The sequence below is a fragment of the Neptuniibacter caesariensis genome (assembly GCF_000153345.1).
In the GTDB taxonomy this organism is placed as follows: domain Bacteria; phylum Pseudomonadota; class Gammaproteobacteria; order Pseudomonadales; family Balneatricaceae; genus Neptuniibacter; species Neptuniibacter caesariensis.
This window is the reverse complement of sequence record NZ_CH724125.1, coordinates 309324-365752: the sequence shown is the minus strand read 5'-3', so window position 1 is coordinate 365752 and position 56429 is coordinate 309324. Positions and strand designations below refer to the sequence as shown.

Here is a 56429-nt window from a genome sequence, read left to right as displayed (position 1 = left end):
AACTGTTAACTGGGAGCTTCAGCATATTAAAAACAGAGGTCTTGATCATCAAAATGGCTTTAATTTGGTTATCGAGAAAAAAGCCAGCTTATCGGCAACCCGACTTGCCTTTATGAGTAATAGCAGCGATATGATGGTATCGGATTGGCTGTGGGTTGCTGATCAAAATAACCTCGGTAATGAATTTAAGTTTATCCCTTATTCAAAACAGATTGGCGCTATCGTTCATGCAAACACCAGTCAGATAAAATCAATAACTGATCTAACCGGCAAAACAATTGGGGTGGCAGGCGGCCCGATGAATAAAGGCTGGCTTCTGACTCAAGCGGCTGCGGCAAAGAAGGGGATTCAGTTAACTGAACAAGCTGAAGTTCAGTTCGGAGCACCGCCACTTATGAGCCAGGCGTTAAAGCGTGGACAAGTCGATATTTTAATCACATTCTGGCATTACGCTGAGAAATTAAAGTTACAAGGTTATGTAGAGCTATATAGCCTTAGTGATGCAATGAAAGAGCTAGGATTAAAGAGCGAAATCCCCTTACTCGGCTATGTAGTTAACAATCAGTTTGTCATTGGGAACAACAACGTTGTTCAGGGCTTTCAACGAGCAATCAGACAAGCTAAAGACGACCTCAAAACAAATGAACAGTATTGGGGAGCGTTAAGGCAATCCATGCGATTTCATAATGAGGCTGAGTTTACCGCTTTGAAATCCGGTTACATCGATGGGGATCCAGGAAAGATCAATCAGGGGCAGCTTGATACAGTCGTTAACTTTTACTATGCCGTTGATAGATACAGAACTAATCCAACCGGTAGCTCACTGGATCCTGGCTTGTTTCTGGAATTGTCGGAATGATCCAGGCGAGAAACAGATTGGCTGATCAGTTACTCGCTATTGCGGCACTAATGGTTGTTTGGTGGGTCATCAGCTTTATAGTGTCAAATCCGTTACTCCCATCACCAGTCGATGTTTTATCCAGCATTAATACAGAACTGAATGAGAACAGATTGATCAGCAATGTTCTAGCGACCTTACAACGTGTTGCCATCAGTTTCACTTTCGCTATGTTACTGGGAGGTACACTTGGCATATTGATGGGGGCAGTTCCTCGTATTAACCGATTTTTTGATCCTTTTCTGATTATCCTTCTGAATATCCCAGCTTTAGTTATTATTATTCTCCTCTACATATGGTTCGGTTTAGTAGAAGTCGCGGCAGTCGCTGCCGTTATAATTAATAAGCTTCCGAACGTTGCTGTCACCATTCGTGAAGGAGGGCGCTTGTTTGACAGCAAACTCAATGAAATGGCCAATCTCTACAAATTTTCCTTTAGCCAAAAAATAGCTCATCTGTGGTGGCCACAGATATTTCCGTATTTCATGGTGGCCACACGTGGAGGATTAGCACTTATCTGGAAGATCGTCTTAGTAGTCGAACTATTAGGTCGCTCAGATGGTGTCGGCTTTCAGTTACATCTGGCTTTTCAGATGTTCGATGTATCGACGATACTTGCCTATAGCCTGGTTTTTATTTCAATTGTTCAAGTAATTGAGTGGTGTATTTTGCAACCCTTAGATCATAAGGCACAGAGATGGCAAAGGGTGCAACGTGTATAAATTTGTAATAAATAAGCTTAAGTTTGCTGAAAAGGTTGTTCTTAAGGATATACAAGTTGAACTCGATAAGGGTGAAACGCTTTGTATATTAGGCCCATCAGGCTGCGGTAAAACAACTTTGCTAAATGTGATGGCGGGCATTAATCAAACTTCAGACTTCTCGGGGTCTGGCTGGCAAGGTCAACCCCCTGATATTGCTTACCTGTTCCAGGAACCCCGGCTATTACCCTGGAGAACAGTACTCCAAAATCTTTGCCTGATTGAGCCCAATACTAAAAAGGTATTTGAGCTTTTACATAAAGTGGGCCTTGATCAATATGCTGATTATTATCCGGCTGCTTTATCTTTGGGAATGGAGCGAAGAGTCGCATTAGTTCGCTGCTTACTCCTTAGCCCTGAAATAGTATTAATGGATGAGGCGCTAGCTTCTTTAGATGAGAGCACTGCCGCTGAGATGCGTAAATTAATTAAGCAATTGATTTGTGATCATCCTGGAAAAAGCTTAATTTATGTAACTCACGATAAGCGTGATGCACAAGAGTTAGCTGATCAGATAATGATCCTTAACAGCCACTAATTGTTAGTTAATCGTCCTCAGATATTATGCGCCAATCTACATTGATAAATTCGCATAAGATATTGAAATAAAATGACAAAAATAAAAAGGCCCTGGTATATATTACCTGCAATCGTCGTTGCTCAATTTCTGGGGACATCAACCTGGTTTGCCGGTAATGCGATCCTTCCTGCATTGCAATTACAGTGGAACCTACCCGATACTGCTGTAGCTCCTCTGACAAACTCTGTTCAGGTTGGCTTTATTACTGGCGCACTTGTTTTTGCTTTACTTGCTATTGCCGACCGCATTTCTCCAAGAATTCTCTTTGCAATATGCGCTTTTGGAACAGCGCTTTTCAATTTAGGGATTTTATTTATTGCCTCTGAGCTCGAGCATATTCTTTGGCTAAGATTCTTAGGAGGCATATTCCTGGCGGGTGTTTATCCGGTTGGAATGAAAATAGCCACTGGCTGGTATCCAGAAGGATTGGGCCGCGCCCTCGGGTTCTTAATTGGCGCATTAGCACTTGGGACTTCTTCGGGGCACTTTTTCTCTGCAATTGTCAGTAATGAGTGGCAATCGGTTATTTATCTATCCAGTGGATGCGCTTTGATAGGAGGCCTTATTGTATGGTGCTTCGTACCAGACGGCCCTGCTTTACATAAAGGGGCGCCTCTTAAGATAAAGGATTTGATTACGGCGATAAAGCATAAGCCACTGCAAGCCTCTGCTGGTGGTTATTTTGGGCATATGTGGGAGTTATATGCAGTCTATGCGCTTGTACCGTATTGGCTAATGGCATGGAGTGAAGCGCAGAATTACGAGTTAAACATCGCTTTTTGGGCCTTTTTTGTCATTGCCATAGGCGCCCTGGGCTGCGTTGCAGGAGGTTTTGCCTCACTTAGGTTTGGTAGTAGGCGGGTCGCTGAAGCGATGCTTTGCATATCTGGTGTATGCTGTGTTCTGTCGCCATTAGCTTTTCAGTTTAGCTTACTACCCATGCTTCTATTTTGGACAATCTGGGGATTTACCGTAGTGGCAGATTCCCCACAATTTTCGAGCCTTTCAGCCCAGACCGCACCTAAACAAGCAGTAGGAACCGCTCTCACCATGATCAATGCTGTGGGCTTCACGATCACAATCATTGCCGTGCAAATTACAGCGTCACTGCTTGAAAGTTGGCCTGTGGAATGGATTATGGTGCTGTTATTACCTGGGCCAGCACTTGGATTAATGAGCCTTCGCCGCTTAAAGAAGACTGACCCGCTCCTCTAACGGCCTGTCTTCTGCGGTCTGAATCCGGTTACCGCCAATAATGTAAAGAGCAGGGTAGTACCCGCTGTAATCATCAGTGCATCTGTATTCAATTGCGTATAGAGCGCGAATCTGACTAATTCTACAGCGTGGGTAAATGGGTTAATCATGCAGATCCAGTAGAGCCAATCACTCGCTTCCTGCATTTTCCATAATGGATAGAGCGCTGATGAGAGAAAGAACATTGGGAAAATAACAAAGTTCATAATCCCTGCGAAGTTTTCTAGCTGCTTAATCTGTGTAGATAAAAACAAACCAAGAGAACTTAAAAGAAGTGCGACCAAAACCAACGCAGGAAGCACCGAGAGATAGCCTATGACTGGTGGCTCAACATCAACCATCAGGGCTATAAATAAAAAAGCATAGACTTGCGTAAGAGATATTAGCGCCGTAGCAATCATCTTACAAAGCAGAAGGTAAGGGCGCGGCAAAGGGCTCATCAACAGTACCCGCATACTACCCATCTCGCGGTCGTAAACCATAGATAAGCTGCTCTGCATTCCATTGAAGAGTAAGATCATGCAGCACAAACCGGGTGCTATGTAAGTTTCATATGTGATATAGGTATCATAGGGCTGGATAATTGAAATACCTAGCGCCGCTCGAAACCCTGCCGCAAAAACGACCAGCCACAGTAATGGCCGTACTAGGGCGCTTAAGAAGCGAGACCGTTGTTGCACAAAGCGAAGAAACTCCCTGATTAGGACGCCTTTAAAACAGTGCCAGCCCATGACGATATTCATTTATTAAACTCCGTGTAGCCAGCCGTTAAAGCATGAAAAGCATCCGTATAGTTATCCTCACCACTCTTGGCTAAGAGATCATCCGCTTTGCCGTTAATAAGAATCTCCCCTTTATTTAGAAGCAGCACAGGGTCGCCTGAGCTGAGCTCCTCCATTAAATGGGTCGCCCAAAGCACAGTGATCCCATCTTCTGTACAAAGGTCTCTGACATACTGGTTTAAGGATCTTCTTGTCTGTGGATCTAGCCCAACAGTAGGTTCATCGAGAAGAAGGAAATCAGGTTTGTGCATCAAGGCGCGTGCAATTTCTACGCGTCTTCTGTGACCGCCATTAAGACTTCGTACTTTGTCATTACTGCGATCAGCCATATTCATTCTTGAAAGCTCTTTGGTCGCTAGCACGCGCGCCTGAGTTGTCGATATACCATGCAATGAAGCGTGATATAGCAGGTTTTGCATGACAGTCAGATCCAGATCTAGAGTGCTTTGCTGAAAAACAACACCGATACGACGCATCAGGCTAGCTGGCTGATGCTTGATACTTAATGAATCGATGTTGATATCACCACTCTGCAAAGCATTGAGGCGAGTAATTAAAGAGAACAGGGTTGATTTACCTGCACCATTAGGACCAAGCAACGCATGAAATCGACCCGGTAAAAGGTTAAAGCTAATGTTTTTTAAGGCTTGCCTTGGCCCAAAACTAAAACTGACAGAATCTATTTTTATACTCATTAGCACATCAACGCAAAAGGCCCACTTATGTGGGCCCGCTTATCTGGAAAGTCGTTATGATTTAACTTTTACGCCCCAAGGGTAACGACCCACTTTGACGCTTTTAACTGCCTTCATTTTGCTGATATCAATCACCGAAACATCACCACTGATACCATTGGTTGTAAGCAGTTTAGTTTGATCGGTATTAAGATCCATGTGCCATACTCGGCGACCTACCAGTACGTATTCGAGTATTTCATAGGTCTTAGCATCAACCACAGCGACATGGTTTGCCGGGCCCAGCGCAACAAAAGCATATTTACCATCATCAGTCAGGCGGACGCCGACAGGCTGTACACGGTCAGGATGCACGCCTTTGATTTCAAAATTAAGCTTCTTAAAGATCTGACGAGAGTCGACATCGATGATTGAAACAGTGCCACCGATCTCAGAGCTTGCCCAAAGAATCTTACTATCCTTGCTGAATTCGACATGACGAGGACGCTGATCTACAAGGGTGTTATCAATCAGCTCATAGGTTGTTGTATCGATCCAGTGCACCATGTTGGTTGTTTCACTGGTGTTAACTGCAATTTTACCATTTGGGCTGACGGCCATGCCCTCAGGCTCAACCCCAACATCAATCTGAGCTAATACTTCACTGGTCTCAGTATCTACAATAGTTACCAGAGCATCATCTTCATTAGAAATATAAAGGTGTCGATCATTTGGGTGCAGCGCAAACTGCTCAGGGTCTTCACCGGAAGGAAGCTCTTTTATGATCTGCTTGGTTTTGAGATCCATGACCTGAACGGTGTCTGAGTCTGAAGCACAGATATAAAGCTTACTGAAGTCTTTAGAGAAAAGAATTCCGCGAGGTCTTTCGCCGACTTCAATGGTGTCAGTAACCTGCATCGTATCCAGATCAATTACTGAGATCGTATCGTCCTTTTCGTTAGACACATAAGCAAGTTCTGCCATAGCAACAGGGGAGGCCAACATCACTGCTGCAGCAATGGGTTTAAGTAGTTTCGTAAATTTCATAACAGCTCCTTAGCTTTATTATTTGCTGCACTTTACTTCGGCTTTATCGAAGCCAAGCGTATCAAGTTCGTTTGTTGGATGAAGAAAACCTTCCTGCGGTGATTGAGATACGAGAGAGCGTGGATGAACTAACGGGATCGGCTGTCTTAGCTGACCATTCCATTCGCGATAATTGAGTTTTCTGCCTTTAAAGCCGGCTAGCTCGAAATTGTCTGAACGGATATATTCTTCAACAATCTTGCTATCAGATGATTTTGTCCGCGTCACCGCTTCTGACACAGATCGTACGCCTGCCCAAGCTGCGTAGTCTTCACTGGTCATCCAGCGTTTAGCATGTTTGTTAAAGCGCTTCTGAAGCTGAGCCGCTCCCCACTGTTCCACCACGCGATGCCAGGCAACAGGGGATAAACCTTGAGTACCTACAACAGGACGTGGGTACCAGGTGTTGTAAAGAACATACTCGCCAAAGTCGCCACGCTCATCAGCAACGAAAACAACGTCGTACTCTTTTGTCTGGGTAAATAGTGGTAACTCTTTTTGCGCTGTTCTACGGAGATCGCTATCAAAATCCCACTGCTTCTCAGCAACAATTTTTATACCAAAGCGTTTAGCCGCTCGCTTAAAAGCACTTGCATAAGCCTGATCATCTTCGGTGCCGCCGTTAATCATCAGCACTTCGTCTAAACGTTTTGCTTTTAGCCACTGAGCCAGAGCATCTGTCAGCATGGCCCGACTTGGTAGCGTATGGAAAACACCTGCGTTACAGCTCTCTTTACGCAATTGATCATCTGCTGAACCCGCATTAAAAATTACAGCATCATCGCCTAAGGATTTTTCGATTTTGTTTAACGTAGACGATGATGTATTGAGTACAAAGAAGCGCTGGCCTGATTCGTAAAGTCTGATTGCTTCAGCAATGACATCAGTTGCTGCATCGCTCTGATAAGTATTGAGGGAGTATTTCTGCTTTAAAAAACGTCCTGTTGTGTTGCTATCTTTGATCCCCAGCTCAGCACCACGCAAGCCTGAATCTTCAGGTTCGGGAAGAATGTTCGAAAGTACCGGGCCATTATCCATTACCTGATTAAGGTAATTGATGTTTATTTCCAGATTGGCGTAAGCGCTAGTTGAAAGACTGAAACCCGCCAGAAGTAGCGCAGAATTTAGCGTTTTCTTTGAAATATTCATATCGATTGGCCGTACTTATTATGATTTATGCCCAGCATAAGTGGGAATTCGTGAAGCCGGAATATGAAGAAAGTAGAAATCAATTAGTACCGAAGTAGCATTCTTTTACCCAACCCGATCTTTAGCATAAGTAAGCATAAAAATTAGACATCCGATTCAAAGGTGACATCATGGGTTTTACAAAGAAAGTTTTAGTAGGCGGTTTCGCAGCGTTCATGTGTGTAGCAAGCACAGCATCAATTGCAGCAGGTGATCTGACACGTCGCCCAACTAAGCTTCCCGACCTGGTTCTGGGTACTGAAGACAACCGCTACCTGCTGTCTCAGAAAGAGTACAACCTGGAAACTGGGAAATCTTACAAACTTAAGGTTGTGTCCAGTGGTCAAACTGAATATGCCGTACAGGCACCTGAGTTTTTCCAATCCATCTTCCTACGTAAAGTAGAAGCAGGGGATATGGAGATTAAAGCGGTGAGCCTGACCGAGCTGGAATTTGAACAGGAAGGCGAAGCTGAGATCTATTTCGTACCAATCAAGCCAGGTAAATTCGAATTCTATTCCGAAGGTCTGGAAGAAAAGGGCATGGAAGGCGTCTTCATCGTTAAGTAACTTTAAGGAACCTGCACACAAGTCCTGAGCGACTCAGGCTTTCAGAGCGGCTCAAGATCAAGGCGACGATTGCAGACATATTGGTTATACGGCGAAGATCGTTAACACAGAGATTGAATCGCTCTGTAAGCCCCTACAGGTGAGCACTAAAGCGACTTGTTGCTTTGTCAGGCAGTTTGGAAAGGACCAGTCATTACGCTGCACTGCCTTTCGCGCACTAAGTCGTTTTAGTGCACACTGAGAAAGCTCAGGACTTATACGCAGGTTCCTCAGCACCCTTCTTTACCAAAAGCCCGTTTAAACTAAATAGGCGGGCTTTTTTCTTATCTTTTATGGGGTTACAGGCACTTCATTAGCAGCTAAGCTATAAAAACTAGTACTTTAGATGCTAGGATTGATGGCGCAACTGTGCATTAATGGAGATCCCATGAAAATTCTGATTACAGATGATCATTCTGTAGTACGCCAGGGCTATGCAAGCGTGTTACCCACCGTCATAGATCCTTGTGAGATCATTGAAGCTTCAAGTGGCGAGCAGGCTGCTGAACTTTACCAGAGTGAAAAGCCAGACATCGTCATTATGGATATTAACCTTCCAGGTATCAGTGGCATTGAAGCTGCGACCCGTATCCTTGAGTCAGATCGCGATGCAAAAATCATGTTCTTCAGCATGTATGATGAATCTCTGGTCGTCAAACAAGCATTAGATGCTGGTGCAATGGGTTACATCACCAAATCAGGTTCCCCAAAAACGTTATTAGAAGCCGTTACTCGCATTTCTAAAGGTGAGATTTTCATTGAATATGATTTAGTTATGAAGCTTGCTCTGAACAACCAAAATGTTACGGAAGGGTTGCTTCGCGAGCTCACCCAAAGGGAATTTGAGGTGTTTGTGATGCTTGCCCGGGGGCAAAGTTCGCAGATTATAGCTGACACGCTTGAATTGAATATAAAAACGGTTTCGAATTACATCACAACGATTAAAAGCAAACTACAAATCAGCTCTACAGCCGAAATAGTTCACCTTGCTGTTGAGGCAGGGGTAGTAAAAATAGGCTCTTAATTCCATTCCTTATCATCCTCGTGGGCGCAAAACGGTACCGAAGTCGTAGCCTGAATGCGCCTATAGAGGGATTCTTACCACTCATCACTCCTTAGCATACTTATCTTTGGCATGTCGTCTGTGATATTTGCCCGATTTATAGGTATGAGAATGAATGCAGTTCTGAGATTAAACTTAATTGTCGTTATCGTTTTTGCTATTGCGCTGGTCGTAACGCTGAATGAAATGATTGAGCAGGCGACAAAAGATATCAAACGCGAAGTTATCTCTGGTCTGAGTTTTACCCACCAACTACTCAGTGTCGCAGCTGAGAATGAGTCATTGCTGGAAAGTTTGTTAGAGGGTGAGACACGTCACGTACATATTGAAATAGTCGGCTCAAATTCTCAAAGTGCTGCCTTTTCATCAGAACCTGAGAATGAAGATGAGGAGAGCGCACCAGATTGGTTTCAGGATATGATTCCTGGGCTCGACAAGCTACAGGAAAAAAAATACTACCGCTATCTCCCTGATGGGAGAGCATTACTCTTACAGGCCGATCCAAGCGATGAAGTAGGCGAGGTTTGGGAGTCGATACAGCATATTTTAATGCTGTTCGGATTAAGTGTACTGCTATCAAATATCGCGATTTACATTGGTGTAAAACAAGGAATTAAGCCCGTAACTGATTTCTTAACAGCCCTTAGAGAAATAGAAAAGGGCCGCTACACAGCCCGGCTCAATGAGTATTCAATCAAAGAAATCAATGAGCTATCAAGCCATTTCAATGCAATGGCCCATGCACTTGAGGAATCACAAAGTGACAATGCGCGACTAACTCATGAGCTCATGCGCATTCAAGAAAATGAGCGAGCCCATCTGGCTCGAGAGCTACATGATGACCTGGGCCAGTATTTGACCGGCATACGGGCCCAGGCCTATTTAATTAAACAGAGTGCACATGTCCCTGAATTAGTCGCGTCTGTAGGCAATCAAATAGCGATTAATTGTGATGCTATGCAAACTAGTTTCAGGCAGCTTATCCGTGAACTTCATCCAGTTATTCTAGAACAACTAGGGCTGCTTGAGGCGATTAGAACTCAGGTTGAAAACTGGGGACTTGTTCACACAGGAATCAAAGTAAATCTGCAGCTACCGGAGCACATACCAGACATGGATGATGAGCGGAATACGCATATTTATAGAATTGTTCAGGAAGCGCTGAACAACGTGGCGCAGCACTCATCAGCGGATAGCGTTTTAATCCACCTACAAGTGAAAGATAGTTTTATTTACATGAATGTGACCGATAACGGCGTTGCAGTTGAACGAACTAAAACTGTAGGCCTTGGTCTTCGCTCCATGCAAGAGCGCGCAAGGTGCATGCAGGGCGAACTTGAATTCATCCAAGAACAGAACAAAGGATCACTGGTACAGCTGAAAGTGCCGGTACGTGAGGAGGTAGTATGAAAATTGTAATAGCAGATGATCACGCTGTTGTACGCCAGGGTTATGCAAGCTTGCTCTCTGCAATGCTGGCTCCTTGTGAAGTTCTGGAGGCAGGAAACGGCGACCAAGCATACAGCCTGTGCCAGTCAGATTCGCCTGATGTCGTAATTATGGATGTAAACATGCAGGGGATTAGCGGTATTGAGGCAACCCGTAGGATCTTACAGAAGAAACCCGATACCCGAATCCTGTTTTTTAGCATGTACGATGAAATTCCCGTCGTAACACAAGCGCTCGAAGCAGGAGCAAAGGGCTATATAACAAAAAGCTGCACGCCAGAAATTCTTATCGAAGCTGTAAAAAAAGTATCAGCAGGTCAGCTTTATGTAGAACACGAACTTGCAATGCGTCTTGCAGTTTCCAGGCCCGAACAGAAAGATAAGCGCCTGAAAGAGATGACCCAGAGAGAATTTGAAATTTTTGTCATGCTTGCTCAGGGAAGCAATGTAAAAGAGATATCAGAACAGCTGTGCATTAGTAGTAAAACCGTTTCTAATTACACCGCCATCTTGAAGAGTAAACTCAATATCGGTTCAACGGCTGAACTCGTACATTTAGCTATTGAAACAGGCTTGGTGAAGGTTGGTACCAATATCCAATAATTGCAATTCCTCTATCTTCTTTGCCCTCACTTTGAGGGCTTTTTTATTTGTAGCTTAAGGTGCAACAAGGGTTAAACAGGAAGAAAACCAGACTCTAGAAATACCCTTCGGATCATGACACTAGGTTATGTACTGGTCATTTGATATCGTTTAGCCGGCTTGAAAATAAAAGCTTAACGCTTCTGCCGAAGTCCTTACCCTGGAGAACATATTTAAGGGACTATTTGAATGATGATAGGTATTACTCTACCAGGAAGAAAGGGAGGTGGCTGACATAGTAATCAGCCACCTAAGAAATCAATTCTTTGACCATCCAAACGGACAGCCTTTGCAACCCTCCATATAGGTAGCTTGAAATGTCGCATAGTGTCTGCGTACGCCCGTGAAATCGACATTTTCCAGGGATGCACCATTCAACTTAGCCTCCTGGAGGTTTGCGTTTTTCAGATTAGCACCCGTTAGATCGACCTTCGTCATCCAGGCAATTTCAAGATTAGCCGCCTGAAGATTGGCTTTCTGCATTCTTGCGCCACTAAATCGCGAGAACTCAAGATTTGCACCTTGCATATTAGCTTTATAAAAATTTCCACCCTGACCGAATAAGGCCCATCCTTTTATAGCCTCTAAATTAGCCTCTGTCAGATTAGAGCCGCGTAATGTGGCATGACGCAGATCGGCTCTTGCAAGATTCGCTTTAGTTAAATTGGCTTTTTCAATCTTGGCATTTTTTAAAGTCGCATGACGTAGATCTGCACCTTGCAGGTTTGCACCTGTTAAATCGGCACCGGTTAGATCTACATGCTTAAGATCTGCACCAGAAAGATCAACACCTGGGCATTGGGTTTCAGGCTCAATTGCGCATCCATTGATAACAAGCTCATTTGCCGATACCTGGCTAGCTACGAGAAGAGAGGATAGTAGTAATACCTTTTTCATGCTTATCTCCAAAAAAGCCCGTACATCAGGATCACTAATGCACGGGCAGTCTAAGGCTTCATTGAAGAAGAAACTTAGTTCTTAGGTAGTTTGAATACCCAGAAAGAACCACCCTGTGTAACGGGCTTAGTTAGGTCGGCCATATCGCCACCCCATAGTGGCACTGCACCACCGTAGCCGCTGGCGATACCGACATACTGCTCACCATTCTCCTCCCATGTGATAGGTGAGGAGATGATGCCTGAGCCTGTCTGGAACTTCCAAAGCTCTTTACCCGATTTTGCATCGAATGCTTTAAAGTAACCGTCACCTGTACCGGTAAATATCAGGCCACCTTTAGTAGCCAGAACGCCTGACCAAAGTGGCAGCTTCTCTTTGTGAGACCAAACAATCTTGCCTGTCTTAGGATCAACCGCACGAAGAACACCTACGTGATCATCGTACATTTTCTTAATGCGGAAGCCTTGGCCTAGGTATGCAGCACCACGCTTGTAGTGAACTTCTTCAGTCCAGTAATCTTCTTTCCAGTGGTTGGCTCCTAAATAGAAAAGACCAGTATCCTGGCTGTAAGCCATAGGGTTCCAGTTCTTACCTCCCAGGAATGGGGGAGAAACCTCAATAGATTTACCTTTCTTTTTACCTGGCTCTGGTTTTGGAGGGCGCTGACCTTCAACCTCTACAGGGCGACCTGTCTTAGGATCGATATGAGTCGCCCAAGTGATGTTGTCTACAAATGGGAAACCACGAATGAAGTCACCGTTTTCACGGTTAACTACGTAGAAGAAACCGTTACGGTCAGCATGCGCAGTTGCTTTAACTGTTTTTCCGCCATCTTTGTACTCGAACAGTACCAGCTCGTTGTTTCCAGAGAAGTCCCAAGCATCATTTGGTGTGTGCTGGTAGAACCATTTTACTTCACCAGTTGAAGGGTCAACTGCAACCTGGCCAGACGTATAGAGGCTGTCGTAATCAGCTGGATTACCATTTTCAGAGGTACGTGCCCAGCCATTCCATGGTGCTGGGTTGCCGGCACCAACGATAATCGTATTCGTTTCTACATCGAAACTTGCTGATTGCCAAGGTGCACCACCACCGTGGCTCCACGCTTCAACCTTACCTGTAGGGGAGTTAGGATCATCAGGCCATGAAGGCGCTTTTTCATCACCTGTAGGCGTGCTCTTTTTGCCATTCAGACGACCAAAGTGACCTTCAACAAATGGGCGCATCCAAACTTCTTCACCGGTCATAGCATCGCGGGCAAACAGTTTACCGACGACACCAAATTCATCACCCGATGATCCGTGAATTAATAGGACTTTGCCTGTTTTCTGATCTTTGATAATGGTTGGCGCACCTGTCATGGTGTAGCCTTCGGTATGATCAGCGAATTTCTTCTTCCACTTTACCTTACCGGTCTTTTTATCAAGCGCAACGATTGCAGCATCTAGCGTGCCAAAGTAAACAAGATCTCCGAAGATCGCAGCACCGCGGTTAACAACGTCACAACAAGGGCGGATATCATCTGGCAGACGATAAGAGTATGCCCAAAGTTTTTTACCTGTCTTCGCATCGAGTGCAAATATACGTGAGTAAGAACCTGTTACATATACTACACCGTCATGAACAAGTGCCTGAGTCTCTTGTCCGCGCTGTTTTTCATCACCAAAAGAGAAAGACCACGCCGGTACAAGCTTGTCGATGTTCTTTGTGTTGATATCCTTTAGATCACTCCAGCGCTGAGCCTTGGGGCCGATACCGTAGCCAAGAACATCTTCCGGAGTATTCGCATCATTCTTAATGTCTTCCCAAGTAACAGGTTTAGCTACTGCCGCGCCAGCCACTAAGCTTAAGCCAATTGCTGCACATAGAGGCTTTAATCCTGTAGTCATTATTTTTTTTGTCATTGTTATAAACCCTATTAGTTTGGAGAGTTATATCTCGCGATTCGGTTATCGCTTCTTTTAATTCTCTGTTTTGTGAGGTTTTAACGACAACGGTATTCAGCCCCGTGATTCCGGGCTTAAGGCCTGAATTTGAGGGCAGGCTTCCCGATAGGATTAGGGAAAAAACCCGTAGTAATAAAGGTGGATTAGTGCAGAGGTACTAATGCTTACAGAAAAAAGCGGTACTTAGGTATGAATATGTGGTGCGACTCCTACCAAGGGAGGAGTTTTTGAAACCCAAAGTACAATTCTGAGCGTTTTTATACACGCAATATCATATATGACATCAAAACCTGAGTGGGTGACTCAGGTACATGTAGAGATATAGCGCAGCTTTAAGTGAAGCTATGGAGCACACCAGTCCAGAAGCGCGAACAGTATAAAAACTAAGTGGTGAACTAAGATGTCTAGCAATAAAAAACTTTTGGGTCTGGCTACAGCAGGGCTTTTGTCTGCAGCAATTTCAGGACAGGTTCTGGCTCACGGTGATGTTGTTCCTCAGAGTATTGACGTTACAGGCCTGTCTCCTCTAGGTGAGGAGTGGCTTGAAGAAAATCCTTATAACGCAGATTACGAAAATCGTGATCTGGCAGTTACTATTGGCGAATCTGCTTATACGCAGAACTGCGCACGTTGTCATGGTTTGGATGCAATCTCAGGTGGTATTGCCCCTGACCTACGCTACCTGGAAGCGGGCATTGAAGGTGATGAATGGTACAAATACCGTGTAGTAAACGGTGCTGTACGTGACGGGCGTGTTTATATGCCGAAAATGGCCGAGCACTTGAGCCAGGAAGCTCTGTGGGCTATTCGCGCTTGGTTAGAAACCAAAGCTACAGATGAATAAACAGCTTAAAACAGCCGTTGTTATTACTTGCGCCAGCCTGCTTAGCAGCCTGGCGCAAGCTCGTTATTACGACGACGTAATAGATAGCGGTTATATAAAAGTAGGTTTTTATAAGGACTTCCCTCCGTATTCGTACATGGAAGAGGGAAGACCTAGAGGTGTCGATGTAGAAATTGGACAACATATCGCTAAAGAGTTTGGCGTGAAGTTTGTCCCTCACTGGATTACACCGGATGAAAACCTAGAAGACGATCTACGTAATAATGTCTGGAAAGGGCACTATCTGGATAAAAACGAAGCAAATCCATTGGCCCTAAAGAACATTGCAGATGTAATGATGCGTGTTCCCTATGACAGGGAATATAGCTATATGCGAGATTCGACGGGGTACGTGATTAACGACATGGTCGTTATGTTTGGCCCGTATCAGCGCGAGAGCTGGCAAGTCATTTATGACAACAACAAACTCGACAATGTATCTACCTTAGCGGTTTTTCAATATCACCCAATTGGCGTTGAGATAGACAGCTTACCCGCCTTTTATCTGACTTCCGCTTTTGGCGGCAGGATGCGCGATAAAACTCATCACTTTCCTAACGCAAGAGAAGCATACACCGCAATGAAGCAGGGTAAAGTCGATGCGATCATGGCTATGCGCGCTGAAGTTGATTGGTTAGCTCACAAACAGCCCGATAAAAAATTTACGCTGGCTACGAATGGTTATCCAACGATGGGCAAGCAGAAATGGGATATCGGCATGGCGATTAAACATACCTATCGGCAGCTTGGACATTCAGTTGCTGACGTAGTTGATCGTATGGTGACGTCAGGCGAAATGGAAAAAATCTATCAATCTTATGGGCTCAGATATGAATTGCCCGGCTTTTATCAGGATGTAAACCAATAGCAATTTATATCCTGAATCAAAAAATAATAATAAGAGGGATTCAAGATGAAAAAGTCGATTGCTGCGCTAACATTGAGCGCAGCACTTTCTAACTTCACCCATGCAAGCAGTGCTGATCCGTTAGAATCCCCTTTATGGGATTATATGCGAGATCAATTTATCGGTAATGATAAGTACGTTTTTGATGAGCGGATTAAGGTTGATGTTCCAGAATTTGCTGAAGATCCAACACAAGTACCTATTACTGTTAATGCAGAAGCACTCAGCGGGCAGATTGAAAGAATTGTCACTTGGGCAGATCTGAATCCCATTCAGCACATTTTTACCTATTTTCCCCATGAACAGATTGTCCCAAGAGTTTCGTTGCGGATCAAAGTTCAACAGGGCACCGCCGTCCGAGCAGCTGTATTAACAAAATCCGGTGTCTGGCATATTGGCGGTAGTTATCTCGATGCCGCAGGGGGAGGCTGTACCACACCTAGTGCTGCCGCGGCCAACCCATATTGGGAAAGCCACCTGGGAGAGATGAAAACAAAATTTTTCCCTCGCCAATCTGGAGGCCGCTACAAACTTAAGATCATCCATCCTATGGACACGGGCTTAGTTGATTCGATCCCTGAATTCTATATTGAGAGTGTAATAGTAAAGACCAGCAGCGGAGATAATCTGGCAAGCATGCAGCTTTATCCGCCTGTTAGTGAAAATCCTGTTATTACCTTTGATGTCAGAAATCCCGATCAAAAGCACACTATCTGGATGCGTGATAACGGTGGCAATGAATTTGAGCAGGCATTGTAGGTGAGAATGATGAAGAAATATCTATTGCTCATTCTGTTCGTTATTCCGAGCTTGTCAGCCATGTCTGCACCACTCAGCTATCAACTTACAGCGGAATTGGTTGCTGAAAACACCTGGGTGTTACAGGGTAAACTGGAGGACTTCTCAAAAAGAAACGGCGGAAACATTGTTAATACCGGTTTTATAGTAACGGGCGAGGGCGTTATCGTGATTGATACCGGACCGTCACTTCGTTATGGAAAGGCAATGCGAGCGTTAATTGAGAGTAAAACAAGTCAGCCCATTAGAATGGTATTCAATACACATCACCACCCGGATCATTTTCTTGGCAACCAGGCGTTTGATGACATTCCCATCTATTCTCTTCCACAAACACAGAAATATATTAAATTGCATGGAGATGCTTTTGCAGAAAATATGTATCGTCTGGTAGGAGATTGGATGCGCTCGACTGAGTCTCTTCCACCCACGAAAGCATTAGAAAGTTCAGATATTACTCTGGGCAAACATAAACTCAAGTTACTTTCTTTTACCGGTCACTCTGGTTCTGACCTTGTGATTTATGATGAAACGACGGGTGTATTGTTTGCCTCGGATATGGTGTTTTACCAAAGAGCCTTAACAACTCCACATACACCAGGTATCGATATCTGGAGAGGAGAAATCAAACGCCTGAAACAGATCAGTTATAAGCTGCTTGTTCCAGGACATGGGCCTATTGTTAGCGATCAGAAACCTTTGAAACAGATGGATGAATATCTCGCATGGCTTGACCTGACACTCCAAACATCTGCTGAGCAAGGGTTAAGTATGACTGAGGTTATTCAAATACCTATTGCCGAAAAATTCAGTGATATAGCCCTGACTCGAAGAGAGTTTGCGCGCACAGTGGCGCATTTATATCCTCACTATGAAGAGGCTGCCTTTTAGCAATTAATAGAGAGGCATAAAGCCTCTCTAAATTCATTTATACGGCTTTGCCCATCATTCTTCTCATTGTGCCGTCTTTATTGATAAGACTGTGCTTTAATGCTCCAGCAATATGCAAAAGAATTGCGGCTATCATTAGTTTCCCACCTATGCCATGTAGCGCATACCCCATACTACCTAACCATTCTATTTTTTCTCCTGATGGTATGAGATTAAGTCCAAATAAAGCAACCGAATGACCACCACCAATTGACATCATGACACCTGAAACGGGCATAAGAATCGTGCCAGCCAAAAGAACAATATGCGCTATTTTGGCTATTTGGTCTTGTCGCTTTTTTGGTGTTCCTAACTGGGAAGGCAATCCATTTTTAGACGTATTAACAATCCTAATGATTGCAAAAATTAGCACCAGAATGCCAATCGACTTATGCAACTGGATATATTCGAATTTTATATCAGATCGCGGCAATTCCTCGATATAGATACCAAATGCGATACTACCGATCATCATTAAAGCGACTAACCAATGTAGGCCAACCATCGTATGCGTGAGTTTATTATGTGATTTCATAACCATTCCCTTATTCAATGAAGGGATTATCCGGCTATCTTGATGACGTTATAAGTACTTCACATGTAAAGCTAAGTTAAGAATTGTTAAGCCACAATGGATAAGTACAAGGCAAACCCTCAGAATCCCCGCCAGATCAAGGCTCTAGGCAAGTATTACTACCAAGTGATGACAAAACTACTTCCGCTGTTTAATTGTTGAAAATGCGCTAAAGCAAAACAATTGCCTACATGATTCGGGAAATATTCCCGGCTCTCTGCCAAAGCCAATAAAAAGATCCGTAGAGGAGCGCACAATGAAAAAATTCGCACTGTCTGCACTAGTAGCAGCAATGTCAGTTGCGGGCGCAGCACATGCTGGAGTTACTGATAAAGATATCCTTAACGACCAGATGACAGCTGAAGATGTTGTAACGAATGGTATGGGCCCACGCGCTCAACGTTACAGCCCGATGGATAAAATCAACACGAAAACTGTTAAAGATATGCGTCCAGTATGGGCGTTCTCTTTCGGTGGCGAGAAGCAGCGTGGCCAGGAATCCCAGCCACTGATTAAAGATGGCGTAATGTACGTTACGGCTTCTTATTCTCGTGTTTTTGCTATCGATACCAAAACAGGCGAAGAGCTATGGGAATATAACGCCCGCCTGCCTGACGGCATCATGCCATGCTGTGACGTAATTAACCGTGGTGTTGCACTGTATGACAACCTGGTTATCTTCGGAACTCTGGATGCGAAGCTTGTTGCTCTCGATGCGAAGACCGGTAAAGTTAAATGGAAGAAAAAAGTAGCTGACTACAAAGCAGGCTACTCAATAACTGCAGCACCACTCATTGCGAAAGGCAAAGTGATTACTGGTGTATCCGGTGGTGAATTCGGCATCGTGGGTAAGGTAGAAGCTTACGATGCTAAGACCGGTAAGTTAGCCTGGACCCGTCCAACTGTTGAAGGTCACATGGGTTACATCTGGAAAGATGGTAAAAAGATGGAAAACGGCATCTCGGGTGGCGAAGCGGGCAAAACATGGCCTGGCGACCTATGGAAATCCGGTGGTGCTGCTACGTGGCTAGGCGGCACTTACGATCCTGATGTAGACCTGCTGTTCTTCGGTACAGGTAACCCTGCACCATGGAACTCTCACTTGCGCCCAGGTGACAACCTGTTCTCCTCTTCACGTCTGGCGATCGATCCTGACACAGGTAAAATCGTCTGGCATTTCCAGACTACGCCGCACGATGGCTGGGATTACGACGGTGTAAACGAACTGGTATCTTTCGACTACAAAGCTAACGGTAAAACAGTTAAAGCTGCAGCAACAGCTGACCGTAACGGCTTCATGTATGTCCTGAACCGTGAAAACGGTGACTTCATCCGCGGCTTCCCGTTCGTTGATAAGATTACCTGGGCTAAGGGTCTTGACCCTAAAACAGGTCGTCCAATCTATGACGATGCTAACCGTCCAGGTAACCCTGCAGATTCTGCAGACGGCAAAAAAGGTAAGTCAGTAGTGGCTATCCCGTCCTTCCTGGGTGGCAAAAACTGGATGCCTATCGCGTACAGCCAGGACACCGAGCTGTTCTACGTTCCTTCTAACGAATGGGCGATGGATATCTGGAACGAACCAACCGCATACAAAAAAGGTGCAGCTTATCTAGGTGCAGGCTTCACCATCAAACCAATGAACGACGAGTACATCGGCGTTCTACGTGCGATGGATCCAAAAACGGGTAAAGAAGTATGGCGTAAGACTAACTACGCGCCTCTATGGGGTGGTGTGCTAGCGACTAAAGGTAACCTGGTGTTCTACGGAACGCCTGAAGGCTACCTGCTAGGCCTAAACGCTAAGACCGGTGAAGAAGTTTATAAATTCAACACAGGCTCTGGCATCGTTGGGTCTCCAGTTACTTGGGAGCAGGATGGTGAACAATTCCTGTCTGTAGTATCCGGCTGGGGTGGTGCGGTACCTCTATGGGGTGGTGAAGTAGCTAAACGTGTTAAGCACCTGAACCAGGGTGGTACCGTTTGGACATTTAAACTTCCTAAATAAGCCTTAAAGCTTTTGCCTGAGTAACTTCTATACTCAGGCTTTCCCATATTAAAGCCAGCGTCAGCTGGCTTTTTTGTTGCAAGACGTGGCGTGGCATAACCGATATAATTAACAGGTTAACTAAATTAAGTCATTGCCAATGCGTACCATTCTGTCCAAATTCCTCCTGCCTGTCTTTTGCCCATCTATCGTTGTTGCCGTGGTTCAGCAAGGTCTGCTGGTCATTCTGCCTCTTTATATTCTTCATCTTGGTGGCTCGATGGCCGAAGCGGCTGCGGTAGTCGGTTTACGTGGAATCGGCATGATGCTGGCAGATATCCCTGCTGGTCTTATGCTGGAAAAGGTTGGCGACAAATTTATGATGCTGTTCGCCTCAATTTTGTTTTTTACAGCAATGTTAATGATGGGGCTTATTCCCGAAACCCTTATTATTATGGCAAGTGCCATATTACTTGGCTTTGCGCACGGCTGTTGGCTAGTTGGAAGGGTCTCCTATGTTGGGTTAGTGGCTGAAGCCTGGGAAAGGGGCAGAGTTATGGCGCTATCCGCCGGCATTATTCGCTTCGGGAGTGTCATTGGCCCAATCACGGCGGGTGTATTTATCAGTCTGCTGGGTTATGAACATACTATTCTGCTATTTGCGTTTAGCTCGCTACTGATGGCGTTTTTTGTAATGGGCTGGGTAGTAAATCATCTTCCAAGTCAGTTGTCTGAAAATTCAAACCCAGTAAGCCATAAAAGCCATAGCATAATGCAAATAGCTGACGTCATGGTTGAGCATCGTAAGCTGTTCGCTACTACGGGGGTTGGCGCAATTTCACTCATGCTTGTCCGTTCTTCACGAAGCCTTCTACTACCGCTTATCGGTGCGGCTTTGCTTCTCGATGAGAGCAGTATCGGCTTCGCTATTGCCTGTGGAGCCGTCGTAGATACCTTATTATTTTATCCGGCTGGCAGCTTAATGGATCGAATTGGCCGCAAACCAATTCTACTGATTAGCCTGTTCGCGCTCGGTTGCGGACTTATAGGTATGTCGTTTGTAAATAGTTATTACGCTTTGATCGGCTTAGCCGTATTACTTGGCCTGGGGAATGGCTTTTCTGCAGGTGTCATAATGACCATCGGTGCTGATCTTGCGCCTGATAAAAACCGTGGTGGCTTTATTGGAGTATGGCGTTTACTCACAGACATGGGAACAACCGCTGGACCTTTTATTATTAGCGGTACTGTGAAAGTGCTCAGTCTGGCTGCGGCTGCCCAGTTAGCTGGCGCGTTAGGTGTTTTCAGTGCAATTTATCTGCTCTACAAGATGCAGGAGTCGGGGCCTAAAACAGTAACCCCAATACCCAATAAATCTGATTAAACCAGGTCGATCACACTATTAAACGCGATAATCACGCGGTCTTTAGCACCGAAATAGGGTAGCGCTGAGTGTTTTAGATAAGAAGGGAAGAGTACAATCTGTCCCTCTACAGGCTCGAAATCCCAAAAGCCGTGCTGACCAAGATAAGCTGTGCCAGGGTCTGCATAGTGATCCGCATTTACACGTGGATCATAAAAGCGATTCACACCGTTACGGCTACCTAGTTCACATTCACCCGGATCCAGATAATAGATTCCGCACCAGGAGCAGTTCGGGTGGGAATGTACATCATGGTAGCCTCCATTTTGAGTCACGTGGTACCAGGATTCGATAATATGAGCATCACCTTGTGCGCCTTCCGGCCAATATTCTTGGTTCACTTCGGTAGCCACCGCAGAAATCAGCTCCTCGAGCATGCGTCTCAGCTCCATGACCGCAGGGTTCTCTGCTTCAAGATATCCCAGATCACTTTCAAAAAGCTGGTGTTTAGCGGTGACAGCTACCTCACTGGCGACTGCTTGAGATTGTTGAGCTTGCGTTGCATAAACATGCTCAAGGATATCTTGTTTCAGAAATTCATGATCAGGATTCTGGGTAACAAACAGAGGAGTAGTCCAAACGTTGAGGGACTCAATCTGGGGTGGTTCGTTGTACATACGCTGGGACCATTTATGACCGTTAACAATAATCTGCTTATTCTAACGGTGCAAACTGCCATAAACCATGCTCTGGATCGTTTGCATAACTTATTTTCTTGGTCCCGACGAGCCGATCCAGCTAACTTCCAGTTCATATTGTATTGATCTGGCAAGTCCATCCAAATCTGGAAATAACGTAGCGCTGGATATGTTCATTCGATACAGAGCTTCCATCGCTTCTTTGCGTATCTCTGGGTTAAGTATGATTTTGGCTAAAATAGGCTCTTCATACTCATACTCATTCAAAAGCTGCTCAACGGAAACATCAATGCGCCCTGGCAACATAAAAGTACCTGCCTGAGCAACAATGCGGCGATCCATAGACCAGGGCTCTCCTGGCCAGACTATTGGATACTGATTTGATAGATAATAGCGACTCAGACTATCGGAGTTTCGTGGGTCAATCGCATCGCGCGTCATTTGTGGCAGACCTGGTGGTGTCGCCTCATGCCAAAGTGCAGGTGTGTTGACAGCGTAAACCGCAGCAGGCGTTGTACACGACTGGAGGGCAAAGTAACTTGCAACGTAGGGTGACTTTGTAAAATCCAGTAATCGTGTTGGTGCGCCATGGTGCTGCATCAGCGCCAAGCATCGGAAATCATCTTTAAGGGCCGATGTATCGTTGAGGAAGTAATGGGCTTTGCGTTTAAAAACTCGGATCGCACGTTGTTCACGGTCTGCCCACTGATCAGCTGGGACAAACATTCTTAGACGACGGGTTAGGGAGCTTTCAAGATGCCACTCAGCATCACGCTGGCCACGAAAAGCCCATCCCCGTAATGCTTCAGACTCAACCAGATCCAGAAACGCTTTCCAGCTATCTACTTCATATATCTTTGTCATCGACCAAAACCACTTCTATATTCAATAGCTATACCAAATTACAGACTAGACAACCTACCACCTATTAAGCAACAGCAATATTTCAGAAAGATGATCAGTGGAATTGTATTTAATCTAGAAAATACAATAAGTTAACCGGGATATTTAAGGAGGAAGAACACCGAAAGAAATTAGACCAAGTTTAAGCAGGTACCGCCTGTTTACTACTAAATGAGTAATTTTTCGATGCCAAGGAATGATACCTGTAATTCTTCATGGATAGCTAATATGAATCCGTAAAGAAAACAGATCTGTCATTTAAGCGACAGTAATAAAAACAAGAGGCACTTAGAAGATGATTTACGCTAAGCCAGGAACAGAAGGCTCTGTAGTTTCTTTTAAAGAACGTTATGGCAACTTTATCAATGGTCAGTGGAAAGAACCTGTAAAAGGTCAGTACTTCACTAACCACACGCCTGTAACAGGCGAAGCAGTATGTGAAATCCCACGCTCAACTTCAGAAGATATTGAACTGGCACTGGATGCAGCTCACGCTGCAAAAAGCGCATGGGGCAAAACTTCAGTAGCAGAACGCTCTGCTGTTCTTCTGAAAATTGCAGACCGTATCGAAGAAAACCTGGAACGTCTGGCTGTAGCAGAAACTTGGGATAACGGTAAAGCAGTTCGTGAAACACTGGCTGCAGACGTACCACTTTCAGCTGACCACTTCCGTTACTTCGCAGGTTGCATCCGCGCACAGGAAGGTTCACTAGGTGAGATCGATGAAACGACTGTTGCATACCATTTCCACGAGCCACTAGGTGTAGTTGGTCAGATCATCCCTTGGAACTTCCCACTTCTGATGGCTGCCTGGAAACTGGCTCCAGCATTGGCTGCAGGTAACTGTATTGTTCTTAAGCCAGCTGAACAGACGCCTGTTTCTATTTTGGTTCTGCTTGAGTGCATCGGCGACCTGCTACCAGCAGGTGTATTGAACGTTGTTAACGGTTTCGGTGCTGAAGCGGGTCAGGCCCTGGCAACTAGCACACGTATCGCTAAGATCGCATTTACAGGTTCTACACCTGTAGGTTCTCATATCATGAAGTGCGCAGCTGAGAACATCATTCCATCAACAACTGAGCTGGGTGGTAAATCACCTAACATCTACTTCAAAGATGTTATGGATCAGGATGATGGCTTCGTAAGCAAAGCGATCGAAGGTGCGGTTCTGGCTTACTTCAACCAGGGTGAAGTATGTACTTGTCCTTCACGTCTTCTGGTTCATGAAGACATCGCTGATGAGTTCATCGGTAAAGTAATTGAGCGTGCAGGCCAGATCAAACGTGGCAACCCACTAGATACCGATACAATGGTAGGCGCACAGGCTTCTCAGGAGCAGTTCGATAAGATCCTGGGCTACATGGATATCGGTCGCGAAGAGGGTGCTGAAATCCTGATGGGTGGCGGTGTTGAGCAGCTTGAAGGCGAATATGGTAATGGTTACTACATCAAACCTACGCTGATCAAAGGCACTAACGACATGCGCGTATTCCAGGAAGAGATCTTCGGTCCTGTAGTATCTGTAACTACATTCAAGACTGAAGAAGAAGCTCTGGCTATCGCAAACGATACTGAGTTTGGTCTGGGTGCTGGCGTATGGAGCCGTGACACAAACGTTGCTTACCGCATGGGCCGTGGTATCGAAGCCGGCCGTGTATGGATGAACTGCTACCACCTGTACCCAGCACACGCTGCGTTCGGCGGTTATAAGAAGTCTGGTGTAGGCCGTGAAACTCACAAGATGATGCTTGAGCATTACCAGCAGACTAAAAACATGCTGGTTAGCTACAGCGAGCAACCTCTGGGCTTCTTCTAACAGAAGCTTTAAGGAGCTTGTAATTGGACACTACAAGCTCCTGCTATTAGCTATTTATGTAGCTTCTTGCGTTTATTGCGGCCCTTTGAGGGCCGCTTTTTTTTGAGGTTAACACTCAATGAAAACAATCTCTCATTTGTTTATAGCGCTCTCTGTCGTTTGCACAAACGTTGTAGCAGAAGTTAAGGATTATCAGGTGATTCGTTTAATTGCGATGAAATCAGAATGCCAGAGGGAAGATTTAAATAGGTTTAATCGAGACAAAAAAAGCGTCACGTTTCAGGCAAAGTGCTCGAATGTAAGCCACTACCCGGATGGGGTAAAAGTACATTGCTCAGACAGGGGTGACGAGCGAAGCTGTAAAATAATGACTGCGGCAAAAGAGTTCAATCACTTAAAACTCTTGCAGAGCAATTAAATGAAGATTCTGATATTAATAGCCTTAACAGTTACGCTGTTTCCTTTAAGCGCATCTTTCGCAGACCCCATCACTGATGCAGTGAATGAATGCAGATCTATTAAAGAACCAGCTTCTCGTTTATCTTGTTATGACCTCCTTGATATAGCTGCACTTCAACTATCATCAACGCCTAGATTTCAGGGTAAGAGAACGGTTAAAACCGATCTTTTCTCAATCAGTGAGCCTGCAATTATTCGCTACCAAAGCGATGGCGCTATATTTGTGCTTGCTGTACATAACGAAGCGGGTGACGTGGTTCAGAACCTTCATATTGGCGGAGGAGGGGAAGATCAATACTTACTTGAAGAGCCTGGGCGCTATTATTTAAGGGTTAACGGCTCGACTACCTGGCGAATCTGGATCGAGCAGCCTTGATTGTATTTAAAGGACTGCTCTCGGCCTGACAAACTAATCGGCTAAAGATCAACCACCTTGCCTGGGTTCATTATATTATTGGGGTCCAAGGCTTTTTTAATAGATTTCATCATTCCAATTGCACTCGCATGCTCCTTAAGCAAGTAATCTTTCTTACCAAACCCAATGCCATGCTCTCCTGTACAGGTTCCCTGTAAAGCCAGTGCATTTTCAACGATAGCCTTTGATAACTCTTTCGCTTTGTGTTCCTGATCAGCATTATCCTGATCAAAAATAATCAGCATATGGTAGTTACCATCTCCAACATGACCTACCACAGGACATAAAAGCCCACTTGCTAACGCATCCTGCTCTGCTTTAAGAATGCTCTTTGCCAGTGCGGAAACAGGCACACAAACATCAGTGGTCAGCGCTTTAGAATTAGGTTTTAGATTAAGCGCCGCATGATACGCTTGATGCCTGGCCGTCCAGAGCTCATTCCTGGCTTCAGTGGTATCCGCCCATTTGAAATTACTGCCGCCAAATTCAGAACAGATATCCTCGACGAGCGCAATCTGCTCTTTGACAGCTCCTTCTGAACCATTAAATTCCATAAACAGTGTTGGAGAAGCTTCATAGCCCGCTAGCTTTGAATAGTTAATGCAAGCTTCCATCTGAAGTGCATTTAGCAACTCCATACGTGCAATAGGAACAGCTAACTGTATTGTGTTAATAACTGTATCAACGGCACCGGCAAGATTATCAAAGCTACATACCGCCGCTCTGATTTGCTCCGGAATAGGGTGTAAGCGAAGTTGCACTTCAGTAATCACACCTAATGTTCCCTCTGATCCAACCAGCAACTGAGTTAAATCATAACCCGCAGAGGATTTCCGAGCCCTTGTTCCGGTCTTAACGATATCTCCTTGCGGGGTGATCACCGTTAAGCCGATCACTGCCTGGCGCATGGTTCCATAGCGCACAGCATTTGTACCGGATGCTTGAGTTGCAGCCATTCCGCCGAGAGAGGCATTGGCACCAGGATCTACCGGAAAGAATAATCCATCATATCTGAGCGCTAAATTTAGATCTTCCCGCGTAACACCTGCCTGAACACGACAGTCCATATCCGCAGGGTTAATCTCTATAATCTGATTCATCTCTGACAGATCAATCGATATCCCGCCATTAAGTGCCAGCAGGTGCCCCTCAACAGAGGTCCCGGTGCCAAATGGGATAACCGGTATTTTATATCGGTTACAGAGCGTAACGATTTGCGCGACCTCTTCATTACTGAAAGGGTAGATAACTGCATCAGGCGCAATACAACCATAACTATCTTCGCCTTGACCATGTTGATCACAAATACTTTGTGACAGATGAATCCGGTCAGCGAATGTTGTTGCGAGTTCGTTGATGACCTTTTTGAGGTCTGCCTGAGAGTAAGTTTTCTTAGCGCGCATAGCTCTGACTCATTCTTTTTTTTATTCATTAAAACAAGAAGTAAGCGCAGAGAATAGAGGGATTGGTATAAATAAGTAGAAGGGTGGCAGTCCGTCGCCGTTCCTTGTGTTCGTTTCCTTGAATGACTCACATCTTAAGTGATGAGTGTTGCTAAATTATTAAAGCCTAAATACTCAACTTATCAGCTTCTCAAAAGCATCGAATAGTGCTTTTCTCAATTGCGTCGTAAGTTCACCATGCTCAGTATTTTTCCCTATACAGTCATAAATACTAGTGGCAACAAGAGGGTCAAACTGACGGTCGTTTCCAGCAAGTTGATAAAAGCGGTTTACCCATCCAGTCCCACTTGCAGCATCGGCTTCAACCATGAGCATCGCCTGAGCCAATACCGCTTGCTTGATGCCTTTACTATTTGGCGGTGAGACCATTAGTTTCTGCGCAGTGCCCGTCACTTTGAGCCCACCGATATTCAGATTAAACCGTCCATCACAATATGACCCCGGAGTTTCACCATAATCCACTTTTAGCCCAACACTCTCTAGAGCGAGCTTAATAGGTTCACATAGCGCCATATAGATATCATCGAGGGAATACGGATCGCTTGCGTGCTGCGGGAATATCATTGAAAGGTTAAGAATACCCGGATGCAGAGGAACCGATGTTCCACCACTATTTCTGACAATGACCGGCCAACCCTCATCAGCCAGAATAGCAGCAGCTTTATCAAAATGAGGGAAGCGGGTTTCTTTTCCTGTAACCACAAGACATTGAGTTGTTTCCCATACCCTGAATATCGGGCTACGCTTTCCACTAGCCACTTCTTTAAGCAACTGCGTATCCTGTTCCAACGCTATGTGTGGCTGGCAACACAGCTGCTCATTAACCTGTCGCCAGCGGCTTTGCTCAGTAAATATTCGATAAAAGGGTGACTGCATAGATCAAGAATCATGATTTAATTTGTTGAATCCAACTATGATGCTATTATCGCCGCGAAAATACCACTTAGCCCTGTAGCATAACCATGAGTAGAAAGATCCCCACTGCTGATATTGACAACCTTAAAACCTGGGTTAAATACAAAAGTTCCCATTGTCAGACCTGTCGAGGGACCTGCTGTAGCCTCCCGGTAGAGGTGTACTTCTCTGATCTGGTCAGAATGGGAGTCGTTGATGAATTTGAAGCCAGTGAGCCGCCAAAGAAGCTGGCAAAAAGGTTAATGAAAGAAGGCGTGGTAGGGCATTTCAATCATAAAGGCGAAGTTTATACCTTGTCGCGATACTCAAACGATGATTGTATTTATCTCGATCAGAAAACACGGCTTTGTATCATTTATGAAAAACGCCCTGATACATGCCGAAACCATCCCAAGATTGGCCCCAAACCGGGCCACTGCGCTTACCAACCTAAGTGATTTTGATGGCTGACCCAATACTCTATTCGTTTCGACGCTGCCCCTATGCCATGCGAGCAAGACTCGCTCTGGCATACAGCGGTGTAACCACAGAGCTGCGTGAGGTTGTTCTTAAAGACAAGCCTCAAGCCATGTTGGATATATCACCTAAAGGCACTGTCCCGGTATTGCACTTACAAGATGGCAGTGTCATAGATGAGAGCCTCGACATCATGTTCTGGGCTCTAGCTAAGCATGATCCCGATCATTGGTTGCCAACCGAGCAGGATGAGCAAATCCGCAAGCTGATTGAAATCAATGATACTGAGTTCAAACCGTGGCTTGATAAATACAAGTATGCAGATCGGCATCCAGAGTATCCGCAAGCCTATTATCGTTTACAGTGCGAGCATTGGTTCAAAGAACTTGAAACAAGACTAGCGAAGAACCAGGGCTGGTTAATTACAAACACGGAAACACTGGCCGATTACGCAATTCTGCCATTTATCAGGCAGTGTGCCCATGTCGATCTGCAATGGTTTGAAAGCGCGGAATACCCTCAGCTGCAACAATGGCTTAGCCGATTCAAAGAATCGCAACTTTTCAGCCGTATTATGCCTAAATTTATTAAATGGGAGCCCGGTAGTACACCGATCAGCTTTCCCTGAGTGAATGGTTTCACAAGGATGTATTGATGAGTAGGAAAAGCTCAAGTTTAGACTGTATTAACGATCCAGCATCGGGCCCCGACGAACAACTGTTAAACAGTGCACAGGCCCTATGTGATCCCGATAACACAAGCTGGTGTGAGATCTGTTTTCACACATTGATAAAACAAGAAAGGGAAGGCCTGAGTCAATCAGAGCCTTCCCTTCGAATTCAAGAATCCCTCGAGTTAATCGAGATTAAATAGGGTCGCTAGGTTCCTTAGCTTTTCTGGTCTTTTATCATCTGCTTAAGCTCTTCTATTTGTTTAGACAGATCTTCAATGGTCAGATCCCCCTCAGCAATCGCACGCTCTTTTTCCTCCTGGGCGTGCTCATTTTCCATAACATTGACAACAATACCGATCACCATATTCAAGAATGCAAATGTAGTCAGGAAGATGAAGGTCAGATAAAACATCCAGCTTAAGGGATAGACCGCCATGGTTTCGTACATGACGTCTGTCCAGTCTTCAAATGTCATTACCCTAAAGAGGGTCAGCATTGCGATGGAAATATCTCCCCATAGGTCTTCATTGATCGCAGCAAAAAATGAAGCACCGATGGCAGCATAAATATAAAAGATAATAAACATCAGAAGGATGACGTAACCCAGTTGCGGTAACGCTTTAAGAAGAGAGTTCAGCAGTAAACGTAACTCAGGAACAATCGAAACCATACGCAACACACGGAAGATGCGAATCAATCGTCCAATGAGGGCCATCTCACTGTCTTGGATGGGTATTAAGCTGACAACGACAATCAGCGTATCAAAGATATTCCAGGGGTTTTTAAAGAACGCCTTTTTATTCGGCTCGCCAATAAAGCGTATAGTGATCTCGACCAGGAAAAACAGGGTGATACCACTGTCCAGCCAACTGATCAACGTCAACATATAATCGGGGATGTCGTATGTTTTAGCACCGATTACCAGTGCTGAGAAGATGATTACACCGACAACGAAAAATTCAAAAACGCGATTGCTACGTAATTTGAAAAAGCTATCTTGGACTTGCTGAATGTTCATAGTCATAAACCACAGTAAAACTTTAAGCGGAGAGCACTTTACTGCGGTTTAATGACAAAAGGTAGGGGCCGCTCTACCAAAATTAGTATGAATTTATACTGACAGTACTTGGCGTTTCTTTCGTTGAACCAGCAACCCCTCAATGCTGAACAGTGCCAGAGCGATCCAAATGAGAATAAACGTCGTCAGCCGCTCCATATTCATGGGTTCATCATAGTAGAAAACAGCGATCAAGAAAGCGATACTCGGCCCTATATACTGGAGAAGACCAATGAGTGTAAGACTTAGTCGACGAGCCCCTGCAGCGAAAGCAATCAAGGGCAAACTGGTGACGATGCCCGCACAAAGTAACAGATAGACAGTCGGACTCCCCTCGGATAGAAATTGCAGTTGATGGCCGCTAAAAAGCCACAACATGTAACCCACTGCGAAAGGGAGTAACCATAAGGTTTCAATAAATAAACCACTGATAGAATCAACCGTAATCTTTTTTCGTAACACTCCATAAAGGGCGAAACTATTCGCCAGGACTAAAGCGACCCAGGGCAGCTCACCTAACAATACGATCTGATAAACAACACCAACGGCAGCCAATGACACTGCAGCCCATTGCATGGGCCTCATTCGCTCACCGAAAAACGCCATACCAAAAAGTATATTTATCAATGGGTTAATAAAATAACCCAATGTTGTCTCGACAATTCTGTCTTGAGCAACCGCCCAGATAAACACCAGCCAGTTGATCGATATAACTAACGCCGAAAGACCAAGCCCATAAACAATAGCGGGGCGCTTAAGCAGCGCAAGCGCTTCAAACAACTGACGCTTTACTAGCAGGAATAAAGCCAGAAAAACACAAGACCAGACAATACGGTGCGCGATGACCTCAAACTCATCTATATGTGCGACACTCTTAAAATAGACAGGCACCAGCCCCCACATCAGAAAAGCCGCTAAGGCGTAATAAACACCTTTCTTATGCTCTTGAGACAAATCGGTATTATTCATTACGGCTTGCTTCCTGTTTCAGCTTTTTCAACTGAAACATCTGAAAAGAGATAACGGTCATTAAATTGATGACTGGTAAAATTAAGAACACGTGTGATGATAGCGATAACTATCAAGCTAAAGATCAGCCGTGCCCAGAGAACGCCTGACAGATCAGCGCCCATCGTGAGTACGAGTAACGTATCCTCGATAATACTGTGACTAAGGCTTAACAAGCATAAAGCAGAGAAACAGTCTTTCGGCGACACATTGCCTGATTCAGCTTCCCTAATCAATAGACCGCCGCCAAAAGACAACCCCAGTGTCACACCGATGATTGCCAATGAAGTGGCCTGGGGAGCGATACCCAACAGACGCAGAACGGGTTGTAACGCCCAGATCATCAACCGTTCTATATGCAACCAACGCAACAAACGCAACAGAGTTAACAACGCTGCCACGACGAGAATAATCATGCCAAAGCTTTTAAGTTGGGTAACAAGCCAGGTTAACAAGGAGTCATCTTGAACCTCTGGCTGCCAGATCAGCTCTACAGGCTCTTGCAGCCAGCCTGTTAAACGATAGAAGTGATGCAACAGAAAACCTAATACAATCGCTCCACCCATGCGTAACATGAACGCAAAGGGCAACCTCATCCCGGCTTTTTGCGTAATTCTTAATTCTACTGGTAAACCATGCGCGATCAGTATCATGGTTGAAAGCACAGTAACCTGAGCCACCGTCAAACCTTCAGCACCAGCCTGTTGAAAGAACAAAACCATGCCTGCATAGATATTAGTCAGCAGGGCTGTAGTCCAGACAAGGCCCATCGATTCAGGCAGCCCTACTACAAGCATCAATGGTTCAAGCAACGCACTGATATAAGGGATCGCACCTAGCTCCTCAAGTAGTTTGACAACGATAATGACAGGAATCGTCAACTTAAACAGAAGGAAGCAAACCTCATAAATCTCTTTCAGTAATGAAGGGATCGTTTTGCTAAGTAAGTGAGTAGTACCTGGATAAGACAGCATAGATAGAAATATATTCAGATGATTAGGTGAAGAAAATTCTAACTAAATGCTGATGAATTTTATTTCGTTCTAAAATCTTTTACTTTGCATATATTGCATTTTATTCTGAAAGAACTAATTTAATTCCATTAACAAGAGTATTATTCTAATAATATGAACATTGACCTGGATCGTATCGATCGCCATATCCTAACGCTGCTACAACAAGACAATCGCATCAGCAATCAAAAGCTTGCCGAAACCGTTGGGCTTTCACCTCCTGCATGCTTAAGGCGGGTAAAGCGCCTTAGAGATGAGGGCGTAATTATCGCTGACGTATCGATTGTTAATCCGCGCTTACTTGGTAAAAAGCTCAATATCATCGTAGAGATAGAGATGAGCCGTGATTCACTGGATATTAGTGACAACTTCATGCGCAAGATGCATGAAGCTAATGAAGTTACCCAGTGCTATCAGGTAACAGGGGAGATCGATTTTGTCTTAGTCGTGATGGTTGAAGATATGGAAGCCTATGAAGCGTTCGCCAGACGCGAACTAGCCAGTAACACCCACCTTCGAAAGTTTAGGACACTTATCTCGTTGCGCAGAAATAAATTCAGCACACAGGTCGATGCAATGAAAGTTTAGTTTTGCGAAGCTTCGGGCGAAGCAATGGCAGTTTGATTTTCAATGACGTGATTAAGGCGATCCATGAAGCCATCATGATTATTTAGAAATTGCTTCGATATATATATACCCATGGGTCTACCAGACTCAACAACCTGCCTAAAGCGGTCAGTTGGTATGCCTTGTCGTTCACAACTTTCCCAGAACACCGCTTCAGCAAGAAATACGGCTGTCAGACGCTTGTGATGCAAAGTTTTGACCAGAGAGTCCACATCACTGGGGGAATACACAACCTTATAGCCGTTTTTCAATAACCATTTATGCGTGTTGGTTTTAAGGTGGGTTGCTATTCTAGCTGTCTTTTTAAAGTCAGTATCGGAAGGGTTTACGGTGCTCTCAGCAGGGAAAAACCAAGACCAGTTATTGATCACAATAGGGGTAGAAAAAACGGCAAAGCTATTTCTTTCCTCATTTTCAGTAGCCAGGAAGAATCCATCGGCACGTCCGTGCTTTACTTCCTGTACTGCGCGACCATAGTTTGGAACCAAACTTAACTCATAAGGTGTACCCAGCTCATCCAGGTAAGATCTTATTTTTCTGACGCCGATACCTGCGATATTGCCATCTTGCAGGTAGGTATATGGGGGAAATTCAGGTACTACGAATCGTAATGTATCTTTATCTGCAGCCCTCGCTGGACTGACAGTTAATAACAAACACAATACGAGCGAATACAGAGCCGGTACTGGCCAAACAGATGCTCTTAACATTCGAATGGGTTCCTGATTTTTATAATAAGTATAAACCATTTAGCTGAACACAAAAAAACCGGCTCTAGGAGCCGGCAAGAAAGCACGCTTGTCAGCTGTGAACAAACGTTATGGTGAAGAACCAATACAACGGATAAAACACAAATTAATCGTTAGATGATTTGCCTTTAACTTCTTCGTACCACAGGTCGTGGTGCTGTTTAGCCCAGGTTTCATCTACATAGCCGGTTTTCATACCTTCTAACGCACCTTCAGTGCCGATCGTACCTATATAGATATGACCAAATGATGCTGCGATTAGGATAAGGGAACCAGCTGCATGGAGTAGGTTAGCTATCTGCATCGTCTCACGTACTTGTCCAAAGTTCTGAAAATCCAGAACTAAGCCACTTGCACATACAATGATGCCTACAATTGTCAGTAACCAGAACCAAACCTTCTCACCACCGTTCATATAGCCCGCACTTGGATGAGCTTTACCGATGATGCCACCACCTTTAAGGAACCACATCAGATCAGTTCTGTTAAAGAAGTTATGTTTGATCCAACGAACAATCATAAATAACAGGCCGATCACGAACAGTGGGCCTAGATAGTTATGCGCCAACTTACACAGCATAATGTAGTTAGCCCATAGGGAATCGCCCAACGCAGTTCGAAGGAAGAACTTTCCGTATAGAATACTTAAACCCGATACAGCAAGAATGATAAACAGTACCGCCACAGTCCAGTGGTTAGCACGGTCCAATCGCTTCCATCGTTCAATAAGATTACCCGTACGCGGATGATCAAGTTTCTTTTGACCGACCAACAGGTAGAAAATAGCAAGTAAAGCCAAAGTCCCACCAATGGCATAAGCACCGGCTGGCGTGATCCACTGGTTACGCCAGTAGCGCCACTCTTCGCCTTTGACATTGATAAGTTGACCGGCTTCAGCCCCTTGATCCTGAGTACGCCCAGTATCACCTTTCTTGACCACCTGCCAATAATCAGCACCCGCAAAACCTGCCACCTTCGCGTCAGAAGGGGTCGCATTTGCGAAACCGCTAAAAATCAGAGCCAATACAAGAAGGATTTGAGATGGCCATTTAATGCGGAGCATAATCTCTCCTGAATCATGCATGCCGGGTGACTGGCACCCGGCAAGTTCCAGTTATCAGACTTTCTGTGTCGCGTCGTACGCGATATCTTCTTCGCTCATCGACCATGCGCCATCATTATGGCCACGGTAGATAACACGTTCACGGAAGATGTCAGATACCTCATTAGCATCACCTGCCAGCAATGCTTTGGTGGAGCACATCTCTGCGCACATTGGCAGCTTGCCTTCTGCGATACGGTTAGCACCGTATTTAGCGCGCTCTTCAGGACTGTTGTCCTCTTCAGGCCCACCGGCACAGAAAGTACATTTGTCCATCTTGCCGCGTTCACCAAATGCTGCATCGCTAGGGAACTGAGGCGCACCAAATGGGCATGCGTACAAGCAGTAACCACAACCGATACAAAGGTCTTTGTTATGCAGAACGATGCCATCATCTGTCTGATAGAAGCAGTCAGTAGGGCAGACAGCCATACATGGCGCATCGGAGCAATGCATACATGCGACTGAAATCGAGGTTTCACCTGGCTCACCATCGTTGATGGTTACAACCCGACGGCGATTCACACCCCATTCAACTTCGTTTTCGTTTTTACAAGCCGTGACACAGCCGTTGCATTCAATACAACGCTTGGAGTCACAGAGGAATTTCATTCTAGCCATTGTCTGTTACTCCTTACGCAGTAGCTTTCTGAACGCGACACAGGGTTACTTTCGTTTCCTGCATCTGTGTTACCGGATCATAACCGTATGTAGTTGCTGTGTTGGCAGCTTCACCAACGACATAAGGTGCAGCACCATCAGGGTACTTGTCAGTCAGGTCTTTACCCTGGAACTTACCGCCGAAGTGGAATGGCATAAATACAACACCTTGATCAACACGACGAGTTACCAGCGCCTTCACAAGCACCTTACCGCCTTCAGCACCTTCTACCCATACGTCATCGCCGTCTTTAAAGCCCAGCGTATTAGCATCAGCAGGATGTACTTCAACGAACATTTCTTGCTGCAATTCAGCCAACCAAGGATTAGAACGTGTCTCCTCACCACCACCTTCATATTCAACCAGACGACCGGAAGTAAGAATGATCGGATATTCTTTAGACAGATCTTTATCCTGAATCGACTTGTACATGGTCGGTAGACGGTACATAGATTCAGAGTCGTTCCAGGTTGGATACTTGCTCACCAGATCACGGCGAGCTGTATACAATGGCTCACGGTGTAGCGGTACTTTGTCCGGGAATGTCCAGACAACTGCACGAGCTTTGGCATTACCGAACGGAGAGCAGCCATGAGCGATAGCAACACGCTGGATACCACCTGAAAGGTCTGTTTTCCAGTTTTTGCCTTCAGCCAGCTTCTTCTCTTCAGCGGTCAGGTCATCCCACCAACCAAGCTTCTTAAGTAGCTTGTCGCTGAATTCAGGGTAGCCATCCTTAATATCAGAACCTTTAGAGAAAGAACCTTCTGCAAGCAGGCTGACACCGTCACGCTCAACACCGAAACGAGCACGAAAAGTCAGACCACCTTCAGCAACAGGCTTACTTGTATCATATAGAATTGGTGTACCCGGATGCGCATGCTCTGCAGTACCCCAGCAAGGCCAAGGCATACCGTAGTAATCTCCATTCGCCGGACCACCTTCGCCCTTAAGGGTATCAAAGTTGAAAGTATGCCAGTTCTTCTGGTGAGTTTTCAGACGCTCTGGGCTCTGGCCGGTATAACCGATAGTCCACATACCTTTGTTGAATTCACGCGTAATGTCTTCAACAACAGGTTGGTTGTTCTTAATTTCGATGTTCTTGAACAGCTGCTTTTCGAAACCGAATTTCTTCGCGAACAGATACATGATTTCATGATCTGGTTTTGATTCGAACAGAGGCTCAATCACCTGATCACGCCACTGAATAGAACGGTTAGACGCTGTTACAGAGCCGTAAGTTTCGAACTGAGTACAAGCAGGAATCAGGTAAACACCATTCTTACGGTCAGACATGACAGCTGCATGAGTTGGATAAGGGTCAACGATGACCAGCGTATCCAGCTTCTCTATCGCTTTCTTCATCTCTGGACCACGAGTCTGCGAGTTAACCGCATGACCCCAGGCAACCATAACGCGCAGGTTGTCTTTCTGATCCATCAGTTTTTTGTCTTCAAGGATACCGTCAATCCAGCGGGAAACCGGGATACCTTTATTGTTCATCGGCTTCAGTTTGCGGTATACCTCTTGATCAAAGCGGCTTTGCATCCACTCAAAATCAACATCCCAAACTTTAGACCAGTGTTTCCAGGCACCATCAGAAAGACCGTAGTAGCCAGGCAGGGTATGTGAAAGTACGCCAAGGTCAGTAGCGCCCTGTACGTTATCGTGGCCACGGAAAATGTTTGTGCCGCCGCCAGACGTACCCATATTACCCAGCGCAAGCATCAGAATGCAGTAAGCACGAGTATTGTTGTTACCTGTAGTGTGCTGGGTACCACCCATACACCAGATAACGGTACCTGGGCGATTCTCCGCCAGCTCTTTAGCTGCACGGCGCATCTGAGAACCCTTAACACCAGTAACGTTCTCAACTTCTTCAGGCGTCCATTTCTTAACTTCTTCACGGACTTCGTCCATGCCGTAAACACGCTGACGAATAAACTCTTTATCTTCCCAGCCGTTCTCGAAAATGTGCCATAACAAGCCCCAGATAAAGGCTACGTCAGAACCAGGACGAATACGGATGTATTCATTCGCATGCGCAGCAGTACGTGTGAAGCGAGGGTCTACACAGATGATATGCGCTTTATTTCGCTCTTTAGCACGGAAAATGTGCTGCAAGGAAACCGGGTGAGCTTCTGCAGGGTTGGAACCAATCAGGATAATCGACTTAGCAAAGTGAATATCGTTGAAAGAGTTAGTCATTGCACCATAGCCCCAGGTGTTTGCAACACCCGCTACTGTGGTCGAGTGACAGATACGTGCCTGATGGTCTACGTTGTTTGTTCCCCAGAAAGCAGCATATTTACGGAATAGGTAGGCCTGTTCATTACTGAACTTAGCCGAACCTAACCAGTAAACAGAGTCCGGGCCGGACTCTTTGCGAACCTGAAGCATTTTATCGCCAACTTCATTGATCGCATCGTCCCAGCTAATCTTCTTCCACTTACCATCAACCAGCTTCATTGGGTATTTAAGACGGCGCTCACCGTGACCGTGTTCACGCAGTGCCGCACCTTTTGCACAATGACCGCCAGCATTAAATGGATGGTCGAATGCAGGTTCCTGGCCTGTCCAAACCCCATTTTGAACTTCAGCGTACACACCACAGCCTACAGAACAGTGCGAGCAGATAGTACGCTTCACATCAGTAGGTGCGCCTGCAGCAGTCGTTGCTGCTTCAGCCTGCTGCATCATACCAGGAGCCATCATGCTGGCTGTGGCAACACCACCTGCAGCAATACCTGAATTTTTCAGGAAACGTCGGCGGCTCAAGCCGAGTCCGGCAGCTGCGGAAGGAGCCGCAGGCTTATCGGATTTCTTCGTTAAGTTCATGTCCTCACCTCTATGCGGCTATCAGTTACGCAGTGTTTCGTAGAAATTACGAACGTGCTCAGTTTCTTTGTAACCGGAACCTTCCTGTTTCTCACCGGATTCAGCCGTTGTTACTTTTGCCTGCACTGTGCCTGCTACAGCAACAGCGCCAGCAGCGGTACCTGCTAAACCCAGTTTCTTAAGAAAGCCGCGGCGTCCTGTATCAGGCTTTTTTTCCTGGCTCATGTTTTTTCTCCGCATCAACTAGACCTAAGGCCTATCTGCCTGTTGTTATTGTTTTCCGCTCTCAAGTGCGGCAGGGGATAACTGTAAAAACCAGTTACCTTCCTGTTGCATAAACGCTTCACCCAGGAGGCCTACAGCACTGTAGAAAACTGAGTTTTTCGCTTTTTGCAAATCGTTAAAAAATCGTGATGACCAGCTCTCGATGTGTTTGCTCCAGAACTGGTGCTGTATTTCGTAACCGCGACCACTGGTGATCAACATACTCATCACCTCACAAAGTGCGGCAATGTGATCTTCCGGTTCTTTTACTTGATCCTGTCTTTCGTACCCCAGAACACTCAGATCTTCGCGCAGGTGAACCAGAGGCTTTTCCATCAGCGAACCGGTTAAATACCAGCATCCAAAGGGCATAAGCTCTCCACGACCAACACCGATAAACAAGTGGTGGTATTCATCTTCGAGCTGAGTGCTTTGGGCATGCTGCGCATTCAAAGCTAAAGCGCTCCATGCACGCGTCATCGGTGTATCTTCATCTTGATCAGGCTCAATATCCGACAACCAGTCAGTCAATGACTGGTCGGGTGACTTACGTAACAACGACGCAAGAAGGGCATAGATGTCTGCACGTAATTCATCTGTTTCCTGTAGGGCAGGGGCTGCGTTAATCATGTTCATCCTAATTACTCCCTACAGTTCCAGTTGTTTGGCAGGATTGGCTGCCAGATCGGTGTAAATATCGTTAACCCGGCAGTCTTCACACATTTTCAGACGATTAACGGCCTCGCCCTGAAAGAAACGGTGCTGACTTAGTTTCTCAACCATTTTTTCTACCGTGCTTTTGGGTGCAAATGGCTTACCGCAACTGATGCACTCGAATGCATCTTCTTTGTGAATGCAGATGGATTCTGATCGCTCGGCGACAAGTGATAACCGGGTTTCGAGTTGAATAGCGTTTTCCGGGCAGGCTGAATCACAAAGCCCGCATTGAACGCAACTTTGCTCAACAAAATTAAGGGCCGGCGTTTCCCCTCCAGCGGTCAAAGCTTGGGTCGGGCAGACAGCGACGCAGGACAGGCACAGTGTGCATTTAGCGTTGTCTACTTTGACCTGACCGAAAGGAGCCCCCGCCGGGAGGGCAACAGAATCGTTTGTCGATTCAGATGATTGTTCTACGAGATGGTTAATAGCAGTAAAAATAACATCGCGCTTATTCGAATCCGTTACCATTTTGATAGGGATCAATTGCAGATCATTGCTGATAGTTGAACCACTAATCAGTTGATCGGCATCGATCATCTCCAGCGTATCAGCGGGGCAGCCAATACCTGTCAAAATCTGTTGAGTAACCTTAATCTCTCGTTTAAGAAGCGCATCCATCGACTCTGGCAACGCAGGCATTTTAAGCAGCCGGATCTTGGCGCCAGACGCTGCAAGCAACAACCATGATTCCTGACCCGCTGCGGCTAACTCTTCAAGCTGTACCGGTAAAACATTGTCAGCAATTTGCTCACGGATCGCTGTAACCAGCTCTGCGCCAGCTTCATGGTCATGCAGTAATACAACTGGGTCACTTCCGCCTTCTGCCTGATAGGCCTGCAATAACCGTTGAAGATACTCATGCATTCTTAAGGGTTGCGGTAGTGCGTAACTAATTGCTCCAGTCGGACACGCAGTCGCACATCCACCTGCACCATGACACATGTGCGGATCAATATTAACCAAATCATTTATAGAACTGATCGCATCGGCGGGACATACATCCAGACAGCGCGTACAGCCGGTTTGACCACGGCTACTGTGGGCGCAAATATCATTATTAATATGGAAATATTTTGGCTTTTGAAATTCGCCTATATAGTTGGGCAGATCTGAGATAACCGCAGCCAGGTTTTGATCATCTTCTCGTACATGGAAATAGCCTGCCGGGGGAAGTTCCGATCCGAACAGACACTGATCCGCCAAATTCAGAATGAGATCAAAGTGCACTCGATTCTGAGATATCTTTGCCAAGTTCTCAGTTTGACCTGCATGCGTAATGGAAACCAGGTATTGGCCAAGGAAACCTTTCACGGAATTCAACGGAAACTCGTAGAGTTTTAATTCAGGCGAAGCTGACGCTGCTTTTTCCAGATGTTCTTCATCCAGATTAGAGATCTTTTCTGTAGCGAGGAGGGTGATGCTAGCCATACCTTTAAGCTGCTCAGCAACCAGACGCATACGATCCTCAGGCCCTGTAATTAGCAGATGCCCGTAAGTACTGTATGACACAGTGGCTGGTGCCAGATTATGTGGCAGCATTACTTTTGCTGTAGCGCTGGCAACCGCCAGTGCATTACTACTTTGCTCTATCGTCATTCTCTACCTCACCGAACCCCAGAGTTATACGTACGATGACGTTGCTCACTAACTTACCGGGGTCATAACAGCTTGCTCGTAATGAGGGGCCGTTTTTTGTTAATTAATAAAGCAAGCAGAGAACCATTTTTTGAAAGAGATAACTCTGCTCCATGGAGAACCAATCAGGCTCATTAAGTTGATTTTTGGTCGGTTGTGACAATTTGTCCCTTTAGCTAAAAGACCACTGGGACAAAGTGGTCAATTTGGGGAAAGCCACAATCAACCATCGATGTCGGCCTCACCCAGCTCATCAGCTTCATAATCACTGAAATCCAAAGACTCTGGCTTCTGAACAACCGAATCCTGACTTTCATCAGTGGACACTTCTTCCGCCCCCTGAATGTCCTCAGCAATCTGCTCTTTTATTTCATCGCCTTTGTCGTTCACCCAACTACGTAATTTGGAAACAACGGCTTCGGTAAGCTCCGGCATTTTGCTGAAATCGTCGTCATAGTCATTCAGGCCGTCTCTTAAATTGAATTCAGGCAGCATAAAGAGCTTTCGTAAGGCGAGATTGCGCAACTCTTCACTGACGCCAGGTGACAAGAACTGAGAAAAATCAGACTGCTCATCAAGGCTTTCAACCGGAGGCATATCCTCATCAGTCAGCTCCGGGGGCGCATCCTCAATAGAAGGGGAGTCTTCGCTGATCTCATCCGCACTGCCCGCTAAAGAATCATCTGATAGCGGAGATTCCTGCTCAGGCTGATCCCTACTTTCTGCTTTCCGTTGCGACCAACGTGAGAAAAATGATTCGTTGCTATCGACCACTGCTACGTCCTCGTCCTTTCTTCTTTTTCTTGCCCTCATCAATCAGCTCACCATGCACACCCAGATAGACATCGATCCAGCACTGCACCGCCGCAGGCATTGGCAGCTCAATAAGCTGATGCTCTCCATCCATAAATGAAGCAGCATCGTCCTGGCTGGCCGTGATGTGCACAGGGGTAAGTTCTTCTCCTAATTCATCCTCCTGACAGAGGACAAAAAGATGAGGCTGCTTAGAGTTAAGATTGAAGCGATATGCCGTACGCTCATCCTTATGAAGTTCAAGCGCTACATCTGTGTAACCAGACTCCATTAACTGATCTGGTCTAAGTTCCTTTATCTTCCACCTAAGCGACTCCCAGCCATTAACCTCGACTGTTTCTGCAAGCAAAGCGACCTGCATAGGCCACACATCGGCCGTTTTCTGAAGATCCATGGTTATACCCTGATGAAATGTAATATCCGCCTGCTACTGCAAAGCATGGGCCAAGCCTTTAAAGCCGGGCGCTCCAAGGCAACACTCAGCATTAAAGGCCAGCCAGATACTACAAAATGGCACAACCCTACAGACAGTTGGGACATTTTGACCCACCAGCATCGCTAAATAAGGCAGAAGAAATTTAGTTTCCCGCACTATCACTAGGTATTTAGCGAATGGAACAGAAATTGCTATTTGATCGACAAAGAACAGATCCAGCCGGACTTTTGAATCTAAATAGATGAGCGTTTAGTAATGAATGATCTTTCGACACCGATAATCAGCAACGCATCAGCAGAACTTACTGAAACTGTGAAAGTTATGGATGAACAGGGCGAAGCTCAGGATGTTCAGATTGCCTGTGAACGTCCATTGACCATCTATTTAAACAAAATTGAGATTGTGACCCTTATGACACTGGGCGCGGACCCGGAAGCCCTGGTGCTTGGCTATCTGCGAAATCAAGCCTTCATAAAATCACTGAAAGATATTAAAGCCATTCAAGTCGATTGGGATGTCGAGGCTGCCGCTGTCGTGACCCATTCAGAGCCAGAAGGCCTTGAGGAGAAATTACAGCAGCGAACAGTAACAACGGGCTGCGGTCAGGGAACCATGTTTGGCAGCCTTATGGATAAGCTAGCCGATATCGAGCTACCCGAAGTTAACATAAGCCAGAGCACAATCTACCAACTTCTCGATAATCTCAATGCCTTTAATGACACATACAAAAACGCGGGGGCTGTTCACGGTTGCGGCATATGTGAAATGGACCAGGTGACCGCCTTTGTTGAAGATGTGGGCAGACATAATGCAGTTGATACACTTGCTGGTCGCATGTGGCTTGATAATATCGATGCCCACAACAAAATTTTCTATACCACAGGCCGCCTTACCTCAGAAATGGTTATAAAGGTCGCTCAGATGGGCATTCCTATTCTTCTTTCGCGCTCGGGTGTCACACAGATGGGGCTCGCGTTAGCTAAGGAGCTCGGAATAACCATGCTTGCCAGAGCCAAAGGTAAGCGCTTCCTGGTGTTTAGCGGTGAGCACAGCATTAGTCTCGATGATAAACCACCCATTCGCGAGAAATCAGTTAAAAAAGGTCGAAGCTATGGAGAAAAAGCATGAGCGATATGAGCCAGGCCTTTTTGAATGTAAAGCAACTCGCAGAGTACCTTCACCTCAATGAGAAAAAGGTTTATGCGATGGCGGCAGAAGGGGAAATCCCTGCCACAAAGTTAACCGGCAAATGGCTTTTCCCTAAGTCACTGGTGGATCGATGGTTACTGGAAAGCTGCCACAGCGGCATGATGGCAGACCGCTTATTATTATCAGGCAGCGATGACCCTTTACTGCAGGCCACAGCCAATCGACTAACCCAGCATTTAAGAAACAAAGCGCTATTTAGCTACACGGTGACTGGCACAAAGCTTGGCTTAGAACTATTGGCTCAAGGTCACGCTGACGCATGTGCAATCCACTGGGGAAGGGCAGAGGAGAGTGAGATTCGTCATCCTGCGCTGATGCAGCAGTTCCAGCAATCGAAACACTGGATTTTAGTACACCTTTTCCGGCGTAGCATGGGCCTCATTGTGCGAAACAATGACCTGGAAAGATTGCTAAGTCCTGATGAGGCGCTTAATTACAGTACTCGCTGGGTTACGCGCCAGGAAGGCGCGGGATCTCAACGATTCCTTAACGAATGGCTGGCCGGTCAGGCCTTTCCTGCGGATAGATTAACGGTCAGCAATGTTGCATTTTCAGAACGAGAGGTTGCCTCACTTATTGCCAAAGGCGAGGCAGACATAGGCCCAGGCACACTCAGCGCCGCCCGCGAATTCGGTCTTGGCTTTATCCCTGTTAGCGAAGAAAGCTTTGATCTTGTTGTACCGCGGAATGTTTACTTCCGAAAGCTGCTGCAGCAACTCTTTGAGTTTTTACAAAGCCCTGAAGGGATTTCATTAGCGCAAAACCTTCAGGGTTATGATCTGAGTCGATGCGGAAGACTCATCTGGAGCGCCGACCCAGGCTAGGGAGCCCGGGAGCTTGTCATGGACTTTACCAGCTTGTAACATCACTCAAGCTCGGTAGCACGCCTGTTGGTCCGTTCTGCCGCAGCAAGCCCCTCCAGAATCCCATCGAGGCTACCATCCCCCGATATCTCTGCTTTGTTACGAAGATAAACACTAAACACAGTTCCGGATTCTGGGGAGGAGTGGACCCGAATATCGCCGCCATGACGGCGAATAATTCCATAACTTACCGATAATCCCAGACCTGTGCCGCTTTTCTTTGTGGTAAAGAAGGGGTCAAAGATCTTCGATAAGTTATCGGGATCAATGCCTTTGCCGTGATCCTCAACTTCAATCACGGAACCGATAATCTGCTCTTCTTCCAGCCAGTTTGAGGTTTTTAGTTTGATCGAGCCAGGGCCTTCCAGCGCATGAGATGCGTTAAGAATCAGATTAACCAATACCTGTTGAACCTGCTGACAGTTAATCTCAACTGGGCAGCTTGCCTGGTAAGCCTTTTCAACAGTAACCTGTTGCTTCTCCAATGCATGCGAAACCAGCAGCAGCGTATCATCAATAACTTTATCCGTTGCCATTAATTCATAGCTTTCGACATAATGCCCAGGTCGACTGTACTGAAGAAGGTTATTGATAAGAGAGCGAATTCTGTAAACCTGCTGGATGATCATATCGACCTCTTCCTGTACAGGGTTAACATCATCAGCAAGCTCCGCCACCAGAAGATCCACATTACCTAGAATGACGGCCGCAGGATTATTAATTTCATGTGCGATACCTGCGGTAAGCTCACCCAGCACCGCAAGCTTTTCTTTATCTAACAACTGCTTACGTGTGCTTTTTAATAAACGTATATGCTGTTTTAAAGCCTCGGTACGACGCCTCAAAGAACGGGTTCTTTGCTCAACCGTTATTTCTAAGCGGTCATTTGCCTGCCTGATTTGATGCTCACGCTTCTCAAGTAGATCGAGCATAATGTCGAACTGTTCAGCCAGATCAACCAACTCATCATCCGTTTCAAGCTTGCCGATTCTTGGCTGCATCTCGCCGTTTTTTACCGAAGTCACTACATTAAGAATTTTGGAAAGCGGGCGAAGCAATAGCTGGGTGTGCTTAATAACAACAACCGCAGAAACCAGCATAATCAAAGCGATAATAAAGGCAGACTCAAGCAGGGTTTTATAATAGATTTTAGTAAAGGGCGCTTCAGTAAAACCAGCGTAGATCATGCCGATTTTCTTGTTATTAAAATCAAGTAACGGCTGATACGCTGATATATACCAGTCATTCACAACGAAAGCCCGGTCTATCCAGGTATTCCCTTTTAGCAGAACCTCCTTTCTCACCTCAGCCGACACCCGCGTTCCCACAGCGCGCTGCTTTAAAGTCAGGTGACCATTTTCATATGAGCTGTCCAGGGATTGCGGAACATTGGTACTGATCCTCACATCATCAAGAAAGAGGGTAACTGTCCCTATACCGCCCTCGGGCAAAGAGCCGTCACCGTATACGAGATCACGAATTCGATCGACGGCTGTTGTTGTGTTATTGAGAAGCGTCCCCGCGTCCAGAATACCGATCAACTCACCAAAATCATCAAGAACAGGCACGAAAGCGCGTAATACCATTGCACGATTTTCTCGCTGCCTTTCAGTTGGCACCGCTCTTGGCGTATCAATCAGATTAATTCTGGCTCGTTCGCTCAACCCAACTCTAATCTGCTCCAGCTCTTCAGCCTCAAGTACTGCAATCCCCTTAACGCTCTGCTTTTTATCTGCATGCTTATAAAGATTTTTTACAGTCGTTTCGTTAAGGCCCGAAATATCTTCGGCCGGAATGAACCGAAGAAAATCAAAAGAACGGCTCTGCTTAACTTCACTAAGCTGAACTCTCATCGCACGGGAATTACCCAACTGCAGGTTAGTTCGAAACTCATAGCTATTTGCCAACTGGTCCAGGATGTTCTCCTGTTCCTGCTGCATAAAATCAAGCGTTCCTCTGGCGACTGACAGATCAGCACTAACTTTCATATACAGTTGGCGATCGGTGTAGCTAGTCGTCCAGTATGCAGCCATCAATACAAAACCGAGTGCTGTCATCGCAAGAGGCAGAAGCGTAAGCGTTAGTAATTTATGCCTTAATGAGCTTTTACTTAAGCGGATAAACTTCAGCATGGATCATTCACACCGCTTCCGTAGATGACCAGGCTATCAGTTTACGATCCAGCGTTTTTCTCGAAACACCCAGCTCGCGAGCCGCAGAGGATTTATTACCTTGATGCTGTTCAAGGGTTAACAGAATATGATGCTTTTCAACCTCATCAAGGGACCAGCCTGCAAAACTACCACAAGCTTTCGTTTCGCCATCTTCTTGCTCACGGAAATAATCTGCCGGGAGCTTACCCAGTAAGATACATCGCTCTATCAGATTCTTTAACTCTCGAATATTGCCCGCCCAGCTATAACTTTGCATCACCTTAAGATCATCGTGAGTGAATGGGATCGGGGCTAAGCCTAGCTCGCGCGACAGCTTAGTTGAAAAGTGATGTATCAGATCCGGCAAATCCTCTCTTCGATCCCTAAGCGGGGGAAGGGTGATACTCAACACGTTTAAACGGTAATACAAATCTTCTCTGAAACGACCTTCTGCGACCTCTTCTTTAAGATTGCGGTTTGTCGCTGCAACAATTCGAACATCAACGCTGGTCTCTTGCTCACTCCCTACCGGTCGAACAGCTTTCAACTCCAGGGCCCGGAGCAGTTTAGCTTGCATGATTAGCGGAATTTCACCAATCTCATCGAGGAACAGGGTGCCGCCGCTGGCATAGTTGAACAATCCGTCGCGCGCTTTAGTTGCGCCGGTAAACGCACCTTTGGTATGACCAAACAACTCCGCTTCGAGCAGGTCCGGCGCAATCGCGCCACAGTTGACTGGCACAAAAGGCCCGCTGCGATTACTGAGTTGATGAAGCATTCTCGCAGCAAGTTCTTTACCGGTACCCGTTTCCCCTTCGATTAATACCGCGGAAGGCGTACTCGCTACCCGATGAATGACATCCAGCACCTGCTGAATTGCAGGGCTGCTGCCAATCATATCGGTCATAGGAAAGGCATTTTCCACCTCTCTGCGAAGCACAAAATTCGTTCTTTCCATTGCTCTACGCTGCAGGCAGCGATCCACGGCATTGGTCATTTGTTCAAGACGGAATGGTTTTAGAATGAAATCTGAAGCACCGACTCTAAGCGCCTGAATCGCTGTTTCAAGATCAGCATAAGCAGTCATAAAGATGATATCACTGGAACGATTGTTATCTTCCAGCGCCTCATGCCACTCCATTCCTGAGCGCCCCGGCAGCTTTATATCGACAATCAGAAGGTCGAAATGACAGCGCTTTCGTAGCTCTTCAGCTTCTTCGACACTACCTGCCGTTTCCACTAAAGCAAAACGTTTACTGAGCGCTTTATTCAAGAAACTGCGCATTCCCTCTTCGTCATCAACGATTAAAACAGAAACAGCAGGCAAGGAATCAACAGCAGAAGGGGAGTTCATTGATATTCAATCTCTTTAAATAACCAAAATGGTGTGAAGTGCAGCGCTATTTTAATCATATGAGACAAAATGTCCCTACCAATCTCTAGCAAGGTCATTATGACCCATTGTTATTTTTATTCCGATAAGACCAATGGTTCATTTTGACCAAATAAAAACGATTATTACCTCTCAAATCTCTATTACCCCACAAAACATATACCTTTGTTCAAGGATATAAGCCCAATGACAACAGGCATGTAAATTGGCATCCAAATTGCTGAAGAGTCACTCAGGTCAAAAACAGATAAAGGCCAACCATAAATTGGCCAGCATAATTAAAAAGGGAATGAACGATGAAAAAGTGGATCGCCGCAGCAATCTCCACAACAATCTTAGCCACCAGCTCTGTAACAGCAGTAGCTGAAGAGCAGATTATCCGATTAGCAACCACAACCAGCACTTACAACTCCGGCTTGCTAGATAAGTTGCTTCCTGTCTTTGAAAAGAAACATGACGCTAAGGTACAGGTAATCGCAGTAGGCACAGGAAAAGCGTTGAGAATGGGTCAGGCGGGTGACGTTGATGTGGTAATGACTCACGCTCCCAAGTCTGAGCAGAAATTTGTCGCAAAAGGGTTTGGCATCAACCCACAAAGCGTCATGTATAACGATTTTGTTCTAGTCGGCCCCGAAGCAGACCCTGCAGGCATAAAGGGCAAGTCTGATGTTTCCTCAGCTCTGGCAGCCATTGCGGCAGCAGATGAAAGCTTTATCTCTCGCGGTGATGATTCAGGCACCCACAAGAAAGAGCTATCTTTATGGAAAAGCACATCACAAGGCAAAGCATTCAGTAACTATAAGGAAGTGGGTCAGGGCATGGGCAAAGTCCTGCAGATGGCCGACGAACTCAATGGCTACACGCTGACCGACCGGGGCACCTGGCTCGCTTATGAATCAAGACTGCAATTGAAATTACTGGTGGAAGGCGACAAACGTTTATTCAATCCTTATCAGATCATCCAGGTTAATCCCCAGCTTCACAATGGCCTGAACACTAAAGGCGCAGTGCAACTATCTGACTGGTTCACCTCAACCGAGGGCCAGCAGATGATTAATGATTTCCGAATCAACGGTAAAGCACTGTTTCATGGTTCTGCACAGCCAGCTGTTGCAGAGAAGTAAACCATTAGCCTGAAGTAGCTTTTGCAATGCAAGATAATCTTTTTGAAACGACCGCGCTGGCGTTACAACTGTTGTTTAGTTTTGATCCCGACCTTTGGGATATTATCGGTGTTTCGTTTCGAGTGTCGCTTACCGCCATTGCGATCGCTACTTTGCCCGCAGCGCTGGTCGGTTTTCTTCTGGCCATGCTCGACTTCAAAGGGCGCACTGCGGTTATCGCTATATTTAACGCATTAATGGCTGCACCTACTGTAGTCGTAGGGTTAACGCTCTACTTGCTACTGTCACGCAGCGGACCATTTGGTGATTTTCACCTGCTATTTACCCAACCGGCCATGGTTATCGGGCAGGTTGCGCTGGCGTTTCCGCTTTTGGTTTGCATGAGCCATTCCGCATTTCAGGCCATTGATAAACGCGCATGGGAAACAGCCAGAACGCTGGGCGCTAACTGCTGTATGGCAGTCATTACAATCATGCGCGAGGCCCGATTTGCACTATTAGCTGCAGTTGTCGCAGCGTTTGGCAGAATAATTTCCGAAGTCGGCTGCTCGATGATGATCGGTGGCAACATCATGGGGTATACGCGGAACATACCTACCGCGATTGCACTCGAAACAAGCAAGGGTATGTTTGCACAAGGGATCGCACTGGGTCTTGTACTGCTTTTGCTTGCACTATTACTTAATGTGACCCTTGTCTCAGTTCGAGGCAAAGGAAGACTGGTTTGACCCTCAAGGTCAGTCAGGAGTGATGTTATGAATCTAGAATTAAATGCAACGAATCTGATTAAACGCTTTGGTGCTCGCCAATTGTTCAGCATTGACACCCTGAACCTGAAAGAGGGCGACAGTATCCATTTAAATGGCGATAACGGCGTAGGCAAAACCACGCTGATGAAGGTTCTGGCAGGGCTAGATAAACCCTGCGAAGGACAGGTATCCGTTACCCCAGCCAAGCGTAAGCTCTGGTCGTCAAACTTACACCCCAGGGTTATCTACCTCCACCAGTCACCCTACATTTTCTCAGGAACTGTTCGTGAAAACCTTGCCTACGGCTTAAAACTTCGCGGTAGCAGCAGGCAACAAACTAATGATGCCGTCGATAAGGCGCTTAGCTGGTCCAGGCTAGAACCTCTAGCTCATCAACAAGCCTACTCCTTGTCAGGTGGTGAAAAGCAGCGCCTAGCATTAGCCAGAGCCTGGGTACTAAACCCTGGCTTATTGTTTCTGGATGAACCGACTGCCAATCTCGACAAAAAATCTGTACAGAATGTTGCGGAACTTGTCGCTGACCTGCAAAACTGCGGCACAGCGATTATGGTTTCCAGCCATCAATCAAATCCTGTCACCGAACTTTGTAAGCAAAATATGCTTCTAACCGGTGGCCAGCTTAAAAAGAATGTTGTAAATGAGGCTCTCTATGCATAAGACCGATCAAATCACCGCTGTCATCCTTGCAGGCGGTATGGCGCGACGCATGGGTGGAGTCGACAAGGGCTGGATGGAACTGAACGGTAAGCCCTTGATCAAGCATGTACTTGATCTGGTTGGCCCTCAGGTTGGTAGAACACTCATCAATGCGAACCGCAGCCTCGATGCATACGGCACCCTCGGATTCCCCGTGGTGACCGATCTTGAAGGTGATTTCCAGGGACCACTCATGGGCATGGCTACCGGGTTACACCACGCTGCAACAGAATGGGTTTTATTTGCGCCTTGCGATAGCCCAAACCTGCCGCGCAACCTTGCAGAACGGATGCTCGACAAAGCCATATCGGAAGGTTCCGAAATCGCCGTTGCAACCGATGGCAAGCGCATGCAACCCGTGGTTAGCTTAATCAAGAGATCGCTACTACCAAGCCTAATGGCGACACTCGCTGAAGGTGAGCGAAAAATTGATCGCTGGTATGCCATTCATAATACCACCCAGGTCGATTTTTCTGATCACCCGGAGGCATTCATTAACGTCAACCGAAGGGACGACCTGTCAGATCTTCAGCAGATGCCTAAGATCCTGGGTTTTGCAGCCTGGAGCGGTACTGGCAAAACCACACTGCTCAAGCAACTGATTCCAGCGCTGAAAGAGCAGGGAATCAGAGTAGGTGTCGTTAAGCATGCCCATCACCGCTTTGACGTTGATCACCCTGGCAAAGATAGTTATGAGATACGTAAAGCGGGCGCTGACCAGATGCTAATATGCTCGGGTAAACGATGGGCGTTGATGGTTGAACAGGATCAGGGCGATAGACCTTCTCTGATGCATATGATCAACAGAATGGATCACTCCCTGCTTGATCTGGTGCTTGTTGAAGGGTTTAAACTAGAAGCTTTCCCCAAAATAGAGCTGTATAGAAAAGCCGTAGGCAAGCCGTTAATGTATCAGGACGATGAAAATATTATTGCATTTGCCTCTGACGAGCCTCAGCAGCTCGAACGGGATATTACTCAACTAGATCTTAATAATATTCAACAACTAACTGATTTTATTAAACAATACATCAAAGAGAGCGATCATAGGTAAGCGTAATGAGTGAGATTTTAAGCTGCTTCGATCCGGCAGCCAACCCAGGAAAAATGCTCCCTGTAGCAGAAAGCATTACGCACATTCTTGAGCAGATATCGGTAAAGACTGAAACAAAAATCATACCCATAACAGAAGCGGTCGACTGCATTCTGGCTCAAGAGATCATCTCTACCATCAACGTGCCTCAGCAAACCAATTCAGCAATGGATGGCTATGCCGTTTGCGCAGAAAGCGTTGCTGAAAATATGGAAATAGAGATCATCGGCACCGTCTACGCTGGTGGTAACTTTGATTCAACGGTACACCAAGGTCAGGCGGTTGAAATTATGACCGGCGCCCCCTTACCTAAGGGCGCGGACAGCATCATTATTAAAGAAGCCTGCACCGTTAAAGAACAAACACTTAGCTATACCGGTCATCTGGAAATTGGACAACATGTTCGCCTGGCCGGGGAAGATATTGCACAAGGCGACACAGTGCTTTCAGCAGGCCAGCTACTTCGTCCGCAGGAGCTCGGGCTGCTTGCGTCACTAGGCTACAGCGAAGTAGAAGTATTCGCCCCTGTCAGGGTCGCTATATTTTCAACAGGCGATGAGGTAACAGCTCAAGGCCAGCCACTTCCACAAAACTGCATCTACGACACCAATAGATACACGCTGCACGGTCTTTTGAAGCGCCTGGGCTGCAATGTTGTAGATCTTGGCATTATTGAAGACTCTGAAGCTGCGATGATTGAAGCACTCAAAGAAGCGGAGCGCCGAGCAGATATTGTCATCTCATCCGGTGGGGTATCCATGGGCAATGCGGATTACATTAAATCTGCACTGGAAAGCGTTGGCGAGATCAACTTCTGGCGAATAGCGATGCGACCTGGTCGCCCCCTGGCCTTCGGGAAGCTTGGTGATGACACGCCTTTCTTTGGCCTTCCGGGCAACCCTGTAGCAGTCATGGTGACATTTACTCAGTTTGTACAGCCCGCTATCCGTAAAATGGCTGGAGAACCCAATTGGCAGCCCAAAAGAGTCATAGCAACCGCTGAAGCCGACATCCGCTCTCGAATCAATCGAACCGATTATAGCCGAGGCGTCTTCACTATTAACTCAGATGGCGAAACAGTGGTACGAACAACGGGCTCACAGGGTTCAGGGATTTTAACCTCGATGAGTAAAGCCAACTGTTTTATTGAAATCGGAGACGATATTGCCTCCGTGAAAGCGGGCGACAGGGTGATCATCCAGCCTTTTGCTGATCATATCTGACGCTAAATTGTCACTATATTTTCATTATTTGGTCATACAAAAAGGTTTCTATTAATACGCCCTAGGGGTGAAAAGAAACAATGTAGGAACCAGTAATGAGCAGCAAGCTTCGTTTGGGTGATCTGCCGTTCGACGATGATTTGAACGACGATTTCATGGAAGATGAGCAGTATCAGCGCCAAAAGCCGAAAACAACAAAAACTAAGAAACGTAAATCAGATATAGAGGATTATGGTGCTCAAAGGGCGCAAAAACGCCAGAGCAGTGATTACTTAGAATTCAGATAATCCATATCAGAAAAAAGAGCTGCACCTGGCAGCTCTTTTTTTTGTTTTAACACTGAAGAGAAATTAACGCTTTTTCGGCTTCGCGGCTTTCTTGGCAATAGTCTGGGTACGTGTTGCCTTGTTGATACGGCGCTTAGGGCCTTTCTTATGAATGCGTTTCCGCAAACCATCACGACTACCCACCTCATAGCCTTTGCGGAAAACACGACGGATCTGCGAACCAATAAGTTTCTCAATACTCGCTAGTGCCTGCTCCTCTTCTCGGCTGACAAAAGAGATCGCCTTGCCCGCCATACCAGCACGGCCCGCTCGACCAACGCGATGAACATAATCCTCAGCAAGGTAGGGCAGGTTGTAGTTAACCACCTGCTCAAGCCCCTGAATATCCAGACCTCGTGCGGCGACTTCTGTTGCCACCAGAACCTGAATTTTGCCTGCCTTGAAGTCAGCAACCGCACGGCGACGTGCACCCTGACTCTTGTCACCATGGCACAGAACAGCCTCAATGCCATCGTATTTCAGGTCCATCATCAGCTCGTTGGCTTGTGCCTTAGTACTGGTGAATACTAATACCTGGAACCAGTTCTCTTCTTTAATCAGTTCAGCAAACAGATCTGCCTTACGCTGCTCCTCAACTGGATACACAACGTGCTCAATCGTATCTGCGATTGTATTATGGCGCGCCGCTTTGATCTTTTCCGGGCGAGTCAGGATCTTATTCGATAGCTTATGCACTGAATCAGATAAGGTTGCAGAGAACAGCAAGGTCTGACGTGATTTAGGGGTTACATCAAGAATCGACATCACGTCAGTGACAAAGCCCATATCCAACATGCGGTCAGCTTCATCAAGCACAACAAACTCCGTTGTGCCCAGGTTCACATTGCAGGCATTAATATGCTCAAGCATACGACCGGGTGTAGCAATCAATAGATCCGCACCACGACGAAGCTTTTTCATCTGCGTATCAAGATTAACACCCCCATACACAGCCACCATGCGTAAACCTAAATGCTGATTATAGCGCCCAATCGTATCGAACAGCTGCTGAGCAAGCTCCCTGGTCGGCGTAAGAATCAGCGCGCGGACCTGACCTGACTCAAGTTCTTTGGGTTTGTCTGCTAACTGCTGAAGCACCGGGAGAGAAAACGCTGCAGTTTTACCCGTACCGGTCTGTGCATTTGCCAGAATATCACGACCCCTGCGTGCAGGAACGATCGCCTGACGCTGAATGGGCGTCATTTCAGAATAGCCACACTCATCTAATGCCGATTGAATGGCGGGGTGGAGATCAAGTGCAGCAAAATTCATAGTTTTCTCTCAGGGATCGTAAAAAGCGGGAATTATAATCTAAATCCACTAAGGTTGTTACAGAGAGGAACAAAACTGATCAAAATTAAAACGACTAAAGTATGCAAACAAATGTTTGATTATTTATAGTACTATCACCGCATAACTATTTGATTGAGAAGTAAAATGGCCCTTAACGAAAACAACAAGATCACTGTCATTTTTCGTATCGAGCCTGGCTGCTTAGGACCAGAGGGTCCGACCCATGTTGATAAGTTCTGTGTTCAGGCCAGAGCACAACTGCAAGGCAAGCACCAGTCGTTCATCAACTGGGAGGTCGTCCCACGTCACGACAAGACCCTACCCGAGATGGATTTTGCTATCAAAGGCAAAGGTCTCACACGTGAATTTGCCAGCCGATACATGGATCACTTCAACGTAAATCTCGATGATTTTGAAATGGCCGTCTTCGATGAACTGCCCGAGATGATCGACCAGTTCTTTGGTCGCTAACCGACTAGATCAACTTTTCTTCTCTATACTGAACTACAGCAAAATACTGTAGTTCAGCCTCTACAGCCGCTTATTACTCATACACTTGGTGTTTATCGTGATAAGAGTGCTTATTCTCATAATAACCTCTTTGCTGTCCGCTATCGGAATGGCTGACAGCAAGAACACAATCAAGATTGCCGCCATAGACTGGTGCCCTCAGCTATGCCCGAACCAGGATCAGAAAGGCTATATCATCGATATAGTTAAAGAGATCTATCGGGATTCTGGGTATCAGCTTGAGATTGAAACTTACCCTTGGAGCCGCGCATTAACCATGGTTCGCCAGGGGCGCGTGGATGCTGTTCTTTCACCTGCACGCGCCGAAGCCCCAGCGCTTCGCTACCCTCAACAGGAGGTAGGATTTCAACGCATGTGTTTTTTAATGATATAGACAGTCAGTGGCATTTTACCGGCATCGATAGTCTGGCCAATAAACAGTTCGGGCTCGCTAACGATACCTCACTAGAAGAACTCAACAGCTACCTTGCAGAAAACCCTGAACAGTTTCAGTTCCAGCCTTACCATGAGCGCTATCTAATCCAGCAAGCCAGAAAGGTTAAGCGAGGACGTATAGAGGCGTTTCTGTTTACCTATAACAGCACTATCTATGAACTGAAGAAGCGGGGGATCGCAGAACAATTTAAAAGCGCCGGATGTGTGACAAATGCGCAGAGTTACATGGCTTTCACACCGAAAGTCGATCACACGATGCGAATTAAGCGGATGATGGAGCGCTTCGATCGGGAAATTATCAGATTAAGAGAAAACGGTTTCATCAGGCAGACACTGCAAAGCTACGGCCTGCCTGATTGGGATGAACATCAGAAATAGACTAGCTACCAACAATCCTGAAGCCGATCTTCAGCGTAACCTGAAAATGCCCAATTTTCCCATCAACAATATGGCCACGCATCTCGACGACTTCAAACCAGTCCATATTGGATATAGTCTTACTACATTCGGCGATTGCATTCTGGATAGCATCGTCTATTCCTGTCTTAGATGAGCCAACCACTTCAATCTTCTTATAAGTATGATGATCTGACATACAGTCTCCCAGGCAGAGTTTTTATTTAGCCTAGTCGTTAATTAAAATTATTCATCTTAAATCCGGTTTGAGATTAACGAACAGCTGACTATGCTTGTTAAAGGAGCCCGCGAACAAACCCTGAACGACTCAGGCTTTTAGAGCGATGCAAGATCAAGACAACGATTACAGGCATACTGGTTGTACGTCGAAGATCGTTAACGCAGAGATTGAATCGCTCTACCAGCCCCTTTGGGTGAGCATTAAAACAACTTACTGCTTTGTCAGGGAGTTTGGAAAGGACCTGTCATTACACTGCACTCCCTTTCGCGCACTAAGTTGTTTTACTGCCCACTGAGGAAGTTCGAGGCTTATTCGCAGGCTCCTTAAGCAACCCAACGAGGCCTTTGTATGTTCGGCCTAAGCCCAATCATTCGCCGGTATTTCCTCGCCACCTGCTTAGCGATCTCCTTTGCAGCATCGATCACTGCGCAAGCAAAACCCATCGAAGTGATCATTTATACCGATAACAGCTACCCACCATACTCTTTTGAAGAAGATGGCAAAGCACAGGGCATCTATGCAGATATCATCCGCACGGCCTCAATGCAGCTGGATGATTACAAGATTAACCTTAAAACCATCCCCTGGAAGCGCGGGCTTTTAATGCTAGAGCAGGGTAAAGCTTTTGCTTTGCTACCCCCCTATAAACACCCATCTAAACGCCCCTATATTTTCCCTTATTCAGTTCCCATT

59 protein-coding genes (2 of these 59 cut by a window edge) are annotated in these 56429 nt (G+C 46.0%); 32 read left to right on the top strand and 27 right to left on the bottom strand.

The window, feature by feature from the left end:
• From MED92_RS01780 to MED92_RS01765, 4 genes are all read left to right on the top strand, one after another.
• A protein-coding gene (locus tag MED92_RS01780) for an ABC transporter substrate-binding protein (protein WP_238321480.1) crosses the window boundary here: on the top strand, positions 1 to 859 show its 3' portion. Its footprint begins 98 nt before the window's first position; only the last 859 of its 957 coding nucleotides appear in the window; its start codon lies beyond the left edge, outside the window; its stop codon occupies positions 857 to 859.
• 17 nt (positions 860 to 876) lie between these two features.
• Positions 877 to 1620 carry an ABC transporter permease gene (locus MED92_RS01775; protein WP_202899523.1) on the top strand — a complete coding sequence of 248 codons (744 nt, stop codon included), beginning with the start codon at positions 877 to 879 and terminating at the stop codon, positions 1618 to 1620.
• Positions 1613 to 2197: an ABC transporter ATP-binding protein gene (locus MED92_RS01770; RefSeq protein WP_007019749.1), complete on the top strand. Its 585-nt coding sequence runs from the start codon at positions 1613 to 1615 to the stop codon at positions 2195 to 2197. The genes MED92_RS01775 and MED92_RS01770 overlap by 8 nt, the downstream gene beginning before the upstream one ends.
• Positions 2198 to 2269: 72 nt before the next feature.
• The gene (locus tag MED92_RS01765; RefSeq protein WP_007019748.1) at positions 2270 to 3454 is read left to right on the top strand and encodes an MFS transporter; all 1185 of its coding nucleotides are present in this window, start codon (positions 2270 to 2272) and stop codon (positions 3452 to 3454) included.
• On the opposite strand, the gene MED92_RS01760 is transcribed toward MED92_RS01765, so the two are convergent.
• From MED92_RS01760 to MED92_RS01745, 4 genes are read right to left on the bottom strand one after another with little or no spacing between them, the layout of a single operon-like run.
• Positions 3451 to 4236, bottom strand: a complete 786-nt coding sequence (locus MED92_RS01760) for an ABC transporter permease (protein WP_007019747.1) — start codon at positions 4234 to 4236, stop codon at positions 3451 to 3453. The genes MED92_RS01765 and MED92_RS01760 overlap by 4 nt on opposite strands.
• The gene (locus MED92_RS01755; RefSeq protein ID WP_007019746.1) at positions 4233 to 4970 is read right to left on the bottom strand and encodes an ABC transporter ATP-binding protein; all 738 of its coding nucleotides are present in this window, start codon (positions 4968 to 4970) and stop codon (positions 4233 to 4235) included. The genes MED92_RS01760 and MED92_RS01755 overlap by 4 nt, the downstream gene beginning before the upstream one ends.
• Positions 4971 to 5024: 54 nt before the next feature.
• A complete protein-coding gene (locus MED92_RS01750; protein ID WP_007019745.1) occupies positions 5025 to 5996 on the bottom strand; it encodes a YVTN family beta-propeller repeat protein in 972 nt (323 codons plus the stop codon).
• 18 nt (positions 5997 to 6014) lie between these two features.
• Complete coding sequence (locus MED92_RS01745; protein ID WP_007019744.1) at positions 6015 to 7184, bottom strand: ABC transporter substrate-binding protein; 1170 nt, start codon at positions 7182 to 7184, stop codon at positions 6015 to 6017.
• A 170-nt stretch (positions 7185 to 7354) separates the two neighbouring features.
• On the opposite strand from MED92_RS01745, the gene MED92_RS01740 reads away from it, so the two are divergent.
• From MED92_RS01740 to MED92_RS01725, 4 genes are all read left to right on the top strand, one after another.
• Positions 7355 to 7792, top strand: a complete 438-nt coding sequence (locus MED92_RS01740; protein WP_007019743.1) for a cupredoxin domain-containing protein — start codon at positions 7355 to 7357, stop codon at positions 7790 to 7792.
• Positions 7793 to 8219: 427 nt separating this feature from the next.
• Positions 8220 to 8855, top strand: coding sequence for a response regulator (locus MED92_RS01735; protein ID WP_007019742.1), 636 nt, complete (start codon positions 8220 to 8222; stop codon positions 8853 to 8855).
• Positions 8856 to 9005: 150 nt separating this feature from the next.
• Positions 9006 to 10304 carry a HAMP domain-containing sensor histidine kinase gene (locus MED92_RS01730; RefSeq protein WP_007019741.1) on the top strand — a complete coding sequence of 433 codons (1299 nt, stop codon included), beginning with the start codon at positions 9006 to 9008 and terminating at the stop codon, positions 10302 to 10304.
• Positions 10301 to 10945, top strand: a complete 645-nt coding sequence (locus MED92_RS01725) for a response regulator (protein WP_007019740.1) — start codon at positions 10301 to 10303, stop codon at positions 10943 to 10945. Before MED92_RS01730 ends, MED92_RS01725 begins: the two co-directional genes overlap by 4 nt.
• A gap of 297 nt (positions 10946 to 11242) precedes the next feature.
• Here MED92_RS01725 and MED92_RS01720 read toward each other — a convergent pair whose 3' ends face one another.
• Both MED92_RS01720 and exaA read right to left on the bottom strand, forming a co-directional pair.
• Complete coding sequence (locus MED92_RS01720; RefSeq protein ID WP_007019739.1) at positions 11243 to 11881, bottom strand: pentapeptide repeat-containing protein; 639 nt, start codon at positions 11879 to 11881, stop codon at positions 11243 to 11245.
• A 74-nt stretch (positions 11882 to 11955) separates the two neighbouring features.
• On the bottom strand, positions 11956 to 13770 hold the full coding sequence (gene exaA, locus MED92_RS01715) for a quinoprotein ethanol dehydrogenase (RefSeq protein WP_040661875.1): 1815 nt from the start codon (positions 13768 to 13770) through the stop codon (positions 11956 to 11958).
• Between the two features lie 457 nt (positions 13771 to 14227).
• Between exaA and pedF the strand changes: the two genes are divergently transcribed.
• From pedF to MED92_RS01695, 4 genes are read left to right on the top strand one after another with little or no spacing between them, the layout of a single operon-like run.
• Complete coding sequence (gene pedF / locus MED92_RS01710; RefSeq protein ID WP_007019737.1) at positions 14228 to 14671, top strand: cytochrome c-550 PedF; 444 nt, start codon at positions 14228 to 14230, stop codon at positions 14669 to 14671.
• Positions 14664 to 15578 carry a substrate-binding periplasmic protein gene (locus tag MED92_RS01705; RefSeq protein WP_007019736.1) on the top strand — a complete coding sequence of 305 codons (915 nt, stop codon included), beginning with the start codon at positions 14664 to 14666 and terminating at the stop codon, positions 15576 to 15578. The genes pedF and MED92_RS01705 overlap by 8 nt, the downstream gene beginning before the upstream one ends.
• Before the next feature lie 45 nt (positions 15579 to 15623).
• A complete protein-coding gene (locus MED92_RS01700; RefSeq protein ID WP_007019735.1) occupies positions 15624 to 16376 on the top strand; it encodes a quinoprotein dehydrogenase-associated SoxYZ-like carrier in 753 nt (250 codons plus the stop codon).
• 9 nt (positions 16377 to 16385) lie between these two features.
• On the top strand, positions 16386 to 17306 hold the full coding sequence (locus MED92_RS01695; RefSeq protein WP_007019734.1) for a quinoprotein relay system zinc metallohydrolase 1: 921 nt from the start codon (positions 16386 to 16388) through the stop codon (positions 17304 to 17306).
• A gap of 37 nt (positions 17307 to 17343) precedes the next feature.
• Here the strand turns inward: MED92_RS01695 and MED92_RS01690 are convergent, their stop codons facing one another.
• Entirely contained in the window at positions 17344 to 17880 is a 537-nt protein-coding gene (locus MED92_RS01690; RefSeq protein ID WP_007019733.1) for a cytochrome b, read from the bottom strand.
• A 295-nt stretch (positions 17881 to 18175) separates the two neighbouring features.
• Here MED92_RS01690 and MED92_RS01685 point away from each other — a divergent pair, with 295 nt between their 5' ends.
• Positions 18176 to 19927, top strand: a complete 1752-nt coding sequence (locus MED92_RS01685; RefSeq protein ID WP_007019732.1) for a PQQ-dependent methanol/ethanol family dehydrogenase — start codon at positions 18176 to 18178, stop codon at positions 19925 to 19927.
• Between the two features lie 139 nt (positions 19928 to 20066).
• A complete protein-coding gene (locus tag MED92_RS01680; protein ID WP_007019731.1) occupies positions 20067 to 21290 on the top strand; it encodes an MFS transporter in 1224 nt (407 codons plus the stop codon).
• On the opposite strand, the gene MED92_RS01675 is transcribed toward MED92_RS01680, so the two are convergent.
• Together MED92_RS01675 and MED92_RS01670 are read right to left on the bottom strand one after the other, a co-directional pair.
• Positions 21287 to 21946: a putative 2OG-Fe(II) oxygenase gene (locus tag MED92_RS01675; RefSeq protein ID WP_007019730.1), complete on the bottom strand. Its 660-nt coding sequence runs from the start codon at positions 21944 to 21946 to the stop codon at positions 21287 to 21289. The two genes, MED92_RS01680 and MED92_RS01675, sit on opposite strands and share 4 nt — an antisense overlap.
• Positions 21947 to 22036: 90 nt before the next feature.
• Complete coding sequence (locus tag MED92_RS01670) at positions 22037 to 22831, bottom strand: FRG domain-containing protein (RefSeq protein WP_007019729.1); 795 nt, start codon at positions 22829 to 22831, stop codon at positions 22037 to 22039.
• A gap of 334 nt (positions 22832 to 23165) precedes the next feature.
• Between MED92_RS01670 and exaC the strand changes: the two genes are divergently transcribed.
• The 3 genes from exaC (at position 23166) to MED92_RS01655 (ending at position 25521) form a co-directional block, all read left to right on the top strand.
• A complete protein-coding gene (gene exaC, locus MED92_RS01665; protein ID WP_007019728.1) occupies positions 23166 to 24686 on the top strand; it encodes an acetaldehyde dehydrogenase ExaC in 1521 nt (506 codons plus the stop codon).
• Between the two features lie 118 nt (positions 24687 to 24804).
• Entirely contained in the window at positions 24805 to 25104 is a 300-nt protein-coding gene (locus MED92_RS01660; protein WP_007019727.1) for a hypothetical protein, read from the top strand.
• On the top strand, positions 25105 to 25521 hold the full coding sequence (locus tag MED92_RS01655; protein ID WP_007019726.1) for a hypothetical protein: 417 nt from the start codon (positions 25105 to 25107) through the stop codon (positions 25519 to 25521).
• Positions 25522 to 25562: 41 nt separating this feature from the next.
• Here the strand turns inward: MED92_RS01655 and MED92_RS01650 are convergent, their stop codons facing one another.
• Together MED92_RS01650 and MED92_RS01645 are read right to left on the bottom strand one after the other, a co-directional pair.
• Positions 25563 to 26963 (bottom strand): FAD-binding oxidoreductase, encoded by a 1401-nt coding sequence (locus tag MED92_RS01650; protein WP_007019725.1) that lies wholly within the window; start codon positions 26961 to 26963, stop codon positions 25563 to 25565.
• 174 nt (positions 26964 to 27137) lie between these two features.
• Positions 27138 to 27899: a lipoate--protein ligase family protein gene (locus MED92_RS01645; protein ID WP_007019724.1), complete on the bottom strand. Its 762-nt coding sequence runs from the start codon at positions 27897 to 27899 to the stop codon at positions 27138 to 27140.
• An 86-nt stretch (positions 27900 to 27985) separates the two neighbouring features.
• Between MED92_RS01645 and MED92_RS01640 the strand changes: the two genes are divergently transcribed.
• Positions 27986 to 28375: a YkgJ family cysteine cluster protein gene (locus tag MED92_RS01640; RefSeq protein ID WP_007019722.1), complete on the top strand. Its 390-nt coding sequence runs from the start codon at positions 27986 to 27988 to the stop codon at positions 28373 to 28375.
• 5 nt (positions 28376 to 28380) lie between these two features.
• Positions 28381 to 29022 (top strand): glutathione S-transferase, encoded by a 642-nt coding sequence (locus MED92_RS01635; protein ID WP_083774876.1) that lies wholly within the window; start codon positions 28381 to 28383, stop codon positions 29020 to 29022.
• Between the two features lie 259 nt (positions 29023 to 29281).
• Here MED92_RS01635 and MED92_RS01630 read toward each other — a convergent pair whose 3' ends face one another.
• The 3 genes from MED92_RS01630 to MED92_RS01620 all read right to left on the bottom strand — a co-directional run bounded on the left by MED92_RS01630 (position 29282) and on the right by MED92_RS01620 (position 32106).
• Positions 29282 to 30085 (bottom strand): ion transporter, encoded by an 804-nt coding sequence (locus MED92_RS01630; protein ID WP_007019720.1) that lies wholly within the window; start codon positions 30083 to 30085, stop codon positions 29282 to 29284.
• A gap of 93 nt (positions 30086 to 30178) precedes the next feature.
• Positions 30179 to 31093 carry an EamA family transporter RarD gene (gene rarD, locus MED92_RS01625; RefSeq protein WP_007019719.1) on the bottom strand — a complete coding sequence of 305 codons (915 nt, stop codon included), beginning with the start codon at positions 31091 to 31093 and terminating at the stop codon, positions 30179 to 30181.
• Positions 31093 to 32106 (bottom strand): hypothetical protein, encoded by a 1014-nt coding sequence (locus MED92_RS01620; RefSeq protein ID WP_007019718.1) that lies wholly within the window; start codon positions 32104 to 32106, stop codon positions 31093 to 31095. Before MED92_RS01620 ends, rarD begins: the two co-directional genes overlap by 1 nt.
• A 153-nt stretch (positions 32107 to 32259) precedes the next feature.
• Between MED92_RS01620 and MED92_RS01615 the strand changes: the two genes are divergently transcribed.
• Positions 32260 to 32733, top strand: a complete 474-nt coding sequence (locus tag MED92_RS01615) for an Lrp/AsnC family transcriptional regulator (RefSeq protein ID WP_007019717.1) — start codon at positions 32260 to 32262, stop codon at positions 32731 to 32733.
• Here the strand turns inward: MED92_RS01615 and MED92_RS01610 are convergent.
• From MED92_RS01610 to MED92_RS01570, 9 genes are all read right to left on the bottom strand, one after another.
• Entirely contained in the window at positions 32730 to 33482 is a 753-nt protein-coding gene (locus tag MED92_RS01610; protein ID WP_007019716.1) for a type 2 periplasmic-binding domain-containing protein, read from the bottom strand. The two genes, MED92_RS01615 and MED92_RS01610, sit on opposite strands and share 4 nt — an antisense overlap.
• A gap of 145 nt (positions 33483 to 33627) precedes the next feature.
• Entirely contained in the window at positions 33628 to 34584 is a 957-nt protein-coding gene (locus MED92_RS01605) for a formate dehydrogenase subunit gamma (protein ID WP_007019715.1), read from the bottom strand.
• Between the two features lie 54 nt (positions 34585 to 34638).
• A complete protein-coding gene (fdh3B, locus tag MED92_RS01600) occupies positions 34639 to 35244 on the bottom strand; it encodes a formate dehydrogenase FDH3 subunit beta (RefSeq protein ID WP_007019714.1) in 606 nt (201 codons plus the stop codon).
• A 13-nt stretch (positions 35245 to 35257) separates the two neighbouring features.
• Entirely contained in the window at positions 35258 to 38122 is a 2865-nt protein-coding gene (locus MED92_RS01595) for a molybdopterin-dependent oxidoreductase (protein WP_007019713.1), read from the bottom strand.
• Positions 38123 to 38143: 21 nt separating this feature from the next.
• Positions 38144 to 38347 carry a twin-arginine translocation signal domain-containing protein gene (locus MED92_RS01590; RefSeq protein WP_007019712.1) on the bottom strand — a complete coding sequence of 68 codons (204 nt, stop codon included), beginning with the start codon at positions 38345 to 38347 and terminating at the stop codon, positions 38144 to 38146.
• A 45-nt stretch (positions 38348 to 38392) separates the two neighbouring features.
• Entirely contained in the window at positions 38393 to 39022 is a 630-nt protein-coding gene (locus MED92_RS01585) for a TorD/DmsD family molecular chaperone (protein ID WP_007019711.1), read from the bottom strand.
• 12 nt (positions 39023 to 39034) lie between these two features.
• The gene (locus MED92_RS01580; protein WP_007019710.1) at positions 39035 to 40702 is read right to left on the bottom strand and encodes a 4Fe-4S binding protein; all 1668 of its coding nucleotides are present in this window, start codon (positions 40700 to 40702) and stop codon (positions 39035 to 39037) included.
• 261 nt (positions 40703 to 40963) lie between these two features.
• The gene (locus MED92_RS01575; protein ID WP_007019709.1) at positions 40964 to 41515 is read right to left on the bottom strand and encodes a DUF3306 domain-containing protein; all 552 of its coding nucleotides are present in this window, start codon (positions 41513 to 41515) and stop codon (positions 40964 to 40966) included.
• Positions 41505 to 41948: a DUF3305 domain-containing protein gene (locus MED92_RS01570; protein ID WP_007019708.1), complete on the bottom strand. Its 444-nt coding sequence runs from the start codon at positions 41946 to 41948 to the stop codon at positions 41505 to 41507. Before MED92_RS01570 ends, MED92_RS01575 begins: the two co-directional genes overlap by 11 nt.
• 297 nt (positions 41949 to 42245) lie before the next feature.
• Here MED92_RS01570 and MED92_RS01565 point away from each other — a divergent pair, with 297 nt between their 5' ends.
• Entirely contained in the window at positions 42246 to 43118 is an 873-nt protein-coding gene (locus MED92_RS01565; RefSeq protein ID WP_007019707.1) for a formate dehydrogenase accessory sulfurtransferase FdhD, read from the top strand.
• Positions 43115 to 44023, top strand: coding sequence for a helix-turn-helix transcriptional regulator (locus MED92_RS01560; protein WP_007019706.1), 909 nt, complete (start codon positions 43115 to 43117; stop codon positions 44021 to 44023). Before MED92_RS01565 ends, MED92_RS01560 begins: the two co-directional genes overlap by 4 nt.
• Before the next feature lie 41 nt (positions 44024 to 44064).
• Here the strand turns inward: MED92_RS01560 and MED92_RS01555 are convergent, their stop codons facing one another.
• Positions 44065 to 46194: a sensor histidine kinase gene (locus MED92_RS01555; protein WP_007019705.1), complete on the bottom strand. Its 2130-nt coding sequence runs from the start codon at positions 46192 to 46194 to the stop codon at positions 44065 to 44067.
• Positions 46195 to 46201: 7 nt separating this feature from the next.
• Positions 46202 to 47569 (bottom strand): sigma-54-dependent transcriptional regulator, encoded by a 1368-nt coding sequence (locus MED92_RS01550; RefSeq protein WP_007019704.1) that lies wholly within the window; start codon positions 47567 to 47569, stop codon positions 46202 to 46204.
• Positions 47570 to 47904: 335 nt separating this feature from the next.
• Between MED92_RS01550 and MED92_RS01545 the strand changes: the two genes are divergently transcribed.
• From MED92_RS01545 to MED92_RS01520, 6 genes are all read left to right on the top strand, one after another.
• Positions 47905 to 48732 (top strand): ABC transporter substrate-binding protein, encoded by an 828-nt coding sequence (locus MED92_RS01545; RefSeq protein WP_007019703.1) that lies wholly within the window; start codon positions 47905 to 47907, stop codon positions 48730 to 48732.
• Between the two features lie 26 nt (positions 48733 to 48758).
• The gene (locus MED92_RS01540; protein WP_007019702.1) at positions 48759 to 49460 is read left to right on the top strand and encodes an ABC transporter permease; all 702 of its coding nucleotides are present in this window, start codon (positions 48759 to 48761) and stop codon (positions 49458 to 49460) included.
• A 27-nt stretch (positions 49461 to 49487) separates the two neighbouring features.
• A complete protein-coding gene (locus MED92_RS01535; protein ID WP_007019701.1) occupies positions 49488 to 50159 on the top strand; it encodes an energy-coupling factor ABC transporter ATP-binding protein in 672 nt (223 codons plus the stop codon).
• The gene (gene mobA / locus MED92_RS19380; RefSeq protein WP_007019700.1) at positions 50152 to 51252 is read left to right on the top strand and encodes a molybdenum cofactor guanylyltransferase MobA; all 1101 of its coding nucleotides are present in this window, start codon (positions 50152 to 50154) and stop codon (positions 51250 to 51252) included. Before MED92_RS01535 ends, mobA begins: the two co-directional genes overlap by 8 nt.
• Positions 51253 to 51257: 5 nt before the next feature.
• Positions 51258 to 52514 (top strand): bifunctional molybdopterin-guanine dinucleotide biosynthesis adaptor protein MobB/molybdopterin molybdotransferase MoeA, encoded by a 1257-nt coding sequence (locus tag MED92_RS19110; protein WP_007019699.1) that lies wholly within the window; start codon positions 51258 to 51260, stop codon positions 52512 to 52514.
• Between the two features lie 95 nt (positions 52515 to 52609).
• Entirely contained in the window at positions 52610 to 52801 is a 192-nt protein-coding gene (locus tag MED92_RS01520) for a hypothetical protein (protein ID WP_007019698.1), read from the top strand.
• A 63-nt stretch (positions 52802 to 52864) separates the two neighbouring features.
• Here the strand turns inward: MED92_RS01520 and MED92_RS01515 are convergent, their stop codons facing one another.
• Entirely contained in the window at positions 52865 to 54112 is a 1248-nt protein-coding gene (locus MED92_RS01515) for a DEAD/DEAH box helicase (RefSeq protein ID WP_007019697.1), read from the bottom strand.
• 165 nt (positions 54113 to 54277) lie between these two features.
• Here MED92_RS01515 and MED92_RS01510 point away from each other — a divergent pair, with 165 nt between their 5' ends.
• The 3 genes from MED92_RS01510 to MED92_RS01500 all read left to right on the top strand — a co-directional run bounded on the left by MED92_RS01510 (position 54278) and on the right by MED92_RS01500 (position 55477).
• Positions 54278 to 54604, top strand: a complete 327-nt coding sequence (locus MED92_RS01510; RefSeq protein ID WP_007019696.1) for a hypothetical protein — start codon at positions 54278 to 54280, stop codon at positions 54602 to 54604.
• Positions 54605 to 54701: 97 nt separating this feature from the next.
• Positions 54702 to 55037, top strand: coding sequence for a transporter substrate-binding domain-containing protein (locus MED92_RS01505; protein WP_154715120.1), 336 nt, complete (start codon positions 54702 to 54704; stop codon positions 55035 to 55037).
• Positions 55019 to 55477, top strand: a complete 459-nt coding sequence (locus MED92_RS01500; RefSeq protein WP_007019694.1) for a hypothetical protein — start codon at positions 55019 to 55021, stop codon at positions 55475 to 55477. The genes MED92_RS01505 and MED92_RS01500 overlap by 19 nt, the downstream gene beginning before the upstream one ends.
• 1 nt (position 55478) lies before the next feature.
• On the opposite strand, the gene MED92_RS01495 is transcribed toward MED92_RS01500, so the two are convergent.
• Positions 55479 to 55694: a dodecin gene (locus tag MED92_RS01495; RefSeq protein ID WP_007019693.1), complete on the bottom strand. Its 216-nt coding sequence runs from the start codon at positions 55692 to 55694 to the stop codon at positions 55479 to 55481.
• A gap of 390 nt (positions 55695 to 56084) precedes the next feature.
• On the opposite strand from MED92_RS01495, the gene MED92_RS01490 reads away from it, so the two are divergent.
• Positions 56085 to 56429 carry the start of a substrate-binding periplasmic protein gene (locus MED92_RS01490; RefSeq protein ID WP_007019692.1) on the top strand. It continues 504 nt past the right edge of the window, so only the first 345 of its 849 coding nucleotides appear in the window; its start codon is at positions 56085 to 56087; the stop codon falls past the right edge of the window.

What these genes read in the sequence shown, in the direction of transcription:
- MED92_RS01660 (WP_007019727.1), top strand. Translation starts at nt 24,805, where the DNA reads ATGAAAACAATCTCTCATTTGTTTATAGCGCTCTCTGTCGTTTGCACA.
- MED92_RS01720 (WP_007019739.1), bottom strand. Translation starts at nt 11,881, where the DNA reads ATGAAAAAGGTATTACTACTATCCTCTCTTCTCGTAGCTAGCCAGGTA.
- MED92_RS01640 (WP_007019722.1), top strand. Translation starts at nt 27,986, where the DNA reads ATGAGTAGAAAGATCCCCACTGCTGATATTGACAACCTTAAAACCTGG.
- mobA (WP_007019700.1), top strand. Translation starts at nt 50,152, where the DNA reads ATGCATAAGACCGATCAAATCACCGCTGTCATCCTTGCAGGCGGTATG.
- MED92_RS01570 (WP_007019708.1), bottom strand. Translation starts at nt 41,948, where the DNA reads ATGGATCTTCAGAAAACGGCCGATGTGTGGCCTATGCAGGTCGCTTTG.
- MED92_RS01670 (WP_007019729.1), bottom strand. Translation starts at nt 22,831, where the DNA reads ATGACAAAGATATATGAAGTAGATAGCTGGAAAGCGTTTCTGGATCTG.
- MED92_RS01605 (WP_007019715.1), bottom strand. Translation starts at nt 34,584, where the DNA reads ATGCTCCGCATTAAATGGCCATCTCAAATCCTTCTTGTATTGGCTCTG.
- MED92_RS01635 (WP_083774876.1), top strand. Translation starts at nt 28,381, where the DNA reads ATGGCTGACCCAATACTCTATTCGTTTCGACGCTGCCCCTATGCCATG.
- MED92_RS01765 (WP_007019748.1), top strand. Translation starts at nt 2,270, where the DNA reads ATGACAAAAATAAAAAGGCCCTGGTATATATTACCTGCAATCGTCGTT.
- MED92_RS01740 (WP_007019743.1), top strand. Translation starts at nt 7,355, where the DNA reads ATGGGTTTTACAAAGAAAGTTTTAGTAGGCGGTTTCGCAGCGTTCATG.
- MED92_RS01760 (WP_007019747.1), bottom strand. Translation starts at nt 4,236, where the DNA reads ATGAATATCGTCATGGGCTGGCACTGTTTTAAAGGCGTCCTAATCAGG.
- rarD (WP_007019719.1), bottom strand. Translation starts at nt 31,093, where the DNA reads ATGAATAATACCGATTTGTCTCAAGAGCATAAGAAAGGTGTTTATTAC.
- MED92_RS01620 (WP_007019718.1), bottom strand. Translation starts at nt 32,106, where the DNA reads ATGCTGTCTTATCCAGGTACTACTCACTTACTTAGCAAAACGATCCCT.
- MED92_RS01535 (WP_007019701.1), top strand. Translation starts at nt 49,488, where the DNA reads ATGAATCTAGAATTAAATGCAACGAATCTGATTAAACGCTTTGGTGCT.
- MED92_RS01655 (WP_007019726.1), top strand. Translation starts at nt 25,105, where the DNA reads ATGAAGATTCTGATATTAATAGCCTTAACAGTTACGCTGTTTCCTTTA.
- MED92_RS01610 (WP_007019716.1), bottom strand. Translation starts at nt 33,482, where the DNA reads ATGTTAAGAGCATCTGTTTGGCCAGTACCGGCTCTGTATTCGCTCGTA.
- MED92_RS01705 (WP_007019736.1), top strand. Translation starts at nt 14,664, where the DNA reads ATGAATAAACAGCTTAAAACAGCCGTTGTTATTACTTGCGCCAGCCTG.
- MED92_RS01735 (WP_007019742.1), top strand. Translation starts at nt 8,220, where the DNA reads ATGAAAATTCTGATTACAGATGATCATTCTGTAGTACGCCAGGGCTAT.
- MED92_RS01495 (WP_007019693.1), bottom strand. Translation starts at nt 55,694, where the DNA reads ATGTCAGATCATCATACTTATAAGAAGATTGAAGTGGTTGGCTCATCT.
- MED92_RS01700 (WP_007019735.1), top strand. Translation starts at nt 15,624, where the DNA reads ATGAAAAAGTCGATTGCTGCGCTAACATTGAGCGCAGCACTTTCTAAC.
- MED92_RS01650 (WP_007019725.1), bottom strand. Translation starts at nt 26,963, where the DNA reads ATGCGCGCTAAGAAAACTTACTCTCAGGCAGACCTCAAAAAGGTCATC.
- MED92_RS01645 (WP_007019724.1), bottom strand. Translation starts at nt 27,899, where the DNA reads ATGCAGTCACCCTTTTATCGAATATTTACTGAGCAAAGCCGCTGGCGA.
- MED92_RS01750 (WP_007019745.1), bottom strand. Translation starts at nt 5,996, where the DNA reads ATGAAATTTACGAAACTACTTAAACCCATTGCTGCAGCAGTGATGTTG.
- MED92_RS01510 (WP_007019696.1), top strand. Translation starts at nt 54,278, where the DNA reads ATGGCCCTTAACGAAAACAACAAGATCACTGTCATTTTTCGTATCGAG.
- MED92_RS01555 (WP_007019705.1), bottom strand. Translation starts at nt 46,194, where the DNA reads ATGCTGAAGTTTATCCGCTTAAGTAAAAGCTCATTAAGGCATAAATTA.
- MED92_RS01520 (WP_007019698.1), top strand. Translation starts at nt 52,610, where the DNA reads ATGAGCAGCAAGCTTCGTTTGGGTGATCTGCCGTTCGACGATGATTTG.
- MED92_RS01745 (WP_007019744.1), bottom strand. Translation starts at nt 7,184, where the DNA reads ATGAATATTTCAAAGAAAACGCTAAATTCTGCGCTACTTCTGGCGGGT.
- MED92_RS01695 (WP_007019734.1), top strand. Translation starts at nt 16,386, where the DNA reads ATGAAGAAATATCTATTGCTCATTCTGTTCGTTATTCCGAGCTTGTCA.
- MED92_RS01680 (WP_007019731.1), top strand. Translation starts at nt 20,067, where the DNA reads ATGCGTACCATTCTGTCCAAATTCCTCCTGCCTGTCTTTTGCCCATCT.
- fdh3B (WP_007019714.1), bottom strand. Translation starts at nt 35,244, where the DNA reads ATGGCTAGAATGAAATTCCTCTGTGACTCCAAGCGTTGTATTGAATGC.
- MED92_RS01585 (WP_007019711.1), bottom strand. Translation starts at nt 39,022, where the DNA reads ATGAACATGATTAACGCAGCCCCTGCCCTACAGGAAACAGATGAATTA.
- MED92_RS01595 (WP_007019713.1), bottom strand. Translation starts at nt 38,122, where the DNA reads ATGAACTTAACGAAGAAATCCGATAAGCCTGCGGCTCCTTCCGCAGCT.
- MED92_RS01540 (WP_007019702.1), top strand. Translation starts at nt 48,759, where the DNA reads ATGCAAGATAATCTTTTTGAAACGACCGCGCTGGCGTTACAACTGTTG.
- MED92_RS01615 (WP_007019717.1), top strand. Translation starts at nt 32,260, where the DNA reads ATGAACATTGACCTGGATCGTATCGATCGCCATATCCTAACGCTGCTA.
- MED92_RS19110 (WP_007019699.1), top strand. Translation starts at nt 51,258, where the DNA reads ATGAGTGAGATTTTAAGCTGCTTCGATCCGGCAGCCAACCCAGGAAAA.
- exaC (WP_007019728.1), top strand. Translation starts at nt 23,166, where the DNA reads ATGATTTACGCTAAGCCAGGAACAGAAGGCTCTGTAGTTTCTTTTAAA.
- MED92_RS01630 (WP_007019720.1), bottom strand. Translation starts at nt 30,085, where the DNA reads ATGAACATTCAGCAAGTCCAAGATAGCTTTTTCAAATTACGTAGCAAT.
- MED92_RS01725 (WP_007019740.1), top strand. Translation starts at nt 10,301, where the DNA reads ATGAAAATTGTAATAGCAGATGATCACGCTGTTGTACGCCAGGGTTAT.
- exaA (WP_040661875.1), bottom strand. Translation starts at nt 13,770, where the DNA reads ATGACTACAGGATTAAAGCCTCTATGTGCAGCAATTGGCTTAAGCTTA.
- MED92_RS01730 (WP_007019741.1), top strand. Translation starts at nt 9,006, where the DNA reads ATGAATGCAGTTCTGAGATTAAACTTAATTGTCGTTATCGTTTTTGCT.
- MED92_RS01560 (WP_007019706.1), top strand. Translation starts at nt 43,115, where the DNA reads ATGAGCGATATGAGCCAGGCCTTTTTGAATGTAAAGCAACTCGCAGAG.
- MED92_RS01590 (WP_007019712.1), bottom strand. Translation starts at nt 38,347, where the DNA reads ATGAGCCAGGAAAAAAAGCCTGATACAGGACGCCGCGGCTTTCTTAAG.
- MED92_RS01580 (WP_007019710.1), bottom strand. Translation starts at nt 40,702, where the DNA reads ATGACGATAGAGCAAAGTAGTAATGCACTGGCGGTTGCCAGCGCTACA.
- MED92_RS01755 (WP_007019746.1), bottom strand. Translation starts at nt 4,970, where the DNA reads ATGAGTATAAAAATAGATTCTGTCAGTTTTAGTTTTGGGCCAAGGCAA.
- MED92_RS01565 (WP_007019707.1), top strand. Translation starts at nt 42,246, where the DNA reads ATGAATGATCTTTCGACACCGATAATCAGCAACGCATCAGCAGAACTT.
- MED92_RS01515 (WP_007019697.1), bottom strand. Translation starts at nt 54,112, where the DNA reads ATGAATTTTGCTGCACTTGATCTCCACCCCGCCATTCAATCGGCATTA.
- MED92_RS01675 (WP_007019730.1), bottom strand. Translation starts at nt 21,946, where the DNA reads ATGTACAACGAACCACCCCAGATTGAGTCCCTCAACGTTTGGACTACT.
- MED92_RS01545 (WP_007019703.1), top strand. Translation starts at nt 47,905, where the DNA reads ATGAAAAAGTGGATCGCCGCAGCAATCTCCACAACAATCTTAGCCACC.
- MED92_RS01685 (WP_007019732.1), top strand. Translation starts at nt 18,176, where the DNA reads ATGAAAAAATTCGCACTGTCTGCACTAGTAGCAGCAATGTCAGTTGCG.
- MED92_RS01550 (WP_007019704.1), bottom strand. Translation starts at nt 47,569, where the DNA reads ATGAACTCCCCTTCTGCTGTTGATTCCTTGCCTGCTGTTTCTGTTTTA.
- MED92_RS01690 (WP_007019733.1), bottom strand. Translation starts at nt 17,880, where the DNA reads ATGAAATCACATAATAAACTCACGCATACGATGGTTGGCCTACATTGG.
- pedF (WP_007019737.1), top strand. Translation starts at nt 14,228, where the DNA reads ATGTCTAGCAATAAAAAACTTTTGGGTCTGGCTACAGCAGGGCTTTTG.